Origin of the sequence: Thermoclostridium caenicola (assembly GCF_900142095.1) — a bacterium.
Taxonomy (GTDB): Bacteria; Bacillota; Clostridia; order DSM-8532; family DSM-8532; genus Thermoclostridium_A; species Thermoclostridium_A caenicola.
The window spans coordinates 57672-101179 of record NZ_FQZP01000006.1 but is presented as its reverse complement, the minus strand read 5'-3'; the positions used below and the strand labels follow the sequence as shown (position 1 = coordinate 101179).

The window sequence follows — 43508 nt, the reverse complement described above, 5'->3', positions numbered from 1 at the left end:
AAAAACTTAATTCCACTATACTTTTTATATGCTTTTGCAAAACTAAATTCCGCTCTTTGCCTTCAAGGGGTGGAATTTACTTTTTCAAATGAGGGCTCATCTTCAGTTGAGGAAAATTAAACCCCTTATTGACAGCCCCTCGCTTCTCTAGTAGAATAGAAAAGCGGGTTTTAGCGTACATGCTAAGAGATTTCTCAAAAACCGCACAAATATATATCCGGCTCCGGCATGGCGGAGCGGACAATAGACCTGGAGAGATGGCTGAGCTGGTCTAAGGCGCACGACTGGAAATCGTGTGTACCCCGAACAGGGTACCGAGGGTTCGAATCCCTCTCTCTCCGCCACAGAAAAGGGTTCTGGCGTTTTACCAGAACCCCTTTGTTTATTAAGTTTTTCGTATATTGTGACAAAATTGTGATTTATTTATGTACCTCCGAATATTTACAGTTTCAGGTCCGCCCCCAGCACCCCTGCGATACTTCCATCCTCGCCCGTTATCGGCACGGAAAGCGTGAGGCATGGTCTCTTTGTGATGGCAGAGATATAAATTTTTGAGCAGAACTCCTCTCCCTGGATGCTCTTCTGGAACCAATCGCGGATCTTGGCATTGGCGATCCCCGCCTCGGGTATGGAACAGATAAACCTGCCCTTCATATCGTTGCTCCAGGCTGCCTCTATGAAATCATAACTCTGTATAAATTTGGACAATTCCTCCCTGTGGCTTTCCCTGTCCATGCGTCTGATCTGCGGAAGCGCGGCCAGTTCCCTTAACAGCCTGAAGGTCTCCTGAATTTTTGCGGTATGCTCGGGACTTTCGGAAATCAAAGACTCCAGTCCCGAATTATCCTGCAATTCCAGCAGCCCTTTTGACGCATCATTCAGGCGGCTGCCCATCTCGGCAACCTCCATGATGCTCTGCGTCTGCCTGAAAACGGACTGTTTGACGCTGTCCACGCTTGCCGCGGCTTCGCCCACCAGGCTTTCCACCTCAATGACTTTGCCTATCACATCGTTGGCACTCCTGGCCTCTGCCTCGGACAGAAGAATAACCTTTTTTGCCATATCCAATAAACCATGGAAGGATTCATGGATTCTGCCAAGCTCTTTTTCAACATACATCGCGCGCCTGACGCCCTTGTCGATCTTAAACCCAATTTCTCCGACAGCCTTGTAGACACCTTCAATTTCTTCGCTTAATGCCGTTATCAGATGCTTGATCTCCTTTACCGATTTCTCACTTTCCATGGCAAGCTTTTGCACTTCTTCCGCCACGACGGCAAATCCTCGGCCATTTTCTCCCGCCCTGGCCGATTCAATCTTGGCATTCAGGGACAAAAGCCTCGTTTGCTGGGCGATATGGCTGACCGTCTCCAGTATCTTCACGATATCCTGCGAAGCGTCTGTTAACTTATCCATGTATTCGTCGGTTGTCTTAAACGTTGCTTCAATCTCACGGATAGTACCTGCAATCTCCAGTATCTCCGATTTGCTGGATTCCAGGATGGACTCCGAACTGACCCCTATGCTTTCAAGTTCATGCGTGAGATTTCTCGATTCCTCCAGCTGACCGATCATGTTCCGGACTTCCGCGACCGTTTCATGAATCTTTCCGTTGACCCTGGCATTCAAATGAGCCATCTCTTCCGTCTGGGCATAGACCTGCTGCGCGAACCCGTTGTTTTCTTCCAGGTTTATCTGAAGCTGTTCCGATACCGCCCAGATCCGGTTCGAAGTCACATGCAGTTCCAGCTTCAGCCTGGCCAGTTCGCCTTTCAGCTCTTCAATGGTTTGATCCTTTTTCGCATCACCTTGATAGCCGGTTTTGGGAAGAATCAAGCCTGCTGCAAAGCCCACCGGAAGGAAGAGCAGAACGTTGAACAGTTTTCCCGGGAAGGGCAGCAGAATCATGACAGCACCCAGAATACAATACGCGGTAACAATCCATAAACTTTTAGTACGCACAGCTGCATCACTCCTTAACAAAAAAAGGCGCCAATACAGGATGTCCTGTATTAACGCCTTTGTTAATACGCATCGTAAGTCATTGAATTATTACAATATTTTAGCATACGACGAAGCGTGATGGCAATGTGTTTTTTACAAAATAATACATTGCAACCAACCTTCAAACGATAAATTCCTTGCATATAAAATACAATTGCATCAAGGACATGTTATAATGGTATATCATAGTATTATTGAAGTTATTCTCTTATTGCTTTGGAGGAGTTGTACCGTGAAAAAAGCATCCCGGCTGACTGTTATTTTGATAATCATGCTCTCCCTGCTTCTCACCGGTTGTTCGAGGAGCCAGGTCGACGATGATGTTGATGTTTCAGAAGAAACCGAGCTAACATAATACGCTGAAACTGGCGATGAGGGTCTCAATGGCACAACTACACCTCTGCCAATCGAATCTTCCTCAGAAAATCCAGGCCAGGATGCTTCAGAGGATGAGCCGGCTTTACCCAATGTTGAAGCCATCCGGGTGATGGCGGATACCGTAAACATCCGGAAAGAAAACTCGGTCAACAGCGAAGTCATCGCCCAGGCAAGATTCAATGACGTCTTCCAGATACTCGGCGAAAAAGTGGATTCCGACAACAGAACGTGGTACCTGGTGGAATTTGATTTTGGCTGTAAAGGCTGGATTCCCGGGTGGCTTTGCGAAAAAACCGATGACTGGCCGAGAGTTCGCAAAAGCAATAAGGGATCCCTGCTGAACCCTGCCATAGATGAGGACATATATGTCCGTGCGCTGCTTTTGGAAGAATATACCCGCGAGTCCTTTGAAAAAGCGTTCGGCAAAAACTATACCGAAGAAGCCAGATATGTATATAAAAAGTACAAGTATCCCAGCGGACTCTATTTTGAGATCAACCGGGAAAATGAACTTGCATTTTTTGGGGTTGAGGAACCGATGTCCGGAAAGATTTATCCGGACACCATCACCAGAAAAACATGCGATATCTTTTCTGAGCCGGGCGACGAACTGCTTATATTCTTCGAATGCAGCCTCTATTATCGCCTTCTGGTCTGCAGGGCCGACACCGGCGACGTACTGCGGGAATATACGCTGGGTTACTTAAATCTGGACAATATTGAAATCGGCGACTTTTTAAATAACGGTTCACAGCAGATCTATCTGGAAGGCAATATTGACGGCTATCCCAAAAAAGGTCTGTACAGGGTTGTTGACGATGATTTTGTCGAGGTTTTCAACATCAATTCCTTCGATCAATACGCCGACCATGTCCAGGCTTCCCTCGACGGCAACAGCTTTTCCATGTCGGTCCGGATCGGTAATTATCAGAAGAGCTTTACTTCCATTCTGCCGGATAAGGTCTTTTATGACACGACAGATGTAAAGGACAAGAATGGGCTTCTCACCATCGAAAGCGACTGGGACGTCGTAAGAAAAAACAATCGATGGCTCATTCAAGTCTGCTGCAAGGTGAATTACCCGATGATCTATTACTACTGGGGACCTCCGGGAGATGACAATGAGCCCAATGAGATCCTGTACAACGATTTGGCGCGGGTTTTTGTCGACCTTTCCATGAATGGCACCAGGCAGGAGATCAGCGATGTCCGCGCCGAGGTCAAGTATGACAATCCTGAGCTATTGAAGGTTGAACCGCTGGGCTACGACGAAATCAGACTGGTGGACGGCCCAAGCGTTGAGATGACCATGGAGGAGGCCTATCAGGCCCTGGGCGGCAGCATGGAGAATTTCAGGTATGCCGAACACATGGAATATAACGGCGTGAGCCTTTTGGAGTTTTGCGGCAGCATTGTGGACATTACGGTCACAACGCCTGAGTATGAAACCCCCAGGGGGTTGAGGGTTGGAGATCCCATCGAAAAGGTGGAGCGCTTATATGGCAAACCCGACTACGGCTTTTCGGGAGACGGCTACGTCAGCTATAAGTGCACCTATCCCGAACTCGGCTTTGTCAACTATTACCGCGGTTTGGATATCGGCTACAAGGATGGCGTGGTGAAATGGTTCACCCTGTACCAGGTTATCCTGGATTGATGGCTATATGTGAACACATAGGTATGAAGCACAACAAGCCCGGGAGATAACCATCCGCCATAATCCTTGCCTTAGCGCGTGCTCCTGCCCCCTGAAACAATATATTTCTCATCGTCCGATATTTTCGTATCCACCGTGAACCAGGGCGCCAGCATTTCCGCCATTTCATCAGCCGAAAGCATCTCCCGGGAGATATGCCGGGCATGCCCAGCATGGTGCCTGCGCAAAGCTTCAAGGCTCATGCTGTGGGCTATGGTCAGCCGCCCTTCCGGCTTGAGCCATTGCAAAAGCCGAGCGATCAATCGCTGCGGGTCTTCAAAATGGGGAAAGGCGTTGTAAATCACGCAGCAGTCACACAGCCGGCGCACAGGGATGGTCTCGATATCCCCGCAGATCACCTCTATACGCGGATCAAGGTGTTTTTGGGCGGCGATAAGCGCCATTTGGGGTGAAATATCCACCCCTATCACATGGGCTGCATTTCTTTCAAGGAAAAAAGGGAACAGCACGCCCGTACCGCAGGCAACGTCGAGGACCACCGTATGCTCCTTTACTCCTGCGCTATCCAGGATCAGGTTTATCTTTGCATCATTTGTGACCAGCCGTACATCCCACCCGGGAGCCATGTGGTCAAAAAAGGCAGCTACTTTTTCCTTCCAGGTGTCGCCTGAATCGTTTAAGCCTGTGTCCCAGTCTGATTTTCCTTCGCAACCATTCAAAACCCGGGCGGGATGATGACATCCCGCCCCGTTGTTCATATGATCCATGCTTTGAACAGCCAAACGGTCACAAGCGATAGCCTTAATGTTTTTCATCAGAAGTTCAGCCATGGTGCCTCCCTATATTTCTTCGCGATTCCATTCGCCGACCTGTTGCCTGAGCCAATCCGTCCAGGCTCTCATCCCCTCTCCCGTCTTAGCAGAAACAGGGAAAATCTTAAGCTTTGGGTTGCGCATGTGGGCATATTCCCTGACCTTGTCCAGGTCGAAATCGAAGTAGGGCAGCACATCGATCTTATTGATGATCAGCACATCGCACACTGTGAAGATCAAGGGGTACTTGAGCGGTTTGTCATGCCCTTCGGGCACCGAAAGGATCATGGCGTTTTTGACCGCTCCGGTATCAAATTCCGCAGGACAAACCAAGTTCCCCACATTCTCCAGTACCACCAGGTCCAAATCCTCCGTGCCGAGCTCTTTCAGGCCCTGTTCCGTCATGCCGGCATCCAGATGGCACATGCCCCCGGTGTGAAGCTGAATGGATCTGACACCTGTGGCGGCGATTTTCTCCGCATCCACCGAGGAATCGATATCCGCCTCCATCACGCCGATGCGCAGCTCATCCTTAAGCGCCTCTATGGTACGCATGAGAAGGGTTGTTTTCCCGCTCCCCGGTGAGGACATCAGGTTCAGCAGAAAGGTTTTCTGCCTTTTTAGCTCCGCACGGATGCGGTCGGCTTCCCTGTTGTTATCCGCAAAGATGCTTTCCTTGACTTCAATAATTCTAATTTTATCCATTTGGCATTCCTCCGTCTAGCAGGCGGCTATCTCTTTCAGGTTGATTTCATTCCCCTGCACCAGGTATGTGTGCCCGCTGCCGCAGTGGGGGCAGATGCGCCCATGCCGCACGGTTTCATAGGTGGTATCGCAGCCTTCGCAAAAGGTGACAGCCGGTATGGTTTCTATGAGAAGTTCCGCGTTTTTCAGAAGCTCGGTCTTCTTTACGGCCCATTTCCAGCAGTCGGCAAGTTCCGTATGCACCACGCCCGATACTTCCCCCAACTGGATGGTCACGGAAGAAACCGTCGACAATTGATTTTCCTCACCCACGCGCTCCACGGTTTTAATAATGTGAAAGACGATACCTAATTCATGCATGCTTTTTGCCTTTCTTTCTGCCAAACTTGATCCTTATAGCCCGTTTGATCATGTAGGGCAGGATCGCTTTCATCTTGTCCTCGGAACGCACCATGGTGCTGCATTCGGGACGTTCCCTGTAGAGGTGGATGGCATCAAACATGCACTTGGTGGTACAGATGCCGCAGCCGATGCATTTGTTGGGATCCACCACCGACGCGCCGCATTCCAGGCAGCGGGCCGTTTCTTTTCTGACCTGCTCCTCCGTAAAGCCGATACGGTCGTCGCGGAATGTCCTGGCCAATGCCTCGTTATAGCCTATCTGCTGCCTGGGCGAGTTGTCAAAGCTGGCTTCGTCGAGCACAATGTTGTTCTTGTCCAGTTCGATGAACTGGCGGCGGTTTCTGCCGATGGTCAGGCTGGTGTTGGGCTGCACGAAGCGATGGAGAGAAACAGCGCCTTCCCGGCCGTCGGCAATGGCGTCGATGGCAAACTTGGCTCCGGAATAAACATCTCCGCCCACGAAGATATCGGGTTCGGCTGTCTGGTAGGTGACCGGATCGGCCTTGATGGTACCGTTGGGATTGAACTCAACCTTTGTCCCCTCCAGGAGCTTCTTATAATCGGGCTTCTGGCCAATGCAGTAGAAGATGATATCGCATTCGGCCGTCTCGGTGACGCTTTCATCAAAAGCCGGTGCAAAACGGCCTTCTTTGTCTTTGACCGACACGCATTTTTTGAAAGTGATGCCGGCGGTTTTGCCGTTTTCGGTCAGGATCTCAACCGGTCCCCAGCCCGCATGGATGGCAATGCCCTCTTTTTCGCATTCGGTGCGCTCTTCCACACCGCAGGGCATCTCATCATAGGACTCCAGGCAGTACATGCTGACGCTCTCCGCGTTGCAGCGAAGCGCCGTGCGGGCCACGTCGCAGGCCACATTGCCGCCTCCGATGACCACTACTTTTCCGGAAAGCTTCACCTCTCCGGTGAGATTCACCTGACGCATAAAGTCGATACCGGCCATCACGCCCTCACTGTCTGCTCCGGGAATGTCCAGCCTTCCGCCGCTCTGGAGACCGACGGCTATATAAAAGCCCTTATAGCCCTGGCGTCGCAGGTCCTCAATGGTGACATCCTTTCCCACCTCGACGCCGCATTTGAACTCAACGCCCATCTGCCGCAGCACATCGATCTCAGCCCCTACCACATCCTTTTCCAGGCGGAAGGAGGGAATGCCGTTCATCAGCATGCCGCCGGGCCGGGCTTCCTTCTCAAACACCGTGGGCTTATACCCTTTTTCGGCAAGGAAGTACGCACAGCTCAAGCCTGCCGGGCCTCCCCCGATGATGGCGATCTTCTCCTCGAATCCTCCCCCGATCTTGGGAATGACCGGTGTGGGAACATACCGGGTCTCGGCATCCAGATCCTGCTGGGCGATGAAGCGCTTCACTTCATCAATGGCCACGGCCTGGTCAATGGTGCCGCGGGTACACGCGTCCTCACAGCGGCGGTTGCAGATGCGGCCGCATACGGCCGGGAAAGGATTGTCCTTCTTAATCAGCTGCAGGGCCTCACGGTACCTGCCCTGGGCTGCCAGCTTCAGGTAGCCCTGCACCGCGATATGGGCCGGGCAGGCCGTCTTGCAGGGAGAAGTCCCCGTGTCATAGCAATTGATGCGGTTCTTATCCCGGTAGTCGATGCTCCACTTTTCCGGCCCCCAGGGGGTATCATCGGGAAGCTCCACCCGGGGATATTCGATGGGCCCGTCCTTTGTGCACAGCTTCTGCCCCAGCTTCACCGCGCCGGCCGGGCAATACTCCACGCAACGGCCGCAAGCCACGCAGTTTTTGCTCTCAACCCTGGCCACATAAGCGCTGCGGCTTAAGTTGGGGGTATTGAAAAGCTGCGAGGTACGCAAGGCATTGCAGATATTGACATTGCAGTTGCATATGGCAAAGATCTTGTTCTCACCGTCGATATTGGTGATCTGATGGACAAATCCGTTGTCCTCCGCCTGCCTGAGGATGTCCAGAACCTCATCATAGGTGACATACTGGCCACGGCCGGTTTCCACAATGTAATCGGCCATGTCGCCTATGGCGATACACCAGCCTTCCGGATCATCTCCGCAGCCCTCGCCCAGCTTTGCCCTGCTTATGCGGCAGGAGCACAGGCTCTTGGCGTATTTGCCCTCATACTTTTTCAGCCAGTAGGAGATATGCTCTATGCTGACCGACTGGTTTTCGGTTTCAATGGCTTTTTCCACCGGTATGACGTGCATGCCGATGCCCGCTCCTCCGGGCGGAACCATGGGCGTCACTTTCTCCAGCGGCAGGAAGGTCATGCGCTCAAAAAAGGCGGCAACTTCCGGATGCTCGTCAATCTGGGATTTTCGCATGTTGAAGAATTCCGCGCTGCCGGGCACAAACCTGGGAAGCACATACTGCTTTTCATGCCTGGGATTCTCCCAGTTGTACTCGATGAGCCCGATGTAGGCCATTTCAGCCAGGATCTTCTCAAGATAGGCCTCATCCTTGCCGGTGAGCTTCACCAGTTCCGGCAGGGTTCTGGGCTTGCGGACCCCCATCTTCAGGGCAATGTCCGCCATCTCGTCGGTGACTAAACCTGCCAGGCCCCAGTATTCCGGGTCATCTCCCGTGACGCCCTTCAGCTTTGCGGGAAGGCGGTCGGTGATCATCCTGCCGAGCTTGATGATCTTCTCCCGTGGCGCGTCCGTGCGGGGGATCTCAAAAGACAGCCTGCTCTCATCCAGAGGCATGTTGGACTTGGTCTGCTTATCCATAGTTGTCCTCCTTCTTTTCCACTCGGGATACAGACGCTCTGAGGCATCCGTGTCCAAAATGATATATGTTTATTACGGGCGCCTGCCGGGCACCCTTATTTTTCAAGCCGGCTGAGATAATCCGCAATACCCGAGGCCAGCAAGTTATAGGCGCCTTCCTCGTCACGGAATTCAATCCGGTCTGTAAACTCATCCAGAAGATCAAGGGCAAAGGGTAAGCCAAACAACCTCAGATAGTTGATCCAGAAAGCGATGGAAACGTCGTGCATGGTATTCATAAACAGCGTCAGGACGCTTTTGCCGCTTAAAACACAGATCTCGCGATGCCAGATGAAAAAGCGTTCGGCCAGTTCTACCTCGCCAAGGTCCCGGGAGCATTTCCTGATGTCATCAGTCATGGCGCGCAAACGGGCGATATCCTCCTCGGTCCGGCAAAGACACAATGCGCGCAGCGCCATGCCCTCAATGGCCAGGCGCAGATCCAGGATGGCTTTAACCACTTCCCGGCCCAGTTCATTGCCGCTCAGCTGGACGATGGCGTTAAGGAGCTCTATATTGCCGCTCTTCATATAATCTGCGACAAAGATGCCGGACTTGGGCCTGATAGTCACCAGGCCCATGGCGGCCAGCTGCTCAAAACCGGAATGGACAACGGTTTTCCCGATTCCCATTTCGGCCGCCAGCTCACGCTCCGAGGGCAATTTGTCACCCGGGCGCCATTTCCCCGAAAGGATCTCCCTCGTCATTTTTTTCACAAACAATGCTTTGTTGGTTGTTCGGGTTGCTTTCTCGGAAGGATTCATGCAACCGCTCCTTGTGTCACTATTGAAGCTGAGATTCGGAATGATGATGAGTTGCTTCTGACAAGACTGCATTATCTGGTCCGACCAGTTCAATCTTATCATATCATGCTTTCCCGGAATTGTCAAAAGTCAATAAAACGTTATTGAAATCAAGCCCGCTTTTTGTTCCATTCGCCATTGGTCTTCTGTCATTCTGCAAAAAAGAAGGCTGTCCGTTCAGGACAGCCAGTTATTATCAGGGTTCTTCTGCTTATGACATAACATGCTCACTGCGCATACGGCGTGTAATTCGCATTGGTTCCGGGTTTACTGATGTACACGTAAATTTCATTCCAATAGGTGGTGACATACAGCGCCCTGCGATCCTTCGGTGCATAGTATACCTTGTCCTCGGGACGGTTTTTGGGCGTATGGACATTTGGATCAGCATGTTCCCCGCCGCTTGTGAACCACTCCAGAATATCGCTCCAGGAATTGGGGAAGTAGTATTTCAGCACAGCCTCCGTCAGCTGGGGAAGGTTATAGTCCACGTAGTTTATTTCAGCTGCCGGGTTGAATCCTTTTTCCAGATCATCTGTGTAAAAGCCAAACTGCTGCTCCACCGTTGCGCCAAGGATGCGCATACGGGCCGAATAGTTATTTTTGCTTCCTTCCTTGTTGGTATAAAACGCAAAGGCGGTGGAATTTCGGGGCATTTCATACTCCACAGTGGGAATGAAACCGGGATACGCAGCCGCCACCACCGGATTATAGCCCAACCCGTCCGCATATTCCCCAAAGTTGAAGACTTTCTTCATCGCTGCATAATCCTTATAAGGGTCGTCGGTGGCGGCACCTTCCACCGGATTCAGCTTCAGCATGGGCATGAACCGGTAAGTTCTTCCGAAGCACTCCTGCGCGTCGATATAATCCTCAATAAGCCTCGGATGAACTTCCTCCAAAGTATGGGGCGCTTTGGCGTACCCCTTGAACTTCTCGGGGGACTTCCTGATTTCCACGCTGATTTTTTCTTTCATCTGGCCGTTTTCGGTGTAGCGGCGACGGAGCACTTTCAGATGAAGATAATCATCAAAAAACGCCTCCGGCACATATAAGGTTTTATTGTAATAGACGGTTGGCGAGCTTTCATAAGTCGCTTCATACTTACCGATGTCAATCATTCTATACCTGGGAAGGTAGTTCATTGTCTTCTGAACACCATCAACCATGAAAACATTGCTGTTGGGAAGCATGACATAGGCATGGCCGTCCTTTGTGAAAGACAGTTTCCCATTCCTGTCCTCAGCGGTCTTTATGCCTGCCTTTTCGAGCACGGCCTTAATCGGCAGACAGTTCATATACACATCATCATTGAGATAATCGGTATGAGGTGATGCATAAGTTACCGCCTTCTGGCTGATCGGGTTTCCAAGAACATAGACGGGCTCATTGAGATATTGCGGCCTGGGCCAGGTGCCCGAGGCAGCGTTTGCAGGCACGATGGGTACCAGCAGGCTGCATGCTATGAATAAAGCCATTAAAACAGAGAAGAACCTTTTTATTTTGCCCCCCACCCTTTTCATGACCATCCAGGTCATTGACAAAATACAATAGGAATATTATACCACAGCCAAACCGCTTTCAACCACATCAGGAGTGAATTTGGGCCAATAAACCGGAGCCGGATGTCGGGCGGGAGGGATAACTCAAATTTCGATCCGGGCGCTTATTCCCAGAGGCTTTCCATCATCTTCCGGATTTTCTGGCGCCTGAGGGCCGTTTCTTCCGCATCCAGGGAGATTACGTCTCCCTGGATGACCAGCACATCTCCTTCACCGGCGCCTGCGGGAAGCCTGTTTCTTTCGATATGCATCATGGTCCGGTCTTCCTTTTCGCAGACGGCAAAACTGCCTTCAAACCTGTCTATGATGACCTTCATCCTGTTCACCTCAGTATTCCGATACGACGTTTCCCCTGGCATCAATCAGTTGCGCCGGATCCCCGTCGTTGTTCCATATGTTCTTATTGGTCCACCTGATGTCCCCGGCTGCATCACCGCTGGCCATGGTCAGGGTCGCTCCCGCCTTGATGATGGTTCCCTGTGGAAAGACAAAGGACTGGTTGCCCTTCACCGAAAGCAGCACCCATCCGGAAAGATCCACATCCTCGGAGGACGTGTTCTTAAGCGTAACGACCTCATTCACCAGATCCACGCTCTGAATCACCACACCGCCGTTTTTGGGTGGAACAGCAGGCTGTGCCGGAGCCGACGGCACAGGCACGTCAGGGGTTGGTGTCGATTGGACGGCGAAGGTAATGGCAGCGCCGTCGCTGACCGCTATAACGGTTCCGTTCTCATCGGTCCGGTAAACCTGGATACCGCGGTCCTGAAGCCTTTTGATAACGCTCGGAGACGGATGCCCGTAGCTGTTGCCTTCTCCGACACTGATAACCGCATAGCGCGGATCCACCGCATCCAGAAATTCGGCGGTGGTGGACGTTACACTGCCATGATGGCTTATTTTAAGGACATCGCTTTTCAGGGTAAATCCCTTATCCAGTATTTCCTTTTCTGAAATCGCTTCCGCATCCCCCGTCAGCAGGAAGGAGGTTTTTCCATAGATCATCCTGATGACAACCGAATGGTTGTTGAGGCCTTCATAGGAAGCGCTGTTGGGCGCAAGCACCGTAAACGCTGCGGCGCCAAACCCATATTCCGTTCCTGCCACAGGCGCAGTTATTTTAAGTCCCTTCTGCTGTATGGCCACCAGCACATCCTCATAGGTTTTTGTGGTGGCAACCGCCTTCGGCATGATGATTTTTCCAATCTGGAATTCCCTGATGACCGCATCCAGTCCGCCTATGTGATCTTCATGGGGATGGGTTCCGATGACATAATCCAGCTGTGTGACGCCCTGGTCTTTTATGTATTGTACGACAAACTCCGCGTCGGCATTATTGCCGGCATCCACCAGCATGGCCGATGCGCCCTGTTTGATGAGTATGGCATCTGCCTGACCCACATCCATAAAATGGACTTCCAGTCTGTCTCCCGATGCGGAAGGAGATGGTGCCGCTCCAGGAGGCGTTCCCGGCGGTATATCCTCTTCTGTACCGAATGTTGATCCCGCCGGTGTTTCAGATGGCGCTGCCGAAGGCAGCTGCGATACGGCGCCTGGCTGGACGGTAGCCTGCTGTTCAGGCATAACCTGTTCCGGGCCTGCCACGCATCCCGTCAGGAGACCCATCACCATCAAGGCGGAGATCAGAATGTGTGCAAATGGATGTCTTCTGCGCTGTTCCATAACTGTCAACCTGTTGTGCCCCTTTGTCGTAGATATCTTGCCAGTTTCATTATATCAAAAGCCCGACGGTTTGCTGCTTCCAATATGTTGCCGGGCGGACACAAACAGGGTCTCACAGCTATCTGCCATGAAACCCCTTTGGGATTTATGCCTGCATATGGAAGACGACAGGTGAAAGGCCGGCCTTACCCCTATTTGATGGCATTCAGGAAATCGTTCCAGGCTTTTTTGATGTCCTGAGCATTATCCTTGGGTGGCTCTTTCCATTTTTTGATGACCTCATCCAGCTTGGCATTGGTCTGTGTTCCGGCCATGCCATCCACGGTGAGACCCGTGGCCTGCTGAAACTTCCTCACAAACTCAACCGCTTTTTCTTTCCACGCATCGCTGACCACAATAATCCCCCTTTCCCTCAGAAATCTCTCCCATGGGAAGTATTTTCCGGGACAGTCCTTGCCCTTCGCCGAAGGATATTCATCATGCCGCTTGATGGCGACAATCTTATACCTTGAACAGATGTCGTCGCACAGTTCATGGAGCGCCTTTATCTGTGTTTCGGGCACGGTTTTCTCCGTCAGGTTGCCATAGTCCGTGTAGCATCCTTCCAGGCAGATGCCGAGAGTGTTGATGTTCTCATCCCCCAAAAGGTGCCCGCCCCTGTGGTACTCCTGACGCCCGCGGTAGATGGTGCCGTCCTTCCGTACAAAATAATGGTAGGCGATCCCCATCCAGCCCCGTTCCAGATGCCAACGGTGAATATCCTGGGCTGTACACGACGGGGCAAGCGCCTGATGGATCACGATGGTATCCGGATTGTTGGGGCTGAAATTTGTCCTGGCCCAGTTGTACTTTTCCTCGATGATTGTCATCCCATCCTCCTTCAGGCATTTTCTCCCTGGCGGATACCTACAGGCGGCAACAGACCGTTACGGCATCGGCAGGACATATTGCCTTTCATTTTCTTATTTCAGGTGCTTTCTAGTTCATAGTATATGGGCCAGGCTTTTCTGTTGTGCCGGAAAGGGGAACCCCTGCCGTCCACACTATACGCCATTCAGAACCATTAACGTCTATTCAAAGGGTTTTACCGGCTATCCGGTCAAGCATTTTTTGCGTTGGAAATCAGGCTTTTTGCATCTTCCGGGGGTTCCGGGAAATATCGCAGGCGTATGCTATACTGGAACTAATCCTGGCACACATTCGAGCCATTAACGGACATCGTTCCGAAACACATCCGCAGCACCATTCGTCAGAGCGGTTGCTCCAGTTCCAACATTCCATCTGAACCATACGGCTTCTGTACAGGAAATACGTCTAACGCCGGGACAGTGACCATATTATGGGATCAATCATCCAATAAATATTCTGAGGTGTGGAGGTGGTCAGTTTGAGCAGCGCCAGGATGCGGGTGCTGAAAAAACTTCTCACATTCATGCTGGCATTTTCCCTGATCCTTGCGCAGACACCCGCCGTCATCTTCAGCAATGCAGATGCGGCGACGGTTATTTACCATGAGACATTCAGGGACGGCACGGGGGACGCAGTGCAATCGGGCGGTGCCAGCCTGAGCCATGTGAGCGACAAGTTTTTTGACGGCAACGACGACGGACATGCCCTGTACATCAGCAACCGGGAGAACAACTGGGATGCAGCCGATTTCCGCTTCAGCGATATTGGCCTGGAGCACGGCAAAACCTATACCATTACCATCAGCGGGTATGTGGACGAGGATGCGGAGGTGCCGGAGGGCAGCCAGGTATGGCTTCAGACCGTGGACAGCTACCGAGTGCTGACAGGGGTCGATATGGAAGCCGGAAAAGCCTTCATGCTGACCTGTGAGTATACTGCGGATGCCGAATCCAACCGGGCTTTGCGCATTCTTTCCAACGATACCGGCGCTCAGGTGCCCTTCTATGTCGGGGACATCCTCATCACAGCCATACCCGACGCGCAGGATGAAACCGAAATTTATCATGAATCCTTTAAGAATGGCACAGGCGTCGCCATACAATCCGGCGGCGCGGTTCTGACCCATGTGACCGACGCCTTCTTTGACGGCAATGACGACGGCGGCGCCTTATATGTGAGTAACCGCGTCAACAATTGGGATGGCGCCGATTTCAACTTCAGCGACATCGGTATTGAAAACGGGGAAACCTACACCGTCACCGTTAAAGGTTATGTGGCCTCCGGGGTTACGACCGACGCGGCCATATGGATTCAGCTTGTTGAAAGCGACTATCCCGTGGTGGCGGGGGTCCGTGTAACCACCGGCGACGCCTTCATCCTCACCGGCGAGTTCACGGCGGACACCGGCAAATACCGGGCGATCAGGGTGAATTCCAATGATGCCGGAAAAACCCTTCCCTTCTACATAGGGGATATCCGCATCACCAAAAAGTCCGGCAACACCGAGGAGCCATCCGGACCGCCGGCCGAACCGTTCACTCCGATTGATTTTGAGGACGGAACCGATAACGGCTTCACCGGAAGGGGCGACACGGAGATACTCACCGTAACCGAGGAAGCCAATCACACCGAAGGCGGAAAATACGCGCTGAAGGTTGAAGGCCGGACAAGCAGCTGGCACGGCCCGCAGCTCCGTGTTGAGAAATACATCGAAAAAGGCAGCGAATACCGGATTACGGTGTGGGTGAAGCTGATTTCACCGGAGTCCGCCGAGATCATTCTGTCCACCCAGATCGGCCAGGGAAGCAGTGCAAGCTATCCCAACCTCCTGAAGAAGACCATTCGCGCTTCGGACGGCTGGGTGGAGTTTGTGGGTGTTTACCGCTACAACAATCTCGGCAACGGTTTCGTCACCATCTATGTGGAAAGCAGCAATCCAACCGCATCCTTCTATATCGATGACATCAACTTTGAGCCCACCGGGTCCGGTCCCGCTGACATCGAAAGGGATCTTCAGCCCATCAAGGATGTCTACAAGGACTATTTCCTCATCGGAAACGCCATATCGGCAGATTCCCTGGAAGGCCTGAAGCTGGAGCTTCTGAACCTGCATTTCAATGCGGTTACGGCCGAGAACGCCATGAAGCCGGTTGAACTCCAGCCAGAAAAGGGCAGGTTTACCTTCGAGGCAGCGGATAAACTGGTGGACACCGCTCTGGCTTACGGGCACAAGGTACACGGCCATGTGCTGGTCTGGCACCAGCAATCGCCCGACTGGATGAACATTGCCGAGAAGGATGCCAACGGCAATCCTGTCGCCTACCTGTCCCGCGAAGAAGCCCTGGCCAACATGAGAAACCATATCCGCACGGTCATGGAGCATTTCGGGGACCGGGTCATCTCCTGGGACGTGGTGAATGAGGCCATGGCTGACAACCCGCCCAACCCGGATGACTGGAAGGCTTCCCTGCGCCAGTCGCCCTGGTATCACGCCATCGGGCCCGACTATGTGGAGCAGGCTTTCCTGGCAGCCCGCGAGGTTCTGGATGAACATCCCGACTGGGACATCAAGCTCTATTACAACGACTACAACCTGGACAACCAGAACAAGGCAAAGGCGGTCTACAACATGGTCAGGGATATCAACGAGAGATACGCGGCGCAGCACGGCGGAAAGCTCCTCATCGACGGCGTCGGCATGCAGGGGCATTACGCCCTAAGCACCAATCCTGCCAATGTGGAGCTGTCCCTGGAGCGGTTTATCTCCCTCGGTGTGGAAGTGAGCATCACCGAGCTGGATATCCGGGCCGGAAGCAATGGCCAGCTTCCTGAAGATCTTGCCATCGCCCAGGGATATCTGTACGCCCAGCTTTTCGATATCTTCAGGAACCATCATGAGCATATCGCCCGCGTCACCTTCTGGGGGCTTGATGACGGTTCCAGCTGGCGGGCCTCGGAAAACCCGCTGCTGTTCGACCGGGATCTGAAGGCCAAACCCGCCTATTTCGGCGTCATCGACCCGGATAAATTCATGGCGGAACACCCGCCGGTAACACCTCCGGATGCAAAGCAGGGCACGGCCTATTATACGGCAACACCGCCGACCATCGACGGAGAAATCGACGCGGTGTGGAACAGCGCTCAAAAACTTGCCGTCAACCAGTACCTGATGGCCTGGCAGGGAGCCACCGGAACGGTCCGGGTACTCTGGGATGAAAGCAATCTGTATGTCCTGTTCGAAGTGGACGATACCCAGCTGGACAAAACAAGCCCCAACCCCTGGGAACAGGACTCCGTGGAAATCTTTGTGGACGAAAACAATGAAAAGACCACCTTCTACCAGGAGGACGACGGCCAATACAGGGTGAATTTTGATAACGAAACCTCCTTCAACCCTGCGGGTATTGCGGAAAGCTTTGAGTCCAAGACCCTTGTTTCAGGAACCAGCTATACCGTTGAAATGAAGATACCACTTCGGACCATCATCCCCGCCGACGGCACAAGGATCGGCTTTGATGCCCAGGTCAACGACGGAGAGAACGGAAGCCGGCAGAGCGTGGCCACATGGAATGATTCCACCGGCAACGCCTACCAGGATACATCGGTATTCGGTACTCTTACACTCAGGAAACCCTCGTCTTCCGGCGGTTCATCCGGATCAACGGGTTCTTCGTCATCCGCCGGAACATCGCCCAGGATCGCCATAAAGTCCGACGGGACTGTTACTATCAGCGCACCGGCCTATTTCGATCCGGCCAAGGCAGAAGCGTTCTCAAGCATATCCCGGAACACCTTCGGGAACGCGCTGGATCTGGCCCAGGCTGATGCCTCCGGAAACAAGGCCATCCATATTACCGTAGGCGATGTACCCGGCGCAACCCGGTATACACTGGAGTTGCCGGCGGAAGCACTGGCCGGGAAGAATGCCGGCCACCGGTTGATCATCGATACGCCGGCCGGAAGCATCGTCGCACCCGGCAACATGTTTACATCCGGGCAGGCCGGCGCAGGATCGCGCATTTCGCTTACCATTGCCAGGGCTGACAGCTCGGCCTTGAGCGAAGCATTGAAAGAAGCAATTGGCGACAGGCCTGTCATCGCACTTCACGCGAAGATCGACGGCAAGGATATTGCCTGGAATAATCCGGACACCCCGGTAATCGTACGCATCCCGTATACGCCCACGGCTGAAGAGCTTGAAGACCCCGAGCACCTTACCATCTGGTACATCGATGGCAGCGGAAATGTGATTCCGGTTCCCAATGCGAAGTATGATCCGACCAGCGGTACGGTGACATTTGCCATCCATCATTTCAGCCTGTATGCCGTAGCCTATGTCAAAAAGACCTTCAGCGACAGCGGGCTGTATCCATGGGCGCAGGAGAGCATCGAGGTTCTCGCCTCCAGGGGGATCCTTTCGGGCGTGACCGAAACCCTGTTCAAACCTGGCGAATACATGACCAGGGGCGAGTTTATCGCTGGCCTTGTGAGAGCTCTCGGCCTGTCCGCATCCTTTGACGGCAATTTCCGGGATGTGCCCGAAGGCCATGCGTATTACAGCGAAATCGGCATTGCCAGGAAGCTGGGCATAACCAGCGGTGTGGGCAGCAACCGTTGCGGCACCGACCAGTACCTGACCAGGCAGGATATGATGGTTCTGGCTTACAGGGCGTTAAAGGCTGCCGGAAAGGTTGATGGCAAAGGTGACCTCTCAGAACTTAGTAAACTCTTCGATGCCGGTTTGATAGCACCCTATGCCACAGAAAGCATTGCATGGCTCCTGGGAGAAGGCCTGATCATCGGCAACGGCGGTATCCTGGCGCCCAATGACTATGCCACAAGGGCATCCGCGGCCGTATTCCTGCACAAGATCTCCAACCGATAACCGCTTTGCGTTTCATGCTCCCTCTGGCATTTTGTCAGGGGGAGTATTTTTATCTCCTGATTTTTGCTTTCTGGGCACGGATTGGTGCATTGTGACCATCAGCCTGAGCATGGCTGCGGCTCGCAATGACACTCCGGGCATGTCTTGCGGGTATAGCGGGATTGCCGCGCTCCACTTCGTTCCGCTCGCAATGACATCCAGGATTACATCCTTACCGGATGAAATTGGTCCTGATGGGCTTTTCCCCTTCAGGTATGGTGATTCCCTTCTCCCGGCCCGCCTCGATACACTTCAGCAGCCAGGCCATGTTGTTGCCCAGGGTCCGCATGGTCTGCATGCCTTCCTCGTCCTTCATGACTTCCTCCGGCGTATTCCCATGGACCTGGTTCCAGTATTGGGAGGAAACAATGGGCATCTGGTTGATGGTAAAGTACTTGTTGATCTGGTCGAAAGCAGCCGAAGCCCCGCCGCGACGGCAGCTCACAATGGCGGCCGCAGGCTTTCCTTTAAACAACTTTCCTTTGCCATAGAAAACCCTGTCCATGAAAGAGGTCAGTGCGCCTGAGGCGGCAGCGTAATGGACCGGTGAGCCAAACACGAAGCCATCGGCTTCCGGCACCTTGTCCAAAAACGCATTCACCACGTCATCCATAAAGCATTTGCCGGTCGCGAAACATTTGCCGCAGGCGATGCAGCCCATAACGGGCTTTGCGCCCACCTGAAAGATCTCCGTGTCAATACCGTTTTGCCGAAGTGCCTTTTCCACCTCGGTCAAAGCCGTGTAAGTGCAGCCCTTGGCCCGCGGACTTCCGTTCACCAGAATAACCTTCATAAAAGCCAGCTCCTTTCCTGTATCCTGTAACTTATAACGTTCCATCCAGGGAAATATGCATCGGACAGGCCCGCCCGTCGCCATGCCCTCTAACCCCAATTGCGGCAATATTGCCGGTGCGATACAAAAGCGGGGCCGGTGAGTAACCGAAAGCAGGCGGTCCGCATCAAGAAAATTATACCATAGCCGGGTACAGTCATGACCTGGTCGCCAGGTAAACGCATCCCGCAATTAATGGTTATCAGCGATGTGCAATACCATACTCCAGTAAAAAGCTCATAATACCATAAAGATAAACGGACATGATGTATATCCGATCGGCTTTTCTTCTCCTTGCCAGATAACCCTTGGGCAATCCGTTTTCATATTCGATGATATCCATCGGCTTATTCCTTGTTCTCCATGAAAGATGCGCCAACCATATTTACTATAGCAGATGCCATGATGACTATGATCATGAACTGAAAGCAGGCCATGGCGTGTGAATGCATTGGTCCGAATCATTGAGCGCTGAAAGCATGTAAAAACCTCCTGCCTTACCCGCAACAGGCATCGGCAGGAGGTTTGACTGACTCTTATAGCGCTTGGCCGGTTACCAGACGGTCACGCGTTCCTCGGGAGCCAGGTACATGGCATCCCCGGGCTGGATATCATATGTCTTATAGAACTCCTCGAAGTTCTGGAGCACCCTGTTGACCCTGTACTTGTTGGGGGCATGGACATCCTGGGTGGCCAGCATCTGGTATATCTGTTCGGTTCCCGTAAAGCGCCAGATGGCCGCATAGCTTTCGAACAGCGCCTTATAATCCACATCCGGAATATCGGCGGCGATGTCCAGGATGCAGGCCATGGCGCCGATGTCAGCCACGTTCTCGGATACAGTCAGGTTGCCGTTGACCACCGCGCCGGGCGCGATCACCAAACCGTCATACAGGTCAATCACGGCCTGGCACTTCTGACGGAACACGGTATAGTCCTGTTCAGTCCACCAGTTGTTCATATTGCCGTTCTCATCAAACTGGGCCCCGTTATTGTCAAAGGCATGGGTGATCTCATGGGCGATGACGGTTCCGATGCCGCCCAGGTTCTGTTCACGGCTTGCGTTAACATCATAGTAAGGCGGCTGGAGGATTCCGGCAGGGAATACGATTTCATTGTTTGTCGGGTTATAATAGGCGTTGACCATATGGGGCGGCATATACCAGGCCGACCTGTCCACGGGCTTTGAGAGAAGGGACTTGTTCTCCTTCACCTGGGCCGAGTTTATGGCAAATATGTTCCCCAAAAGGGAGCCGCCATCCGCATAGGTCTTGATGCTGATATCCTTAAGCGGGTCTTTCCATTTGTCCGGATAACCGATCTTGACCTTGATGGTCTTCAGTTTGGTAATAGCCTTCTCCTTGGTTTCCTGGCCCATCCAGTCGAGAGCTTCAATACGGTCCTCAAATGCTGCAATGATGTCGGAAACGATACTTTCCACATCCGCTTTGGCTTTGGCGGAGAAATACCGCTCCACATAGATCCTGCCCAGGTAATCGCTCATTACCGAATTCAGTAAATTGAATGCGATTTCCTCTTCATCCATGGTGGAGCTGATGCCATAGAAGGCTTTCTGGAAGTTCATTGTCACATCCCTGAAATCCTTTGACAACAGCGATGCCGTACTGGCGAGGATCCGGAAGCGGCAATAGGTTTTCAGCACATCAAGATTATCGTCTGAAAGGAGTTCCCCGGTCTTCTTCATCAGGTTTACATCGGACAGGATGATGGTGTCCACCGAACCAAATCCCAGGTCGCTTAAATATTTATCGAGATCCACCGATGGGAACATCCCGACCAGCTCAGCCCTGGATACCGGGTTATAGATGTTCTCCACCTTGCTGGCTTCCTCGTTCTTCATGGTGTTCTGGGCAATAACCTTTTCAAACGCATACAGGCTATGGGCCTTTTCTGCGGCTTCTGCCTCCGGTATACCGGAAAGCGAAAATAATTGGGTGATCACCCCGGTATAAAGGGCGTCGATCTGAGGATTCCCCATAAGGATATAGTCGGCAGGCAAACCGGTTGACAGCCCGGCAGCGTAAAGGCTGTGGCGGTTGCTGTCATTCAGGTCGGCATCCGGCGCAAAGCTCACCAAAGGCCTCATACCGGTCTCCGCCTCAAGCTGTACCATGGCATCCAGGAGCTCCTGCGCTGAAGACACCCCATCGATCAAATCCAGGTACTTCTGGATAGGCTTTATACCTTCCTTGTTGCGGTTTTCCATATCCAGAATGGTCAGGTAGAAGTCCGCAATCTTCTGTTCAATGGTCCCTTCCTGGTAGGTATCCCGATTCTCCACAAGATCCTTGACGATGGCCTTCAGTTTATCGGTATTCCTTCTGTCCACCTCGTCAAAAGTGGTCATCCCGGGATAACCTGCGGGGAGCTTTGTGGTGGAAAGCCACTGGTGGTTTATGGCATAGAAGAAATCATCCTGGGGTCTGATTGAGGATAAGGCCCTGATCTTGTTGAGAACCACTTCCAGCTGTCCCTTTGTGAGGTAATCGTCCGAACCAAAACAGCCATTGCCGTAACCGCTCATGAGGCCGGCAGATGTGATACGGTCAATCTTTCCGGCAACCTCGGCGGGAACATCCTCAAATGCAAGGGGTGACCTGATGGCAGGCAGCTCTCTCATGGAATTGCCGACAATCAGCGCAAATTCCAGGCGAGTGATGTGTACGCCAAGTTCCAGCGCTTCACCCGGTTCAACCGGCAACAAGCCGTTGGTAATCGCTATGGCGATTTTGTCCGCATTTTCGGAATTTATCTGATCCGCATCGGAAAAGACGCTCAAATCGCTTGGGGCGTCATTGAGCGCAGCCAGGCCGATGGTGTTCAGCAGGCTGACCACCGCTTCCTCCCTGGTGACAAACTCTTCCGCCTTGGAAGCCGCCTGTGCCGGCACGATGCTGAACAGCAATGCCACGCACAACAGGATACCCAACATCCTGGCTCTGATCTTGTTCATCGTTAAAACTCCTTTCTGCCGTATATGGTATATCTTTCTATATATACATTCGTATCCAGCAGATGTCTGATTAAAAATCCTGTTTTATCCAGCGCTGATTGTATTTAAGCTTAAACACATACTGCGCAGTAATAGTTTTCTCGTTCGCAAACGCCGGTATGATGCCATCATCCACCGCCGCTGCCATCGCTGAAAAAGGCAATTCCACATGATTTTTCAACGTGCCTGTATTTTGAAATTTCAGCCATGGCATTGAGAAGGATTTGGGTAATCTTTTTCTTTTCTTGGGAAAACGATTTGTCAGATTAGAAGATGAACAAACAGGCCTCCATAGACGGAGGCCTGATGTTGAATACCTGATACCCATTCTTTCAGGTTCTCAGACTGTCTGTCCGGGTGTTTCCCGGTCGTTTATCCTGGACAGGATGGATACACCGATGAAGCTCAAAATGATCATGGGAAGGACGAATATGAAATAAGCCAGGAAGATCAGGCCGGCCACGGCGTACAATATGCCTGCCGTCAGTGCCCCCCATACCTTGTTGTTGAAAAACCCAACCCAGTTGAAAATGGCGGCCAGCCCCACCAGAACCATATGGGGGGTTACAAGGGCTGTGGCGATGGCCGCGCCAATTTGTTCTGCGCCCTGGCTTCCGGAAACCGCTCCTGAAAAGTAGAACACCAGATAGAGGGTGTATATGGTGCCCAGGAGGGCCGAGAAGAAAACAACCTTGCTTCTGTACCTGAACATACCATGCTCCTTTGCTGTCATTTCTTGATTGGACTTAGCTTGCGCACAACCTGTTGGTCTTATGTTGGTATTTATGCGCATCCACGGCACGGATCGGCAAAATACGGCGGACACGCATGAGGCAGGCCGACGCACAAACCTAAATTTTTCTATATATCTAATATATAGGTAGTTAACACCCATTTTCGCCATTATAAGGGTTAATTTCGCCATCCGGCTTTTTAAGTCGAATTTTTGATTATAATTAGTAATAAATTTATCCCCGATCAAATGCAACCGACCCTGGGATCAACGGCTGATCCCGGTATGGGCGCAAATGTTACCGAATACGGCATCACCAGGACCTATTATTTTTCCGAGGACGGTCTGATGGTAGTCGGAAAGTGACATCCGCTCAACGGCAAATGGTACAACTTCCATGCAAACGTCTCTATGGTCCGAAACACCGTGGTGGACGGCCGTGAGGTGGATGCATGCGGCGCCGCAAAGCCTGAAAAAATTTATAGGCAAAAATAAAAGGGGCTGTCTCAACACATAGTCTGAGGCAGCTCCCTGTTTATCTGAAAACCCTTTGGAACCCGGCCGGGGTTATGGGTTGTTATCCCCGATCTCCCAAAGCCACCTGTCCCCCTTGCGCAGGTCGAGCACCTTAAGCAGCGCATCCACCTGATAGGTGGCCGCACTCAGGTCCTGGTTGGGTGATGTGGGATTCCTGTAAGCGATGCAGGGTATGCCCGCCGTCAAAGCCGCCTGGATGCCCAGGCGCGAATCCTCTATGGCCACAGCCTGGTGTTTTTCCGCGCCAAGCCTCTCCATGGCCAGAAGATAAATGTCCGGGGCCGGTTTGAGGTTTTCCACGTCATCCCCCGTCACGACCGCTTTGAAACGCGACGCGATACCCAGATAATCCAGCACCGCTTCCACCAGCATCCTCCTGGAGGAAGAACCGACCGCCAGGCCGATACCCATCCCTTCCAGCGCGTCCAACAGTTCAAAAAGGCCGGGAGGCGGCGGGCATTTTTCCTTGATCATCGTATCGATGAGAAGACGCATCTGGGTCCGTTCCAGATCCGCCGCGGTCTCCTTAAGGCCATATTTTTGCACCATTTTCTCCCAGAAGGCCAGGGTGCTGGAACCGATCACCGAGGACATATCCATATCCGGAACGATCCCGAAGGATGCAAGCACTTCCAGCCTTGACCGGGCATGCAGCGGTTCGCTGTTGATAAGAACACCGTCCATGTCGAATATGAAGTTCATAGGCCAATCCTTTTTCCGTTGTTGTCTGATTTTTTGCATGATCATTATTATATCTCGAATTCCGCCTTTGGTCATCCCTTTGATGCCCTGTCAATCAGCGCCTGGTAGCTGTCCCACACGGAATCGAGGGCATCAATGGTCTTGCAGTACAGTTCATATTTCTTATCATAAACCTCGAAGTTGTCCGGATTCGGCATAACAGCGGGAGCCAGCCTGCTCATGGCATCCAGCGCTTCATTGATGTTGGCGTAATCCCCAACGGCCACCGCTGCGGCTATGGCGCTGCCCAATGCGCCGGTTTCCCGAACGGCCACCGTTTCCACGGGGCATTTCATCACATCGGCGAAGATCTGGGTCCAGACCTTTGACCGGGCCGCCCCGCCCGCCAGCCGTATGCTCTTGGGATCGCGTTCCATGCACTTTCTCAGCTTCTCGTAATGGTAGCGGTGGGAGAAGGCAATTCCCTCAAAGACACTGCGCAAAAGGTGTGCACGGGTATGGTAGCTGCTCATGCCCACAAAGCTTCCCTTGGCGTTGGGATGGACATTGCTGGCCATGAGGAACGGCAGGAAGATAGGGCAGAATTCGGAAGGCGCAATGGATTCCACCATCTTGTCGATCTCCTGCCAGGGTGACCTGCCGGCCCGCTTCTCCTCCCGGATAAACTCGGGCATCAGCGTTTGGACGAACCATTCGTTATTGCCCGCACTGGTGGGGCTGCATTCTTCGATCAGGTAGTATTCGGGTATGCAGAACAGGGAGTTCATCATGACCGTTCCGTCCAGGACCGGCGTCTTGCGGATGAACTCATTGATGCTCCAGGTTCCGGCGATCATGCAGACATGGTCCTCATCGGCCACATGGGCTGCCAGGGCGCAGGCGTCGATGTCAAACATGCCGCCGGCCACGGGTGTCCCTTCCCTGAGGCCGGTCTTCATGGCCGCTTCCGCGCAGACCGTGCCGCAGATATCGGTGGACAGCCGCAGCGGGGGCAGGGCATCCATCAGTTCGGACAATCCGAAAAGTTCCAGGATGCGCGGATCATACTGCCGGGTATGCAGGTTCACCAGGTTGGTTCCGGAAAAGTCGGTCATTTCCGCATAGGCTTCCCCCGTGAGCCTGAACCGCACATAATCCTTCGCTTCAAAGATATACTTGATATTGTCCATGATCTCGGGCTCATGGTCCTTCAGCCAGGCCAGCAGGGCTACGGGCTGGCAGGCCATGACATGCTGGCAGGTGAGCTCAAAGGCCTTTTTCTCGGTGCCGTCCTCGCGCCATTTCACCATGTATTCCCAGGCCCGGTTGTCGGTGGAGATGATGCCGTTGCGCACCGGTCTGTTGTTCTTGCCCCAAAGGTACAAGCCCTTGCCGTGGCCGCAGATGGCCACCGCCCGCACATGGGAAGCGTCGATCCCGGTCTTTTCCAGCACCTCGCGGATCACAGCGCAGTTGGCTTCCCACATCTCATCCATGTCCCGTTCGGTAAAGCCGGGCTTCGGTGTGAGCATCCGCGTCTCAACCGAGGCAAAGCCCACCTCATTTCCCTTTTCGTCATACAGGGCCGCCTTGGTGGTGGTCCCTCCGTTGTCCAATCCCAGATAATACCGCATATCCTTACCCTCCCATCGCAATTGCGAACTGTTTTTCTATCCACGCCTTGGCGTTTCCAACAACCTCCATGTCATCCTGGCCTTCCTGGTACCACATCTCTATCAGGTATGGTCCGGTATACCCAATCTTCTCCAGGATGGAGAAGCACAGCGGGAAGTCCACGCATCCCTTGCCGAAGGGCACATTCTTGAACTGCCCGCCAAAGTTTTCCGTAACGGCAAGTGTATCCTTGAGATGGACCTGCACGATGCTCTCCCTGCCCTTCTTCAGTTCGGCCGGCACATCGTTCCCCCAGGCACTGAGATTTCCCACATCGGGATAGACCTTCAGCCACGGGCTGGCAATCTGCTTCTCATAGAAAAGGTGCTTGGTGATGGAATTGAGAAATGCCGTATCCATGATCTCATTGGCCAGCATGACCCCTTTCCGGGCTGCCTGGGCCGTTGCCCATTTCAGTCCCTCAAAAAAGAGGCGACGGCTGTCAAAGGTGGATTCCTCGTAATAGACATCATATCCGGCGAGCTGGATGGTTCGGATGCCCAGATCCACTGCAAAATCGATAGCCTTTTCCATGATCCAATAGGCCTTCTTCCTCTTGACCGGATCCGCGCTGCCAAACGGGAAGCGCCTGTGGCCGCTCAGGCACATGGAAAGGATTGGAATGCCTGTCTGATAGGATGCCCGCCTCAGTTCCTCGCGTTCTTCTTTCGTCCATTCCAGCCTGGCAAGGCGATCGTCGCTCTCGTCGATGCATATCTCAATAAAGTCAAATCCCAGTTCCTTCACTTTTTCCAGGCGTCTGTACCAATTGTCTTCCGGGTTCAGCGCTTTTTCATAAATTCCGAGCAAATGGTTACCCAGCATATCAACAACCCCATTCCCAATGTTGTAATCCTTGAAGTCTTTTTTGAACAACCGCTGCCGCCGGCAGCAGCGGTTGTTCGCCCCCCCTATCTCAATAATCCGGCCTAATTCGCTCAGTTTGTTGAACCAATCAGGGAAAAGGACTTGAAATTGATCTCCAACGATTCGTAAAGCTTCTTGTATTCCCGATAAAGCGCCCTGTACCGCTCCACCCAGGCAGGGACAGGCTCAATCCTTCTTGCTACCTTAAAGCCTGCCGCGGCGGCTTGTCCGGGAGTCTCAAACTCGCCGGTATAAGCGGCCATCAGGCAGGCAAGGCCGCCGTTGGCCCCCAGGGTATCGCGGGGCACGATAATCTCGCGGTTAATGACAGAAGCCTTGATTCTAAGCCATATGTCGCTGTTGCTGCATCCGCCGACCACATAGAGCTGTTCAGGGTGCAGACCGATTTTCTCCGCTTCCTCCAGGTTATCCAAAAGGGCAAAAGCAGCGCCTTCCATGATGGCCCGGATCATCTGGGCACGGGTGGTGCCCATGCTCAGGCCGAAGAAAACGCCCCTGGCATCCGGATTCCATATGGGAGCACGTTCCCCCACCATGTAGGGCAGGAACAGCAAATGCGTCGGTTCAGGCGCATCACGTTCGACCTCGGCATCCATGCGCGCATAGACATTCCTCTCGCCGGCTTCCACGCCATAGAGCGCGTCCCTGAACCATTTGAGGGATCCGCCCGCGGAGCTCATGGCCCCATACAGGTAATGGGTGCTGTCGTCGAAACCGTTGAGATGGGACAGCTTGATGGTGGTCAGCGGCTTGTCCAGCCCGATGAGCATGACCGAGGATGTACCGGTCATCTCCAGGGCGATGCCCTGTTGGACGCCCGCTTCAAATGCGGCTGCTGTCGCGTCCACGGATCCGGCGAGGACGGGCGTGCCTTCCTTCAGGCCGGTCTGCTCCGCAGCCTGGCGGGTAACGGTTCCGATCACCTCGCCGCAGTCGTACACATCCGGCGTAATGGCCATATCCACGCCGATGGCGTCCAGGAGTTCTCTGCTCCAGCATTTGTGTTTCAGGTCGTTGGCCTGGGTCAGCGAAAGGTTGGCGCTGTCTATGGTGAACTCTCCTGTCAGCTTCAGGTTCACATACCCGTTGGCCTGAAGGATCTTATAGGTCTTGTCCAGAAGCTCCGGATGATGGCGTTTGAGCCACATGAGCTCGGAAAGCATGAAATAGGTATCCAACCGGTTTCCGGTTATCTCGAAAATCCTTTGCGCGCCCACCGATTGTTCCAGCAGTTCAAGCTCCTCCGTGCTCCTTCGGTCCATCCAGATCAGCGCATCATGGAGTGGGTTGCCGTTTCTGTCCACAAGGAGCGCGCATGGGGACTGGCAGCTGATGGCCACAGCCTTGATGTCCGCAGGATCGATGCCGCTTTGGGAAAGCACCGAACGGATGGTGGCTTTAGCTCCCTCCCACCAGTGTTCCGGGTTCTGCTGTGCCCAGGAAGGGGCGGGAAAAGTCGTGGGATATTCATAACTTGCATCCGCCACCGCCCTGGGGCCTTCCCCGAACAGGACGGACTTGACATTGGTGGTTCCGATATCGATTCCCAGGGTATAACTCATGCCTTTATCACCTGCGGGTTGCAGATGAATCGTGGCCTCCCCCCGCCAAGCAGAATTTTGAGCTGTTCCATGATGATCTCGGTCTGATGGCCGATGATATCCCTTGAGGATCCGGCCAGGTGCGGTGTAAGCACCGTGTTCTTCAGGCTGAGGATTTTATCCCCCGCAGGGATGGGTTCTACTGGGAATACATCCAGTCCGGCGCCGGCGATGCGCTTTTCCTTGAGCGCGTCATACAGGGCATCGTAGTCGATGATGGGCGCCCGGGCGGTATTCACCAGGTACGCGGTGGGCTTCATGAGGTTGATCATCTCACGGCTGATGAGGCCCCTGGTTTCGGGTGTCACGTTGCAGTTGACCGATATGAAGTCGGATTCCCGCATAAGGGTTTCCAGGTCCACCAGCTTCCCGTTGACGAAGGCAACATCTTCCGGTTTGATATAGGGATCGTAGATGAGCAGGTTCATGCCCAGGGCATATGCCCGTTTGGCCACTTCTCTTCCGATGGAGCCGAACCCGACTTGGCCGAAGTTTTTCCCGTACATCTCCGGTCCTCCGCCATACAGGGCAAAGGGCGCCCTGGGATCCATGGACCATTCCGAGATGACATGCCTGCGTTCGCCCTGTTTATCGCTGTATGTACAATTGGTCAGCTCGTCGGTATATTTCAGCAGATGATCGGTCAGCGCGATATTCTTGGATACGCACATCAGAAGGGCGATGGTGTGTTCGGCCACGGCGACGGCATTCCTTCCCCCCGCATAAAGCACCGGTATGCCCTTTTCGGTGGCCGCCTCGATATCCACGCTGGCAAAGGCCTCGTTGCGGCAGCAAACGATAATTTTCAGCGCATCCGCTTTTTCGATAACTTCCCGGGTGATATCCTCAAATTCGCTGATGAGAAGTTCGACGCCTTCCAGCGCCCGGATCAGGTCCGGTGTTGCCATCTTGACGCCGTGGACGCCATAGCCGTCAAAGCGCAAATCGGTGGCGATGGCTTTCAATTCGTCCAGGAATCTTTTGTCAAACCTTGCTGTAATCAATGTCTTCATGTCTTTTCCCCCCCCAGCCGGTTCCAAAACCGGGAACCAGCGCTTCAGCTCTTTATGATTTCCTTGTTGAACAGGCGCTTCGGGCTCTCCCCGTTCACAAAACGGGCTATTTCATCGGCTATCATCAACGAATGCTGCACCGGCACATCACTGGACGCTCCGGCGATATGGGGCGTGATGAGCACGTTGTCCATTTGGAGCAAAGGATGGTTGGCGGGCAGCGGTTCCTCCCAGAAAACATCCAGAACGGCTCCCGCAATCCGCTTTTCTAACAGCGCGTCCATAAGCGCCTTCTGGTCGACAATGACGCCCCGCGCCGTATTGATGAAATAGGCTGTCGGTTTCATCAGGGAAATCTCCCGGGCGCCGATGAGGCCCTTGGTCTCTTCGGTCACCTTGCATTGAATGGATACAAAATCGGACCGGGAAAACACTTCTTCCATGGTGGCCGGCTCAATGCCGTCGGCTTGAAGTTCCTCCGGCGGGACGTAAGGGTCGTAAGCCATGAGCCGCATCCCCATGGCCTGAAGGATCTTGGCAAGTTTTCTGCCGATGGCCCCGTAGCCCACCATGCCGAAGGTTTTGCCGAAGACCTCAAATCCCTTGAATGCGATGTACGGATTGGCTCCAGGATCGTTCATGGACCAGACCATGTCATCCCTGTATGTCACGTCGTAGATGTTGTCCTTCGGCTCGCCCAGGTACCTGCCGCTGCGCAATTCATGGTAGGAAAGGGCAATTTTGCGGATTAAAGCGATCATGGCACCGACGATGAATTCGGCCACCGAGTTGGCGTTCCGGCCCGGGGTATAGAGCAGCGGTATGCCCCTGGCGGTGCAGGCGTTTCTATCCACATTGACCGGATTGCCGCGGACGCACATGATGAGCTTCAGATCCGGGCAGGCATCAATCACCCTGGCGGTCACCTGCTCGAATTCCACGATGAAGATCTCCGCACCCTGTAAAAGCCCGATGAGCTCGTCCTCGGACATGAGCCTTTTTTCCAGGGCCCAGCCGCCCACGGTGACATCGCACATGTCTTTAATCTGGGACAGATAGGGTTCCATCAGCTCGGCCGTGATGACGCATCTGGGTTTTGCCATATCCCTCACCTCTGTCCGTACTTGTTCATGAAAAAGTCATACATGAAGGCGATGTCCTCCGGGCTCAGCTCCACGCCGCCGCCGACGGCCTGGGTCCCGATATAGACCTGAGCGGCTTTTTCAAGAACCGTGGCAGCCACCAGGGCCTCGTCCAGGTTACGGCCGCATGCCACCGCGCCGTGGTTGGCGATGAGCGCCCCCATCCTTCCCTTCAGGGCCTCGGTCACCGCTTCTGCCATGTCACCGGTACCGGGCAGGGTATAACGGGCAACCCGTACTTCGCCGCCCAGGATCTGCACCTGGTCGTCGCAGATGGGCGGTATGGGCTTATGGGCAGCCGCCATGACCAGGGCGTATGTGGAATGGGTATGTACCACTGCGCCTATTTCAGGCCTTTCAAGCAGGATCCTGGCATGCATGGGCGTTTCAACCGTGGGTTTCAGGCTGCCCTCATAGGTCAGGTCATGCATGTTGACAACCACCATGTCTTCAGGCCTGAGGGTTTCATACTTCATGCCCGACGGCGTTACAACCATGTAGTCGTCGTCCAGCCTTGCGCTGATATTGCCCCAGGTCCCTACCACAAGATTGCTTGACGCAAGTTTCTTCGCCGCTTCGCATACCGCCGCCTGAACTTGTTTTGCTCTTTCCTTGTCCATAGTGATTTCCTCCGTACACTGTTAAAACTTGATCTGGCTTCTTTTCTTCCAATAGAACGCCATGGCTTCCTGCAATTCCTTAAAGAGCCTGAAGACTTCCATGTACTTGGCGTGCCTGTCCATATCGGGCTGGAAAACCGTCACTTTCTGACGTGGGAACTGGGAGTAATCCTTCACATATCCCAGGGCCACCTGCAGGACGCGGATGATGCCGAGGACTCCCATTTCCTTCTTCTCGATCCGGCTGGCCGGCTTTCCAATCACATCGCTGAACATCTGGCATACAAACGGGCTCACCGAGGCGCCGCCCGACAGGTACAGGGTATTGAACTTTCCGCCAAAGGCCTGGAAACAGTCATAGAAAGAACAGGCCAACCCCTCGAAAACGCTGCGCATCATATGCAGCTTGGAATGGGCCTGGGTCAGGCCGAAGAAGCCGGCTGTGGCAAAAGGATTCTTGAAGGGAGCCCTTTCACCGCAGATATAGGGATGGTAGATGAGTCCGTCACATCCGATGGGAATCTCCTTCAGCTTTTCTTCAAGCTCAGGGTAGGGCGTATCCGCGAAAAGCATGGCTTTGATGAAGTCCATGGTGGACGCACCCGACAGGGTCGGCAGGATCCAGAGATAGGTGCCCGGCACCACATTGTGCATGAGCAGCCCGCGCTTGTCCGCCTGATCCATGGTCTCCGGGTCCAGGATGATCTGGTTGCTGAGGGTGGTGCCGATGATGGTGCAGGAATTGCCCACCTCCATGACATCGGTACCCAGGGCCACCGTGCAGACATCGATGGCGCCCTCAATGACCGGGGTGCCTTCACGGATGCCGGTCAGCTCGGCAACCTCCCGGGTGATATGACCGATGATACGTGTGGATTCCACCACCTCCGGCAGGATGCGCCGGCATTCCGACAGATCCAGGACATCCAGGATCCGCTGGCTGTATTCCCCCGTTTTGATATTGAACATCGAGGTGCTGGCATCGGTATAATCGGTATAAATCTTTCCGGTAAGCTTGAAGTTCAGCCAGTCCTTGCAGTGCAGGGCCCATCGGATGCGCCTGAAATTTTCGGGCTCATAAAGCTTCATCCACTTGAGCAGGGCCGTTACCGAACCGGCATAGACCGCGTTGGTGCAATCGTCCTTTATGGCTTCTTCCAGCCCTTCAATCCCCTCAAAATCAATGACCCTGGACCGCGTGTCATTCCAGAGGATGGCGTTCCGGACAGGGTTGCCGTCTTCATCGACAGGCCAGAGCCCGTCACCCTGTCCGGTAACGCCCACCCCCGCTATCTGATCCCAAATATTTGGGTTACGAGCTTTAAGCGCATGTGTCATGCGACACATGCGCTTCCAATAGTCACTCATGTCTATCTCGCTGGCTCCGTCAAAGGGTGTGTAGACAGAAACGTATTCTCGCTCTTCGTCCAAAAGATTAAATTCACTGTCCATGATTGAGGCTTTTATATAAGAGGTTCCCCCGTCAATGCCCAGAAAAAACTGTTTACACACTTCGCTCCCTCATTCCATCTGCTGTCGTTGAGTGACTATCAGTTAGCAAGCAATGCTATCATGCTGTCTGCCAAAGAGGCTATCAGCAGGTTGCAGGATACCGATCCGGCATCCAGAACGCCCCTTGAGCGCTCGCCCAGCCTGCTGGCCCGGCCAACCCTGGCCACCATGTCCCTGGTCGATTCCATGCCTTCCCTTGCCGCTTCCTTCATGGCCAGAAGCGCCTCTTTGAAGCTCCTGTTCTCTTCAATGGCCTTGTTGTAGGCCTCGGTGGCAGGAATGAGCACGTCCATCAGGGTCTTGTCCCCTCGCTTGGCGTTGCCGAGCTCGGATACGCCCGCAAGGGCTTCGTTGATCATCTTTTTGAACACGTCGCGGTTGATCTCCGGCTCATCTTTGCAGCTGCGTGCCATCCTGTTGAAGAAGGTGCCGTAAAGAGGTCCCATGGAACCGCCAATTTCGGTAAGCAGAACACGGCCAAGGGTCTTCAGGGACTCGGACAGATCGGCATCCGCATCCTTCAGGCGTTCACCGCATATGGTGAAGCCCTTGTTCATGTTGATCCCATGGTCCCCGTCCCCGATGAGGCCGTCCACCTCGCTGAGGTAATCCTTGTTTTCCTGGATGGTTTTCACCAGGTTCAAGACGATGACTTTGCCATCCTTGTTCAAGAACTTTTCCATAATCCGCTTCCTTTCCTTATTTGCCGAAGACTTTGAGGCCCATGGAGTTGCACTCCAGGTCGAGGAGTTCCTTGAGCTCATCATCAAGCTTCATAGCGGTGAAAGTGGCACCCATCATTTCTAGGGATGTAAAATAGTTTCCGACAAAGGATTTGTATACCTTGATGCCTTTTTCGGCGAGGAGTTCTTCGATCTTGTTGTACAGGATATACAGTTCCATGACGGGTGTGGCGCCCAGGCCGGATACGATCACGGCCACCTCGTCGCCTTCCACAAAGGGCAGGTCGGGAACCACGATATCCACCATCATCTTTGCCATCTCATCGGCGGTTTTGATTTCGCAAACCTCTACGCCGGGTTCGCCATGGTGGCCGATACCGACTTCCATGGTGCCGGGCTTTATTTCAAAGTTGGGATGCCCAACTGCAGGAATGGTACAAGGCGTTAACCCGATACCGACCGAGCGGGTGTTGTCGATGGCCTTCTGGGCCGCGGCGATGACCTCGTCCAGGCTTCCGCCGAGAGCGGCCTTGGCACCGCCGATCTTCCACATGAACACTTCCCCGGCCACGCCCCTTCTCTTATGGCGCTCTTCCTTGGGAGCCGATGCCACGTCGTCGTTGGCCACAACGGTCTTAACCTCTATGCCGTCGTCAGCCGCAAGTTCGATGGCCATCTTCACGTTCATATTGTCGCCGGCATAATTGCCGTACAGGCAGGCTACGCCCTTGCCCGAATCGGCTTCCCGGAAAGCATCATAGAAAGCCTGGGCGGTAGGAGACGAGAAGATTTCGCCAACGGCCACCGCGTCGCACAGGTTTTTGCCGATATAGCCGATGAATGCCGGTTTATGTCCTGAACCGCCGCCTGTTACCACGCCTACCTTGCCTTTGACAGGCGCATCCTTATATTTGAGGACCCTGGGGTTGGAGGTTGGCATCACAATATCGTCGTGGGCCTTGACAAACCCTTTCAGCATATCCTCTACAACCATGTCGGGCTTGTTGATAATCCTTTGCATAATCTCCCTCGCTTTCTTCAACACGCGTTATCATCCTTGAGAAAACGGCTCTCGTAATCTTTGATACGCTGGACCTTGGGCGCTGAGCCTCCGCCTTCAAAGTCGCATTCCAGCCATTGTTCCACCAGCATTTTCCCTAGCTGAGGAGCGATGATCCGGGCGCCCATGCACATGATCTGCACATCGTTGCTCTTTCTGGAGCGCGCCGTGCTGAAGGGATCATGGCAAACCGCAGCCCTTATGCCAGGCACCTTGTTGGCCGTAATGCACATGCCTATCCCGGTGCCGCAAATCAGAATACCTCTCTGGTGCCTGCCTTCCTTGATGGATTGTGCAACGGCTACCGCAATATCCGGATACAGCACGGGTTTGTCGTCAAATGTTCCAAAGTCTTCTACCTCATATCCTTTCGCGATGAGCATTTCCTTTATGGCGTCGCGGAAGGCGCATCCGGCCTCATCGCATCCTATAGCTATGGAAATCATTGTTTACCCCCCCAAATGATTGACTTGCATTACATGCCAGGGATAATGGCAACCTTGATGGAGTTGTCAGCACCGCTTCCGGCAATCTCAAAGGCTTTCTTCCAATCGTCCAGGCTGAATTTATGGGTCACGACGCCATCGGTGGGAAGAGAACCGTCAGCAATCCATTTGATTACCGATTCATAGCAGTACGGGCTCAGGTGAGCACCGAAAAGGTTGAGCTCCTTGGTATCGGAAATGATGCTCCAGTCAACCGTTGTCAGTTCGCCGAATACGGAGAACTCCACAAAGGTACCCATCTTGCGGATCATCTCAAGTCCCTGCTTGACGCTGGAAGGATGGCCGGTGGCTTCGATGTAGATGTCGCAGCCATAGCCGTCGGTCATTTCCATGATCTTCTCAACCACATTGACTTCGCGCGGATTCAGAACGATATCTGCGCCGAACTCCTTCGCTTTCTGCAGGCGGAGATTGTTCATGTCAAGAACAACCAGGGTGGCAGGATTGCGCTTGCGGATGGCACCAACCATGCCAAGGCCCAGAGTACCGGCGCCTGAAAGCACCACGAAATCCTCGTTGCCAATGTTTGCCCTGTCCACGCAGTGCTTGGAACAGGCATAGGGCTCTATAAGCAATGCCTTTTCGACGGGGAGATCTTTTGGAACTTTGTACTTGAGGGATCCATGAGGCAGACGCATGTATTCAGCCATGCCGCCGTTGACGTTGTTCTGGAAGCCGTAAACGTCATGCTTCTGGCACATCCAGTAACGGCCGGTTTTGCAGAACTTGCATTCCCAGCAGGGAACGATCTGGTCGGAAACCACGCGGTCGCCAACCTGGAATTCCTTCTGGTCAGGACCAACTTCCACAACGATACCTACAAATTCATGTCCGGGGATCACAGGCGCCTTGATGTACGGAGGATTGCCCTCTCCGCCCCAGAACCTGGCGGCGCCGTGGTATGCCTTTACGTCGCCTGCGCAAACGCCGCAGCCTTCAACCTTGATAATGACTTCATCGCCGGTGGCGCGGGGAGTGGGAACCATCTCCAGGCGGTAATCGCCCGGTGCGTAAGCTACCAACGCTTTCATCTTTTCGGGAATGTTACTCATCTCTCATACCTCCGTTTCATTTCATTTTTTAGGTCTGATTCTATTGCCGGTTTCCAGGTCGAACAGGTGTGTCTTTTCCCCGTTGACTTCAAGCTTGATCTGCTCGCCCTGTCTGTAACGTGTCTCATCCTCTGTGATCATCATGACGAGTTCTTCACCCACGCGGACACCGATTCTTCTCTCTGCGCAGAGGTCCTCGAACACGGCCACCTTGACCGGCGTACCCTTGGAATCGGGGCCGCCCACATAGATATCCGTGGGACGAACGCCCATCTTCACCTGCATGCCGTCCTTCAGAAGGTCATAGTACCTTCTCGGGCAGAGAATCCTGAGCTCGCTGTTTTCGAAGGTGAAGTAGAAGTCATTCTCGTGCTTGATGATGGTGGTCTTGAGGATGTTCATGGGCGGCTCGCCGATGAATCCTGCCACGAACTCGTTGGCCGGATCGTCGTAAACCTCCATGGGAGTACCGAACTGCTGGAGCACACCCAGGTTCATGATGGCCATGCGGTCTGCCAGGGACATGGCTTCCAGCTGGTCATGGGTAACGTAAACTGTTGTACACTTGATTTCGTTATGGAGACGTTTGATCTCGGTTCTCAGCGCCTGGCGCATCTTGCCGTCCAGGTGGGACAGCGGCTCGTCCAGGAGCAGTATTCCGGGGCGGCGCACGATGGCGCGGGCGATGTTGACGCGCTGCTTCTGTCCGCCCGACAGGGAGACGGGCATCTTGTCGAGGAGATCCTCCACCTTAAGAAGCGGCGCAATCTCATGAACGCGTCTCTTGATTTCATCTGCGGGAACACCCTTGGCCTTCAGGTTGAAGGCGATATTGTCATAAACGGTCAGGGGCGGATAAAGGGCATAGTCCTCGAACGCCAGACCGATGTTTCGATCCTTCGGATGGAGATCGTTGATCCGCGTATCCCCGATATAAATGTCACCAGCCGTTATATCCTCAAGGCCTGCGATCATGCGGAGTGTGGTGGTCTTGCCGCAACCGGACGGGCCCAGTATGGCAATGAACTCACCATCCTCGCACTCCAGGCTCAGGTTGTTGACTGCAAACTCATTTTTGTCTGTCTTCTTCTTGCCTTTGTTCTCATAGCGTTTATACAGATTTTTGATGATCAGCTTGGACATTATTGCACCCCCTTGCTCAGCTGCTCCTGCACAAGCCTGTATATGGCAGCCTCATCAGAGGTGCCGATAAACTGGGTGGTTTGTGCATTGAAGAATGTGGCTTTGCTGATTGGCAACTCGACATAGACATCCTGGTCCAGCTTGACCTGCAGATCATTGGGCGCGATCATCCGGAGGAACTGGTCGCCAATCTTGGCAATCAGGACGGCCTTGTTACCGATGGATTCAAAGCTGTAGACCGTTCCGCGCAGCAAGCCATCTTGCTTTTGGAAGGTGTATTTGACGTTGTTGGGTCTGAAGCCCAGATGGTACTCGGTGATACCGGAATCGACCAGCTTCTTGATAATTCCGGAGTTCTCAGGCAGCGGCATCAGATAGCCCTTCTGCATGACTTCAACATAGTATTTGCCGTTATCCACAACCAGGCGTCCGTCCACCAGGTTGATTTCGGGCTCGCCCACGAGGGTTGCCACAAACTCGTTGCAAGGCGTGTAGTACACTTCCTCACGGGTTCCGACCTGTACGATTTTGCCTTCGTTGATGATGGCGATCCTATCGCCAAGGCTGACCGCCTCCAGGAAGTCGTGGGTGACATAGATAACGGTGGAGTTGAAGCTGGACTGCATTTCCTTCAGCTCACTGCGCATATGATGGCGCAGTTTGGCGTCCAGGTGGGCGATGGGCTCATCCATCAGGAAAACGTTTGGATTCCTGACCAACGCCCGTCCGATGGCCACGCGCTGCTTCTGACCGTTACTCAACTGGCTGGGCAGCCTCTCCACCAGATGGTCGATTCTCAGGATCTTCGCTACACGATGGACTTCCTTGTCTATGGTCGCATCGTCTTTCTTGTAGAGCGGGCTGCGCAGCGGAGATGCGATGTTTTCATAAACCGTCAGGTTGGGATACAGGGCATAATTCTCAAAAACCATCGCCACGTTGCGGTGTGAGGGATCCACCTTGTTCATGATCTCCCCGTTGAACTTGACGAGGCCCTCCTCGGGCATCACAAGCCCGGCAACCGTATTGAGCAGCGTGGTTTTTCCCGCGCCTGCCGGTCCGAACAGAACAAAGAACTCATTGTCCTTGATCTCAAGGTTTACGTTATCGAGAGCCGTAAACTTTCCAAATCGTTTGGTTATATTTAAAAGTTCTATCTTAGCCATTTTCTCACCTTATCCCTTCACAGCACCAAAGCTGAGGCCGCGTACCAGATGTTTCTGTATGCACAGTGCGAAGATAACAGCGGGAAGCGCTGAAACTGTCGCCGCAACGGCCATCTGACCGTAGTGAACCGTATCCGAAGCAATGTACTTGAGCGATGCAACCGTAATGGTCTCAACCTTCGTACCGCTCAACATCAGAGGGAACGTGAAGTTGTTCCAGGCAAAGATGAAGGCCAAAAGGCTTGCGGAAACCAGTCCGGGTTTGATCAGGGGCAGAAGCCTCTTCAGGAACACCTGCCACCAGGTATAACCGTCCACCATGGCCGCATGCTCGATTTCAACCGAAATGTCCTCGAAGTAACCGCGGATAACCCATATGAGCAGGGGCATGGTGATGAGCTGGTACACCCAAATCAGGCCGAAATAGGTATCGTAGAGGCCGATCTTCTGGTAGATCATGAACAGCGGAAGAACCACCAGGATTTCAGGAGCGAACCTGAAGGACAGGATGGTAAAGGCCAGGTCTTCCTTCTTCTTGAAGTTGTACCGGGCCAGGGCATAGGCCGCCGGAACACCGGCCAGGACTGAAACCAGAACCGCTATAACCGATACGATAACGCTGTCAAAGAAGTACTTGAAGTAGTCTGTGCGGAGAAGCACCGCTTCATAGTTTTCCAGGGTGGGATCGAAGATGAACGTGGTGTTGAACATCTGCGCGTCGGACTTAAAGGAAATCAGCACCATCCAGAACAGCGGGAACAGCGCGAATATGGCATACAGCGCCAGAAGGCCGTTCTTCACTGCGTTGTTGATCATTCTTTTCCGTCTCATGATTTACCTCCTTCTGCAGCATCCCTACCGCTGGCTACCTTCTGTGAATACTGCCACTTCTTGACGATCTGCTTGGCGGTCAGGTTAACGATAACCCACAGCACCAGGATGATAGGCAATGATGCGGCAAATTTCTGGAAGGCAAAGCCCGTGTTGTAGGCTGTAACCGACAGGTTCATCAGGGTATCTCCGGGGCCTCCCTTTGTGAGGGCAAAGATGATGGAGAATTCCTGCAGGGAAGCCATGAGTCGGAACAGCAGCGCGATGTAGATACAGGGCTTAATCATGGGCAGCGTCAGGTTCCTGAAGTTGAACCAGGCGCTTCCGCCGTCGATCTTGGCCGATTCAAACGGCGATTTGGGCAGTGACTGAATACCTGCAAGAATAAGGATGATAACAAAAGGACAATATACCCATGTATCGATCAGTACCGCCGTGAACATGGCCGTCGCATGGGAAGCGGCCCAGGGGAAATTGTAAACACCGAAAATGTTCAGGAATTTTTCCAGGATACCTACCGAGTTGTTGGTCATGAGCTGCCATATGATTGTCGCAATTGCGGGCGCAACCATCAGCGGGAAGGTCAGCACAACTCGCAGGAACTTTGTAAACTTGTTCTCCGTATTGCCGAGCAGCAATGCTATACCCAGACCCAGGCCCATTTCCACGATTGTGGCGAAGAATGCGTAACGGATGGTAACCCATATGGCGTGCCAGAAGGCCGGGTCCTTGAACATGTTGAGCCAGTTCTTCAGCCCGACGAATTTAAAGGTGGGCAGCTTGAAGGTATAGCTTGTAAAGGAATAATAGATTGCCATTGCAAACGGTACCAGGATACCAATTGTAATCAGCAGGGATGGCGCCATGATTAAATAAGGTCTGGCTTTTGTCAACCATGGCACCGTATTGAGATCGTTCTTGGCTGCATCTTTCTTGTTGAAAGCCATCTTCTTGCCTCCTCAATCCATTTTCTTTTGAGGTTTTAGGGTATAGAAAACCAAACTTTGTAAAATTTTCTTTACAAAGATTCAGGAATGAAGCTATTGAGCTTTGCTAATGCTCTCGTTTTTTGGGATATCTATTCAGATTTGCGCGTCATCTGTCGGCTGACAGCGAGGCTTTCATTGGTTGATTGACTCATCCAGGCGACCTTGAATTTTCGGCAGGAACGAACGATTATAACAGGAAGCCTATTGCGAGAATCTGTGGATGGGAACTGGGGACATTAATAAAACTCAATAACCTCATCCCGCAATACATGCTGCATTCAACTTCCTCGTCTCTCCTTCTGATTTTGGGATGCAGGCGGGGGTTTGCGGCCCCCGGCCTGACATCAATTTTGTCTCGCAAGTCCCTCAACAAGAAACCTATCGCGTTATTCAACCTCGATGTCTTCTACGATACGATTCAGTTTCTCTGTGAGCTGCTTCATAGCTTCCTCGGTGGATGAGTACTTGCCACCAACCAGATCCTGCAGGGTAGCTGCCCACTCAGTTGTGGTCTCAAAGAAGTAGGGCTGAGGTGTGAACTGAATGGTTGCGTTGGGCAGACCCTTTTCGAGAGCTTCCAGGTAGCCGTAAGCCTTGCCTACAACTTCCTTGTACTTGTCGCTCTCAGCTACAGACTTACGCGGAGCGTCAACACAGTTGCCTTCGGTACCGGACCAGAGCATGAACTCAGGGCTGGTGAAGTACTGGATGAAGTACCAGGCAGCGTCCTTATTCTTGGAAGCAGCGTTCATAGCCATGGACCATACCCAAACGTTGGACTTGGAAGCGGTTGCTCCGGGCGGCAGCGGAACGTCAACCCATGCCAGGTTGCCGGCTTCGGCTGAAGCGCCTGCGGGATTCTGGAAGTAACCGTTACAGGTAGCGTCGAAGAGCATTGCAGCCTTTCCTGCGCCGAGGTCAGCACCGGCCTGATACCAGGTGTAGGTGGACCACTGAGGAGAACCGCCGGCCTTGATCAGCTTCACCCAGTAATCGGTCATAGCGATAGCTTCCGGAGAATCCAGCTTACATACGAGTCTGCCGTTCTCGATGACGAAATCCTGAGCGCCCCATGTTGCAAACAGGGACATGTAGCCAGGATGGATGGTAGCCCAGTTTCTTGTACCGCGAAGTGCTATACCGTAGCTGCCAGGGCCGTTGAATTCCTTCAGCTGGCTGGCGACTGCAAGCAGTTCGTCGGTGTTCGTCGGGGGCTTAAGACCCTTTTCGTCAAAGACTCTCTTGTTGTAAGCCAGGTTGTTGATCTCATAGCCCATGGGGATTGCCCACTGAGAGCCTTCGCCAACCTTATGTCCGGGAACGAGGTCCCAACGGAGCGTACCTACGATGGAAGGATAGAAGTCAGCAAAGTTGTAATCGGGAGCTGTCTTGTTGGGATCGTTGATGTAGCCTTCCAGGGGCTCAATGTAGCCGGCGGGAGCATATTCCCAAACCTGGTAGGCACCCGTCATGAAGATGTCAGGGTTACCGGAACGGCTGTTCAGAGCGGTGGTCAGCTTGTCGAAGTAGTTCTCTTCCGGAGTAACGGAGTACTGAACAGTTATTCCGGTCTTGGCTTCAAACTCAGGCAGTTTCTCGATGACTGCGTCAGCATAGGTGTGCTGGTTGAACATAACGTTCAGGGTTGTGCCTTCATAGGCGCGCCAGTTGAAACCTTCTGACGATCCTGAACCCGACTGGTTGTTGTTTGAGCCGGATCCTGATGACTGGCTTGGTGCAGGCGTTGCGTTTGTTCCGCCCTGGGAGCCGCCACAGGCTACAAAGGTAAGAGCCAGGGCCAGGGTCATCACCAAGACAAGAGCCCGTCTGAATTTCTTCATTCAAAAATTCCCCCTTTTGATCTTTTTGGTTTTTTGTCGCTTCATGCATCAGACTCATGAACCTTCTGCATGACTGCTGACGTATGGATCGCATGCAATTCCCATATCAGCTCGTTCACTTTCATTGTAATATCCAAAACCACGGCGCTAAATGGACTGATTTTGTATTTTCTGCACAATGTTTAACAGGCGTATAGTTATTTTTTTGTCAAAGCTATAATTCTATTTGATATCCTGAAAAATTTTTGTGTAATTTTTTAAGGCTGCGCTCAATTGACCTTAAAACGGGCAATGGATTCACTGAGCATCCTGGCCGCATCATCAAGCTGCTGAGCGAAGGCCGAAAGCTGTTCGATGCTTGAATACTGCTCCTCGGAGGATGCAGTCACCTCCTGGGTGGATGCAGCAATCTGCTGGGAAACCGCCGAGATGTTCTGTATGGCCAGGGTAGCGTCGTCCTTGAAACGGTTCATCAGTTCCACGCCGTTGGTGATTTCGTCCACCTGGCTGCCCAGTGAACCCAGGAACCGGGATATTTTGTCGAATATCTTCAGGGTGTCAGTCAGGGCAGCGTTATGGTCCTGCAGGATGTTCTGGGACGCCTCGGCCCGTTCCACTGCGCGGGCGGTCTGGGAACCGTTATCCTTGATGATCTTTGTAATTTCCCTTGCAGCGGCAGCCGACTGCTCGGCCAGCTTCCTGATCTCGTCTGCCACAACGGCAAAGCCCTTGCCGGCCTCACCGGCCCGTGCCGCCTCAATGGCCGCATTCAGGGAAAGCAGATTGGTCTGGCTGGCAATATTGTCGATTACGACAATGATCTTGCCGATTTGCCTGGAGTTTTCCTCCAGGGCGCGGATATCGGCGATGAGCCCCTGGGTGTTCCTGATGGTTTCCTTTGCCTTACTTTCAAGCGAGCTGGCCGATATCTGGCCTTGACCCACCAATGTGGCCGCTCCCTTTGAGTAGGAAGCTATGGTCCCGGCATGCCTGGAAACCGAATTGATCTGCAGAGCCAGCTGCCGCATTTTCTCAGAGCCTTTTTCTGCATCGGCGGCCTGCTCTGTAGCTCCCCTGGAAATTTCACTGACCGCATTGGCCACTTCCTGGGATGCGGCTGCTGCCTCCCTGGACGTCACCGCGACGGTATGGGCCGATTCGATCACCTTTCGGGCCGTATCGGCAGCGTTCTCTATCAGTTGACGCATATTGCCGATCATGGAGGTAAACGCTTCTGCAAGGGTGCCGAACTCATCCTGCCTGTGGTTTTGGAAGGTTACGGTGAAATCCCCGCCAGCCGCTTTACGGGATGCCTGGATCAGCCTGTTCAGCGTTTTGCCCATGCTCATGGCAAGAATGAGCCCAATGAGGAT

Annotated in this window: 35 protein-coding genes and 1 tRNA gene (1 of these 36 only partly in view); 3 read left to right on the top strand and 33 right to left on the bottom strand. The window is 53.2% G+C overall.

The window, feature by feature from the left end:
• Nucleotides 1-251: 251 nt before the first annotated feature.
• A tRNA-Ser gene (locus tag F3H12_RS03435) sits at nucleotides 252-344 on the top strand.
• A 97-nt stretch (nucleotides 345-441) separates the two neighbouring features.
• On the opposite strand, the gene F3H12_RS03430 is transcribed toward F3H12_RS03435, so the two are convergent.
• Nucleotides 442-1962 (bottom strand): methyl-accepting chemotaxis protein, encoded by a 1521-nt coding sequence (locus F3H12_RS03430; protein WP_149677955.1) that lies wholly within the window; start codon nucleotides 1960-1962, stop codon nucleotides 442-444.
• A gap of 529 nt (nucleotides 1963-2491) precedes the next feature.
• Here F3H12_RS03430 and F3H12_RS03425 point away from each other — a divergent pair.
• Nucleotides 2492-4039 (top strand): SH3 domain-containing protein, encoded by a 1548-nt coding sequence (locus tag F3H12_RS03425; protein WP_149677954.1) that lies wholly within the window; start codon nucleotides 2492-2494, stop codon nucleotides 4037-4039.
• 71 nt (nucleotides 4040-4110) lie between these two features.
• Here F3H12_RS03425 and F3H12_RS03420 read toward each other — a convergent pair whose 3' ends face one another.
• The 9 genes from F3H12_RS03420 to F3H12_RS03380 all read right to left on the bottom strand — a co-directional run bounded on the left by F3H12_RS03420 (nucleotide 4111) and on the right by F3H12_RS03380 (nucleotide 13654).
• Complete coding sequence (locus F3H12_RS03420; protein WP_243133177.1) at nucleotides 4111-4869, bottom strand: class I SAM-dependent methyltransferase; 759 nt, start codon at nucleotides 4867-4869, stop codon at nucleotides 4111-4113.
• Between the two features lie 9 nt (nucleotides 4870-4878).
• Nucleotides 4879-5556 (bottom strand): hydrogenase nickel incorporation protein HypB, encoded by a 678-nt coding sequence (gene hypB / locus F3H12_RS03415; RefSeq protein ID WP_149677953.1) that lies wholly within the window; start codon nucleotides 5554-5556, stop codon nucleotides 4879-4881.
• A gap of 15 nt (nucleotides 5557-5571) precedes the next feature.
• Entirely contained in the window at nucleotides 5572-5916 is a 345-nt protein-coding gene (locus F3H12_RS03410) for a hydrogenase maturation nickel metallochaperone HypA (protein ID WP_149677952.1), read from the bottom strand.
• Nucleotides 5909-8674: an FAD-dependent oxidoreductase gene (locus F3H12_RS03405; RefSeq protein ID WP_149677961.1), complete on the bottom strand. Its 2766-nt coding sequence runs from the start codon at nucleotides 8672-8674 to the stop codon at nucleotides 5909-5911. Before F3H12_RS03405 ends, F3H12_RS03410 begins: the two co-directional genes overlap by 8 nt.
• A 119-nt stretch (nucleotides 8675-8793) precedes the next feature.
• Entirely contained in the window at nucleotides 8794-9501 is a 708-nt protein-coding gene (locus tag F3H12_RS03400) for a FadR/GntR family transcriptional regulator (protein ID WP_188118342.1), read from the bottom strand.
• Between the two features lie 266 nt (nucleotides 9502-9767).
• A complete protein-coding gene (locus tag F3H12_RS03395; protein WP_149677950.1) occupies nucleotides 9768-11018 on the bottom strand; it encodes a hypothetical protein in 1251 nt (416 codons plus the stop codon).
• Between the two features lie 188 nt (nucleotides 11019-11206).
• On the bottom strand, nucleotides 11207-11419 hold the full coding sequence (locus tag F3H12_RS03390) for a DUF3006 domain-containing protein (RefSeq protein ID WP_149677949.1): 213 nt from the start codon (nucleotides 11417-11419) through the stop codon (nucleotides 11207-11209).
• Nucleotides 11420-11429: 10 nt separating this feature from the next.
• Nucleotides 11430-12785, bottom strand: a complete 1356-nt coding sequence (locus F3H12_RS03385) for an MBL fold metallo-hydrolase (RefSeq protein ID WP_149677948.1) — start codon at nucleotides 12783-12785, stop codon at nucleotides 11430-11432.
• 191 nt (nucleotides 12786-12976) lie between these two features.
• A complete protein-coding gene (locus F3H12_RS03380; RefSeq protein WP_149677947.1) occupies nucleotides 12977-13654 on the bottom strand; it encodes a peptidoglycan recognition protein family protein in 678 nt (225 codons plus the stop codon).
• 518 nt (nucleotides 13655-14172) lie between these two features.
• On the opposite strand from F3H12_RS03380, the gene F3H12_RS03375 reads away from it, so the two are divergent.
• A complete protein-coding gene (locus tag F3H12_RS03375; RefSeq protein ID WP_207706790.1) occupies nucleotides 14173-18579 on the top strand; it encodes an endo-1,4-beta-xylanase in 4407 nt (1468 codons plus the stop codon).
• A gap of 211 nt (nucleotides 18580-18790) precedes the next feature.
• Here the strand turns inward: F3H12_RS03375 and F3H12_RS03370 are convergent, their stop codons facing one another.
• The 23 genes from F3H12_RS03370 to F3H12_RS03265 all read right to left on the bottom strand — a co-directional run.
• Nucleotides 18791-19411: a flavodoxin family protein gene (locus F3H12_RS03370; protein ID WP_149677946.1), complete on the bottom strand. Its 621-nt coding sequence runs from the start codon at nucleotides 19409-19411 to the stop codon at nucleotides 18791-18793.
• 241 nt (nucleotides 19412-19652) lie between these two features.
• Nucleotides 19653-19793 (bottom strand): hypothetical protein, encoded by a 141-nt coding sequence (locus F3H12_RS13205; protein ID WP_188118341.1) that lies wholly within the window; start codon nucleotides 19791-19793, stop codon nucleotides 19653-19655.
• 210 nt (nucleotides 19794-20003) lie between these two features.
• Nucleotides 20004-22424, bottom strand: a complete 2421-nt coding sequence (locus tag F3H12_RS03365; RefSeq protein ID WP_149677945.1) for a M13 family metallopeptidase — start codon at nucleotides 22422-22424, stop codon at nucleotides 20004-20006.
• 70 nt (nucleotides 22425-22494) lie between these two features.
• Nucleotides 22495-22791, bottom strand: a complete 297-nt coding sequence (locus tag F3H12_RS03360) for a hypothetical protein (RefSeq protein ID WP_149677944.1) — start codon at nucleotides 22789-22791, stop codon at nucleotides 22495-22497.
• Between the two features lie 12 nt (nucleotides 22792-22803).
• Complete coding sequence (locus F3H12_RS03355; protein WP_149677943.1) at nucleotides 22804-23175, bottom strand: hypothetical protein; 372 nt, start codon at nucleotides 23173-23175, stop codon at nucleotides 22804-22806.
• Nucleotides 23176-23763: 588 nt separating this feature from the next.
• Nucleotides 23764-24435 (bottom strand): HAD family hydrolase, encoded by a 672-nt coding sequence (locus F3H12_RS03350; protein WP_188118340.1) that lies wholly within the window; start codon nucleotides 24433-24435, stop codon nucleotides 23764-23766.
• A 71-nt stretch (nucleotides 24436-24506) separates the two neighbouring features.
• Nucleotides 24507-26048 carry an FGGY-family carbohydrate kinase gene (locus tag F3H12_RS03345; protein WP_149677941.1) on the bottom strand — a complete coding sequence of 514 codons (1542 nt, stop codon included), beginning with the start codon at nucleotides 26046-26048 and terminating at the stop codon, nucleotides 24507-24509.
• A 4-nt stretch (nucleotides 26049-26052) separates the two neighbouring features.
• Nucleotides 26053-26964 carry an L-ribulose-5-phosphate 3-epimerase gene (locus F3H12_RS03340; RefSeq protein ID WP_207706788.1) on the bottom strand — a complete coding sequence of 304 codons (912 nt, stop codon included), beginning with the start codon at nucleotides 26962-26964 and terminating at the stop codon, nucleotides 26053-26055.
• Between the two features lie 62 nt (nucleotides 26965-27026).
• Nucleotides 27027-28538, bottom strand: a complete 1512-nt coding sequence (locus F3H12_RS03335) for a xylulokinase (RefSeq protein WP_149677940.1) — start codon at nucleotides 28536-28538, stop codon at nucleotides 27027-27029.
• Nucleotides 28535-29590: a 2-hydroxyacid dehydrogenase gene (locus F3H12_RS03330; protein ID WP_149677939.1), complete on the bottom strand. Its 1056-nt coding sequence runs from the start codon at nucleotides 29588-29590 to the stop codon at nucleotides 28535-28537. The genes F3H12_RS03335 and F3H12_RS03330 overlap by 4 nt, the downstream gene beginning before the upstream one ends.
• Before the next feature lie 44 nt (nucleotides 29591-29634).
• Nucleotides 29635-30693 (bottom strand): 2-hydroxyacid dehydrogenase, encoded by a 1059-nt coding sequence (locus F3H12_RS03325; protein ID WP_149677938.1) that lies wholly within the window; start codon nucleotides 30691-30693, stop codon nucleotides 29635-29637.
• 5 nt (nucleotides 30694-30698) lie between these two features.
• Nucleotides 30699-31352 (bottom strand): class II aldolase/adducin family protein, encoded by a 654-nt coding sequence (locus F3H12_RS03320; protein ID WP_149677937.1) that lies wholly within the window; start codon nucleotides 31350-31352, stop codon nucleotides 30699-30701.
• 21 nt (nucleotides 31353-31373) lie between these two features.
• Nucleotides 31374-32864: an FGGY-family carbohydrate kinase gene (locus tag F3H12_RS03315; protein ID WP_188118339.1), complete on the bottom strand. Its 1491-nt coding sequence runs from the start codon at nucleotides 32862-32864 to the stop codon at nucleotides 31374-31376.
• 38 nt (nucleotides 32865-32902) lie between these two features.
• Nucleotides 32903-33547 (bottom strand): dihydroxyacetone kinase subunit DhaL, encoded by a 645-nt coding sequence (gene dhaL / locus F3H12_RS03310; RefSeq protein WP_149677935.1) that lies wholly within the window; start codon nucleotides 33545-33547, stop codon nucleotides 32903-32905.
• 16 nt (nucleotides 33548-33563) lie between these two features.
• Nucleotides 33564-34568, bottom strand: a complete 1005-nt coding sequence (locus F3H12_RS03305) for a dihydroxyacetone kinase subunit DhaK (protein ID WP_149677958.1) — start codon at nucleotides 34566-34568, stop codon at nucleotides 33564-33566.
• 17 nt (nucleotides 34569-34585) lie between these two features.
• Nucleotides 34586-35050, bottom strand: a complete 465-nt coding sequence (gene rpiB / locus F3H12_RS03300; RefSeq protein WP_149677957.1) for a ribose 5-phosphate isomerase B — start codon at nucleotides 35048-35050, stop codon at nucleotides 34586-34588.
• Between the two features lie 32 nt (nucleotides 35051-35082).
• Nucleotides 35083-36165, bottom strand: a complete 1083-nt coding sequence (locus tag F3H12_RS03295) for an alcohol dehydrogenase catalytic domain-containing protein (RefSeq protein ID WP_149677934.1) — start codon at nucleotides 36163-36165, stop codon at nucleotides 35083-35085.
• 21 nt (nucleotides 36166-36186) lie between these two features.
• A complete protein-coding gene (locus F3H12_RS03290) occupies nucleotides 36187-37308 on the bottom strand; it encodes an ABC transporter ATP-binding protein (protein WP_149677933.1) in 1122 nt (373 codons plus the stop codon).
• Complete coding sequence (locus F3H12_RS03285) at nucleotides 37308-38474, bottom strand: ABC transporter ATP-binding protein (RefSeq protein ID WP_149677932.1); 1167 nt, start codon at nucleotides 38472-38474, stop codon at nucleotides 37308-37310. Before F3H12_RS03285 ends, F3H12_RS03290 begins: the two co-directional genes overlap by 1 nt.
• A gap of 9 nt (nucleotides 38475-38483) precedes the next feature.
• A complete protein-coding gene (locus F3H12_RS03280) occupies nucleotides 38484-39305 on the bottom strand; it encodes a carbohydrate ABC transporter permease (RefSeq protein WP_149677931.1) in 822 nt (273 codons plus the stop codon).
• A complete protein-coding gene (locus F3H12_RS03275; RefSeq protein ID WP_149677930.1) occupies nucleotides 39302-40252 on the bottom strand; it encodes a carbohydrate ABC transporter permease in 951 nt (316 codons plus the stop codon). Before F3H12_RS03275 ends, F3H12_RS03280 begins: the two co-directional genes overlap by 4 nt.
• A 428-nt stretch (nucleotides 40253-40680) precedes the next feature.
• Entirely contained in the window at nucleotides 40681-42135 is a 1455-nt protein-coding gene (locus F3H12_RS03270; RefSeq protein WP_149677929.1) for an ABC transporter substrate-binding protein, read from the bottom strand.
• A gap of 269 nt (nucleotides 42136-42404) precedes the next feature.
• Nucleotides 42405-43508, bottom strand: partial view of a methyl-accepting chemotaxis protein gene (locus F3H12_RS03265; RefSeq protein ID WP_188118338.1) — the 3' portion only. It continues 1017 nt past the right edge of the window; only the last 1104 of its 2121 coding nucleotides appear in the window; the start codon falls outside the window, past its right edge; its stop codon occupies nucleotides 42405-42407.

What these genes read in the sequence shown, in the direction of transcription:
- F3H12_RS03425 (WP_149677954.1), top strand. Translation starts at nt 2,492, where the DNA reads ATGGCGGATACCGTAAACATCCGGAAAGAAAACTCGGTCAACAGCGAA.
- F3H12_RS03420 (WP_243133177.1), bottom strand. Translation starts at nt 4,869, where the DNA reads ATGGCTGAACTTCTGATGAAAAACATTAAGGCTATCGCTTGTGACCGT.
- hypB (WP_149677953.1), bottom strand. Translation starts at nt 5,556, where the DNA reads ATGGATAAAATTAGAATTATTGAAGTCAAGGAAAGCATCTTTGCGGAT.
- F3H12_RS03410 (WP_149677952.1), bottom strand. Translation starts at nt 5,916, where the DNA reads ATGCATGAATTAGGTATCGTCTTTCACATTATTAAAACCGTGGAGCGC.
- F3H12_RS03405 (WP_149677961.1), bottom strand. Translation starts at nt 8,674, where the DNA reads ATGCCTCTGGATGAGAGCAGGCTGTCTTTTGAGATCCCCCGCACGGAC.
- F3H12_RS03400 (WP_188118342.1), bottom strand. Translation starts at nt 9,501, where the DNA reads ATGAATCCTTCCGAGAAAGCAACCCGAACAACCAACAAAGCATTGTTT.
- F3H12_RS03395 (WP_149677950.1), bottom strand. Translation starts at nt 11,018, where the DNA reads ATGGCTTTATTCATAGCATGCAGCCTGCTGGTACCCATCGTGCCTGCA.
- F3H12_RS03390 (WP_149677949.1), bottom strand. Translation starts at nt 11,419, where the DNA reads ATGAAGGTCATCATAGACAGGTTTGAAGGCAGTTTTGCCGTCTGCGAA.
- F3H12_RS03385 (WP_149677948.1), bottom strand. Translation starts at nt 12,785, where the DNA reads ATGGAACAGCGCAGAAGACATCCATTTGCACACATTCTGATCTCCGCC.
- F3H12_RS03380 (WP_149677947.1), bottom strand. Translation starts at nt 13,654, where the DNA reads ATGACAATCATCGAGGAAAAGTACAACTGGGCCAGGACAAATTTCAGC.
- F3H12_RS03370 (WP_149677946.1), bottom strand. Translation starts at nt 19,411, where the DNA reads ATGAAGGTTATTCTGGTGAACGGAAGTCCGCGGGCCAAGGGCTGCACT.
- F3H12_RS13205 (WP_188118341.1), bottom strand. Translation starts at nt 19,793, where the DNA reads ATGGATATCATCGAATATGAAAACGGATTGCCCAAGGGTTATCTGGCA.
- F3H12_RS03365 (WP_149677945.1), bottom strand. Translation starts at nt 22,424, where the DNA reads ATGAACAAGATCAGAGCCAGGATGTTGGGTATCCTGTTGTGCGTGGCA.
- F3H12_RS03360 (WP_149677944.1), bottom strand. Translation starts at nt 22,791, where the DNA reads ATGGGTATCAGGTATTCAACATCAGGCCTCCGTCTATGGAGGCCTGTT.
- F3H12_RS03355 (WP_149677943.1), bottom strand. Translation starts at nt 23,175, where the DNA reads ATGTTCAGGTACAGAAGCAAGGTTGTTTTCTTCTCGGCCCTCCTGGGC.
- F3H12_RS03350 (WP_188118340.1), bottom strand. Translation starts at nt 24,435, where the DNA reads ATGAACTTCATATTCGACATGGACGGTGTTCTTATCAACAGCGAACCG.
- F3H12_RS03345 (WP_149677941.1), bottom strand. Translation starts at nt 26,048, where the DNA reads ATGCGGTATTATCTGGGATTGGACAACGGAGGGACCACCACCAAGGCG.
- F3H12_RS03335 (WP_149677940.1), bottom strand. Translation starts at nt 28,538, where the DNA reads ATGAGTTATACCCTGGGAATCGATATCGGAACCACCAATGTCAAGTCC.
- F3H12_RS03330 (WP_149677939.1), bottom strand. Translation starts at nt 29,590, where the DNA reads ATGAAGACATTGATTACAGCAAGGTTTGACAAAAGATTCCTGGACGAA.
- F3H12_RS03325 (WP_149677938.1), bottom strand. Translation starts at nt 30,693, where the DNA reads ATGGCAAAACCCAGATGCGTCATCACGGCCGAGCTGATGGAACCCTAT.
- F3H12_RS03320 (WP_149677937.1), bottom strand. Translation starts at nt 31,352, where the DNA reads ATGGACAAGGAAAGAGCAAAACAAGTTCAGGCGGCGGTATGCGAAGCG.
- dhaL (WP_149677935.1), bottom strand. Translation starts at nt 33,547, where the DNA reads ATGGAAAAGTTCTTGAACAAGGATGGCAAAGTCATCGTCTTGAACCTG.
- F3H12_RS03305 (WP_149677958.1), bottom strand. Translation starts at nt 34,568, where the DNA reads ATGCAAAGGATTATCAACAAGCCCGACATGGTTGTAGAGGATATGCTG.
- F3H12_RS03295 (WP_149677934.1), bottom strand. Translation starts at nt 36,165, where the DNA reads ATGAGTAACATTCCCGAAAAGATGAAAGCGTTGGTAGCTTACGCACCG.
- F3H12_RS03290 (WP_149677933.1), bottom strand. Translation starts at nt 37,308, where the DNA reads ATGTCCAAGCTGATCATCAAAAATCTGTATAAACGCTATGAGAACAAA.
- F3H12_RS03285 (WP_149677932.1), bottom strand. Translation starts at nt 38,474, where the DNA reads ATGGCTAAGATAGAACTTTTAAATATAACCAAACGATTTGGAAAGTTT.
- F3H12_RS03280 (WP_149677931.1), bottom strand. Translation starts at nt 39,305, where the DNA reads ATGAGACGGAAAAGAATGATCAACAACGCAGTGAAGAACGGCCTTCTG.
- F3H12_RS03275 (WP_149677930.1), bottom strand. Translation starts at nt 40,252, where the DNA reads ATGGCTTTCAACAAGAAAGATGCAGCCAAGAACGATCTCAATACGGTG.
- F3H12_RS03270 (WP_149677929.1), bottom strand. Translation starts at nt 42,135, where the DNA reads ATGAAGAAATTCAGACGGGCTCTTGTCTTGGTGATGACCCTGGCCCTG.